Raw genomic sequence first — 40,992 nt, 5'->3', positions numbered from 1 at the left:
GCTTGCCCGCGAAGAAGCCCGTACAGACGCTGCACAACCCAATGACTGAAACGCCCTTCAGATCGAGACGAAAAAGAACGCCGCAATCAAGGCTATCCCGACAAACCACACCAGCGAGCGCAGTATCGCCCAGTCCGCCAGGTAGCAGATGATGTAGAGCAGGCGACTGGTGATAAACAGCACCGCCAGCACATTGATGGTCACCAGTGACGCCGTGCCGACGAAATGAGCAATGATCACCGCCGCCGCAAAGGCCGGGTTCACCTCGAAGCTGTTCAACTGCGCCGAATGGGCCCGCTTGGCGAACCCTTCAAGACCGGCGAGAAAGGTTCGCGGATCATGGTTCTGGCGCAGGCCGAACTTGCCGCCACTGAACTTGGCGATGCCGATACACAGGTAAGGCAGGCAAAACGCAATCAATACACACCAGAAAGCCGCGGTCATAGCAAGGTCCTTGAAGAGTGCCCGGGGGCGTCGCCGACAACACTAGCGCATAACCGGACACTCCACAGAAACCGATTCGCCAACGGTGTGTGGCTGTTTATACTGACCGCACCACGCCGCACTTCATGCGCATAGACCTATTCCAATAAATTCCGCTTCTGCTCGATCGCTCACTCGCGATCGGGCCAGTGGCATGCGTACACCCGGCCCCACAGCCCAGAGAGATCAACCGCATGCCACTCGCCTTGCTTGCCCTCGCCGTTGCCGCCTTCGGCATCGGCACCACCGAATTCGTCATCATGGGCCTGCTCCCCGATGTCGCCCGCGACCTCGGCGTCAGTATTCCCAACGCCGGCCTGCTGATCACCGGCTACGCCCTGGGCGTGGTCTTCGGTGCGCCGATCCTGGCCATCGGCACCGCGAACATGCCGCGCAAGGCCACGCTGCTGGGCATGACCCTGATGTTCATTCTCGGCAATATGCTCTGCGCCCTGGCGCCGAACTACGCCACCCTGATGGCGGCGCGGGTGGTCACGGCGTTGTGCCATGGCGCGTTCTTCGGCATCGGTTCGGTGGTGGCCGCCGGACTGGTCGCGCCGAACAAGCGAGCCCAGGCGATTGCGATGATGTTCACCGGCCTGACCCTGGCCAATGTGCTCGGCGTCCCCTTGGGCACTGCCCTCGGGCAATACGCCGGCTGGCGTTCGACCTTCTGGGCCGTGTCGGTGATCGGCGTGATCGCGGCCATCGCGCAATGGGTCTGGCTACCGAAACATATCGCCATGGACAAGGCCAACCTGGCCAGCGAGTTCCGTGTCCTGGGCAAGACCAATGTGCTGCTGGCCCTGGGCATGAGCGTGCTGGCCTCGACCAGCCTGTTCAGCGTCTTCACTTACATCGCGCCAATCCTGCAGGATGTCACCGGCGTCAGCCCCCACGGCGTGACCCTCATGCTGCTGTTGTTCGGCGTCGGCCTGACGGGAGGCAGCATGCTCGGCGGCCGCCTGGCCGACAGCCGCCTGCTGCCCTCGCTGGTGGGCATGGCCCTGGCGGTGGTGCTGGTACTGGCCGCGTTCAGCCAGACCAGCCGCTCGGTCATCCCGGCGGCGATCACCCTGGTACTGTGGGGAGTCTTTGCCTTTGCCCTGTGCCCGATCCTGCAACTGCTGATCATCGACCAGGCCCACGAAGCGCCCAACCTGGGCTCGACCCTGAACCAGAGTGCCTTCAACCTGGGCAATGCCACCGGCGCCTGGATCGGCGGACTGGTGGTCGGCAGCGGCATAGACCTGGCGGACCTGCCCTGGACCGGAGCCTTGAGCGGCTGCGTCACGCTGCTCGCGGCGCTGTTCTTTATCTTTCTGCAGCGACGCAATCGGCAGCTGGCCAACACCCCGGCTTAAGCGCCGGGGTCTTTCACCACAGGTCGATACTTCAGCGGAGCGCCGGGCCGGCCAAAAACAGCCTTATGCCACAGCCCGGAGAATCACTCCTGGGCCGCCTCGTCTTCCTTGAACTGATCCTTCACGTAGCGGATCTCGGTCCGTCCGTGGGGCGACGGCAGGCCATCCTCGCCGAGGTTGACGAAGACCATCTTTTCCACGGTCAGGATGCTTTTGCGGGTGATCTTGTTGCGCACTTCGCAGGTCAGGGTGATGGACGTGCGGCCGAACTCGGTGGCGGTGATGCCCAGTTCGATGATGTCGCCCTGGCGCGAGGCGCTGACAAAGTTGATCTCGGAGATGTACTTGGTCACCACGCGCTGGTTGCCCAGCTGGACAATCGCATAGATCGCCGCTTCCTCGTCGATCCAGCGCAACAGGCTACCGCCGAACAACGTGCCATTGGGGTTGAGGTCTTCGGGTTTGACCCATTTGCGGGTGTGGAAATTCATGCGTTCTCCTGACCGTCGTGCCGCCGGATGAAACTATCCGGCAGGCCTGAGCCCTCATGGTAGAACGCTTGCCCACCCGACTCCAACCACCCATGACCACTAGTCGAAAAATGACCGAGTATCCACGGAGTCGTTTGACAGCTTTTCGCCCTTGTCTATTCTCCGACCGTGACCTGCTGGAACGGACCCAGCATTCAGCCAACCGGAACTTGGCAACGTAGCGTCATCAGACGAACGCGCAGGACGCGCAAGCTCCGCACGGCCATGGGTAACCAGCATTTCACCCTTGACCCACTACCAAGTAAGGACGCTTAACATGTCTAGAGTCACTGATGTACTCGTCAGCTTTGACACTGAAACCATCCTGAAAAAATACCCCAACCCCAGCCGCAACCCCGACCAGCCGACGTTGATCGACTGGCAACACGTCTACATGATCACCAACCAGGACAACGTGGTCAGCGGCCAGGCCGGTGGCGAACTGGATCTCAAGGCGCAGGTCGGCGACCTGATCCGCTGGCGGGAAACCAGCCTGTCCCTGGGCTTCGAGAAGTCGGTGATTTTCTACCGGTTCATCGGCAACGTCGGCGCCAACCTGATCTCGACCCCGACGCCACGCAAGGCGACCGCCTCGTTCGCCCAGCCCAACACCAGCAACCCGGTCATTCCGACCTGCCAGAAAGTCGACAACTACTACTGGTCGTCCGAGACACTGGAGACCGGTCGCGTGACCTATCACTTCAATTTCATGATCGTGGACCGCGACTGCAAACCTTGCGGCTACTTCTCCTGGGATCCGTTCATCACCATCCATAACTGAGGCGGCTGTTGTGCTGACGCTTCGTGGCCAACGCGAAGCGTCATCCCTGGCGGCCTGCCACGGCTGACCGCGGCAACCTGGCCAGGGCCCAGCATCGGCAGACTCAGGGAAGGAGACCTCCATGCCCCAAGACGCATTCGACAGACACCTGCTGTTCATCCTCGACAGCGAAACCCTGCTCGAGAATCATCCCAGCCCCAGTGCCTCGGCTGACTCGCCGACCACGACCCAGGCCCGCCACCTGTTTATCCAGGGCGCCCGCCCGGAAGGCTGGCAAGGCCCGGACGAACAGCCCTTCAACCTCTCGGCATCCCCCGGGGACAGCCTGCATATTCGCTTTGCGCCGATTGCCCTGCGCGGCGAAAACCTGCTTTTCGTGCACGACCTGCAGGTCCTGGACAACAGCATCCTCAGCCCCGCGACGGCATCCACCCGGTCCGGCGTCCAGCTGGCACGGCCGCGTTTCGACAACCTGCTGGAGATTGAAACCGAAACAGCGGACGACTTTTTCTGGGAGAGCCGCCTGAACGCCCACGGTCGTACCGGCATCGATATCCGCTTTGCCCTGCTGGGGAACGACTGCTCGATCCTCGGCTATTTCTCCATGCCCCTGGAACTCGACTTTCACCCCTGACCCCCGTCTGGAAACCTTCCGCGTCGACCCCTGCGGGTCGGCGCGACAGATTGCGTTCTAATAACTTGGGCAAGTCCGAAAAGCCGCGTTATAATCTCCACCGTTTCAAAACGGTCATCTTCTCTTGATACCGTTTTCCCGCCACCTGTCCGAGGGGCGCTGCAGCAGGCTCGACCTGTCAGGCTCGGATGGGGCGTTGTTCGTTCAGGGCTCCCTGCACGGACACTAAACGCACAACGGCGCCCATTCGCATACTACGAATGGAGGCTCTTAATGAGCGCTGTCAACACGCCTGCAGATTTCAACGACTACAAAGTCGCCGACATGTCCCTGGCTGCCTGGGGCCGTCGCGAAACCATCATCGCCGAATCGGAAATGCCGGCCCTGATGGGTCTGCGCCGCAAGTACGCCGGTGAGCTGCCGCTCAAAGGCGCGAAGATCATCGGCTGCATCCACATGACCATCCAGACCGCCGTGCTGATCGAGACCCTGGTTGTCCTGGGTGCCGAAGTGCGCTGGTCGTCCTGCAACATTTTCTCGACTCAGGACCAGGCCGCTGCCGCCATCGCCGCCGCCGGTATCCCGGTCTTCGCCTGGAAAGGCGAAACCGAGCAAGAGTACGAGTGGTGCATCGAGCAGACCATCCTGAAGGACGGTCAGCCTTGGGACGCCAACATGATCCTCGACGACGGCGGCGACCTGACCGAGATCATCCACAAGAAATACCCGGCCATGCTGGAAAAAATCCACGGCGTGACCGAAGAAACCACCACCGGCGTGCACCGCCTGCTGGACATGCTGGCCAAGGGCGAGCTGAAAATCCCGGCCATCAACGTCAACGACTCGGTGACCAAGAGCAAGAACGACAACAAGTACGGCTGCCGTCACAGCCTGAACGATGCCATCAAGCGCGGCACCGACCACCTGCTGTCCGGCAAGCAAGCGCTGGTCATCGGCTACGGTGACGTGGGCAAGGGCTCGGCCCAGTCCCTGCGTCAGGAAGGCATGATCGTCAAGGTTTCCGAAGTCGACCCGATCTGCGCCATGCAAGCCTGCATGGACGGTTTCGAAGTGGTTTCGCCGTTCATCAACGGCCTGAACGACGGCACCGCCGCCAGCATCGACGCGGCCCTGCTGGGCAAGATCGACCTGATCGTGACCACCACCGGTAACGTGAATGTCTGTGATTCGAACATGCTCAAGGCCCTGAAAAAGCGCGCCGTGGTCTGCAACATCGGTCACTTCGACAACGAAATCGACACCGCTTTCATGCGCAAGAACTGGGCATGGGAAGAAGTGAAGCCACAGGTGCACAAGATCCACCGCACCGGCCATGGCGATTTCGATCCACAGAACGACGACTACCTGATCCTGCTGGCCGAAGGCCGTCTGGTGAACCTGGGCAACGCCACCGGTCACCCGAGCCGCATCATGGACGGCTCGTTCGCCAACCAGGTACTGGCGCAGATCTTCCTGTTCGGCCAGAAGTACGCCGACCTGTCCGCCGCTCAGAAAGCCGAGCGCCTGACCGTGGAAGTGCTGCCGAAGAAACTCGACGAAGAAGTGGCCCTGGAAATGGTTCGCGGCTTCGGCGGCGTGGTCACCCAACTGACCAAGACCCAGGCCGACTACATCGGCGTGGCCGTCGAAGGTCCGTTCAAGCCACACGCTTATCGCTACTAAGCAGCTACAAGCGGGAAGCTTCCAGCGGCAAGAGAGAGCCACAAGCTCGACTTGCCGCGCCAGGCTCTCCACTTGTCCTTAATTGTCAAAACAGTTTCAGGCCGCCCGCTTCAGGTTCAAGAGCCCAGCGCACCTCCGCTGCTCTTGCTGCCTGCAGCCGGTAGTTTGTTGCTGGAGGCTTCCTCCATGTCCCAAGATCGTCGCTACAGCTTCGAGTTCTTTCCGACCAAGACCGATGCTGGGCAAGAAAAACTGCTCGCCACTGCCCGTCAGTTGGCCAGCTACAACCCCGACTTCTTCTCCTGCACCTACGGTGCCGGTGGCTCGACCCGCGACCGCACGATCAACACCGTGCTGCAGCTCGAGAGCGAAGTAAAGATTCCCGCCGCGCCGCACCTGTCCTGCGTCGGCGACAGCAAAGCCGACCTGCGCGGCCTGCTGCAGCAATACAAGAACGCCGGCATCCAGCGCATCGTCGCCCTGCGCGGCGACCTGCCTTCCGGCATGGGCATGGCCAGCGGCGAGTTGCTGCACGCCAATGACCTGGTGAGCTTCATTCGTGAAGAGACCGGCAGCCACTTCCATATCGAAGTCGCCGCCTACCCGGAAATGCACCCGCAAGCCCGCAATTTCGAAGACGACCTGAACAACTTCGTGCGCAAGGCCAACGCCGGTGCCGACAGTGCGATCACCCAGTACTTCTTCAACGCCGACAGCTACTTCTATTTCGTCGAGCGCGTACGGGCAATGGGCGTGAATATCCCGATTGTCCCGGGGATCATGCCGATCACCAACTACAGCAAGCTGGCACGTTTCTCCGACGCCTGCGGCGCGGAAATTCCACGCTGGATCCGCAAGCAGCTGGAAGCCTACGGTGACGACACCAAGAGCATCCAGGCCTTCGGCGAGCAAGTGATCAGCGAGATGTGCGACCGCCTGCTGGAAGGTGGCGCGCCAGGGCTGCACTTCTACACCCTGAACCAGGCGCAACCGTGCCTGGCGATCTGGAACAACCTGAAGCTGCCGCGCTGAAAACTGCAAGCCCCTGGAAATCCGGGGGCTGCAACCTCGTTACCCGCGCAAGTCCTCCAGAGAAAACGCGCCAGAGCTTCTATTCGCCGCTCTAGCATCGTAATCTCCAGCCATGTCCGTCATTGCCCAACTTCTGACAGCCGTGTTTTTTGCTTGCCTGAGCTTCGCCGCTCAAGGTGAAAAGCTGCGTATTGTCACCGAACCCTGGGCCCCCTACGTCTACGAAGAAAACGGCCAGGCCAAGGGGCTCGACTACGAAACCACGGCCATTGTCTTCCAGCGCCTGGGTGTCGAGGTGGAGTGGCAGTTCCTGCCCTGGAAACGCTGCCTGATGCTGCTGGAACAAGGCCAGGCCGATGGCGCCCTGGATATCTTCCACTACCGCGAGCGCGACAACCACCTGCTCTACCCCGGCGAGCCCCTGTCGGAAGTGGAGTTCGTGTTGTTCTACGCCAAGGCCCGGCCTCACCCGTTCACAACCCTCGACGACCTCAAGGGCCTGACCCTCGGCACCTCGCCCGGCTATCTGTACGGCTCGGTGTTCAAGGACACCACAGGCCTCAAGCGCGAAGACGGTCCCACTCACGAAGCCAACTTCGGCAAGCTGGTCCGCGGCCGCATCGACCTGCTGATCACCGATCGCCGGGTCGGCCAGCGTCTCCTCAAGCAGCTTCAGTTGCAGGACCAGGTCGAGCAGTACCCGACGGTGATTGCCCGGGAAAGCCAGTACCTGGCGATTCGCCGCAACGCCGGGATGGACCTGCTGGTCCAGCGTTTCGGCGCCGAGCTGCGGCGTTTCAAGCGTGAACCGGCCTATGCCGCACTAGTCGCCCGCTACACCGATCAGGCCAAAAACCCGCAGCCTTGACCTGTAGGAGCCGGCTTGCTGGCGATGGCGGCCGATCAGGCGATGCAAGGCTCACGGGCCTCATCGCCAGCAAGCCGGCTCCTACAAAAGCCACGCGTATTGGCACCACGGTAGTGAAAGCACAAACCGTTGAGCAGCAGGAAAGCGGCGCGCGGCGTTTGCTCTGTTATACTCCGGCCTTCCCGCCAGGCTCACGCCCGGACGCTCGACCTTGCACCAGGTATTCCGACACTGCGACCAGCGCCGCCCAATGGCCCGCGCGAGCAGTGCGTAGAGCCTCAAGGCCCAGCAGGACCGGACGGGATGCGCCCCAGGGGTCTGCAAGAAAACTCGTCGGGCCGCAAGACATGCGGCCAGCTTTCCTCTTGCAGAACCTGAAACGCCATTCGCGCCAGGCAAGATTCCCATCGGGCCAAGCCCTAACTGAACAGGATTACTCATGTCCTTTGCTTCCCTCGGTCTCTCCGAGGCTTTGGTCGCTGCCATCGAGGCAGCCGGCTATACCGAGCCTACTCCGGTGCAACAGCGGGCTATTCCCGCCGTGTTGCAAGGTCGCGACCTGATGGTCGCGGCACAGACAGGTACGGGTAAAACCGGAGGCTTCGCCCTTCCGATTCTGGAACGGTTGTTTCCCAACGGTCACCCGGACAAATCCCAGCGTCACGGCCCGCGCCAACCGCGCGTGCTGGTCCTGACCCCGACCCGTGAACTGGCTGCCCAGGTCCACGAGAGCTTCAAGGTCTACGCTCGCGACCTGAAGTTCGTCAGCGCCTGCATCTTCGGCGGCGTCGGCATGAACCCACAGGTTCAGGCCATGTCCCGCGGTGTCGACGTGCTGGTTGCCTGCCCGGGTCGTTTGCTCGACCTGTGCGGCCAAGGCAGCGTCGATCTGTCCCACGTGGAAATCCTCGTGCTGGACGAAGCCGACCGCATGCTCGACATGGGCTTTGTCCATGACGTGAAGAAGGTCCTCGCGCGCCTGCCGTCCAAGCGCCAGAACCTGCTGTTCTCGGCGACGTTCTCCAAGGACATCACCGACCTCGCCGGCAAGCTGCTGCACAACCCGGAACGCATCGAAGTCACGCCGCCGAACACCACGGTCGAGCGTATCGAACAGCGTGTGTTCCGCCTGGCCGCGAGCCACAAGCGTTCGCTGCTGGCGCACCTGATCACCGCCGGCGCCTGGGAACAGGTCCTGGTGTTCACCCGTACCAAGCACGGCGCCAACCGCCTGGCCGAGTACCTGGACAAGCACGGCCTGAGCGCTGTCGCCATCCACGGCAACAAGAGCCAGAACGCTCGCACCAAAGCCCTGGCCGACTTCAAGGCGGGTGAAGTGCGCATCCTGGTGGCCACCGATATCGCCGCGCGCGGCCTGGATATCGACCAGTTGCCACACGTGGTGAACTTCGAACTGCCGAACGTCGACGAAGACTACGTGCACCGTATCGGCCGTACTGGCCGGGCCGGTCGTTCGGGCGAGGCCATTTCCCTGGTCGCACCGGACGAAGAGAAGCTGCTGAAAAGCATCGAGCGCATGACCAAGCAGAAAATCGCCGATGGCGACCTGATGGGTTTCGATTCCAGCGCTGTGGAAGCCGAGAAACCGGAAGTGCGCGAGCGTCCGGATGTGCGTAACCCACGCACGCCTCCACGCGGTCCGAAGGGCGATGGCCCGAACGGCGGCGGTGGTGGTGGCGGTCGTCGGGATAAGGGCAAGGACAAGGGCGGCAAGGAAAAAGCCCCTGCCAACGGTCGCGGTGAGCGTCCGGCCCGTGAGCAGAAGCCCCGTGAAGGGACTCCGGCCCGCGAACAGCGTCAGCCAAGCCAGCCGCCACGTGCGGCAGCCGATCGTGCTCCGGACGAGTTCCTGGATGACGATGTGGATAACTTCGGTAACCGCGTTGACTACGTGCCTCAGGCCAAGCCGGCTCAGGGCCGTGGTCGTCGTCCGGGAGCTCCGGCTCAGGGTGGCGCTGCGGGTGCGGGTGCAGGCGCTCCGCGTACTGGGCAACCGCAAGGTCGTCAGAATGGTCCGCGCAGCAGCAACGGCGCGACTACCGGGACTCCGCCGGCCAAGCGCAGCGGTCCGCGTAATGGCGCTCCGCGTGATGGGCAAGCCCGTCGTGAAGAGTCGCGTAACCGTCGTCCGGCGCGTGATGATCAGCCTCGGGAAGAGCCAGCGGTGCAGAACCCGCGTGGGCCTGGGCCGAAGATCATTCATAAGGAGTCGAAGAGTGATCGTTTCCCGACGCCTGAGCAGTTGGATCAACTGCCAGGGCGTCCTCGCGGTGAAAAGCCGGCGTTGTTGACTCGCAATCGCTGAGTTGATGGTGCAATGAAAAACGCCCCCGGTTCGTGAGAGCCGGGGGCGTTTTTTTGTCTGGCGCAAAGTGCTGAAATCAACACCGTACTGCAGGAGCATGGCTTGCCAGCGAAGGCGTCCTCAAAACCGCCAAAAGCTTCGCGGGCAAGCCCTGCTCCTACAGACTCAGCATTACTTCGCTTTCACACCTTCAAACGAAACATACAGCTCTACCGCATCGGACGCTGGACCCAGGTCCATCATCTTGCCGAAGTCCGAACGCTTGATATGCGCTACACCTTCGAAACCAGCACGGTAGCCGCCCCATGGATCCTTGCCTTCACCCAGGAAGGTGGCCTTGACCACGATCGACTTGGTCACGCCGTGCAGGGTCAGGTCGCCCGTCACGTCAGCCGTGTCTTTACCATCGGCATTCTTGCCAGTGGACTTGACGCTGGTGGAAACGAACTTGGCATCGGCAAACTTGGCAACGTCCAGGAAGTCTTTGCTGGAGATGTGCTTGTCACGCTCGGCATGGTTGGTGAACACGCTGGCGGTACGCACGTTGACTTCGATCTTGCTGTCTTCAGGCTTGGTCGCATCAAAGCTGAACTTGCCGTCCAGGTCCTTGAAGGTACCGGTGATGAAGCTGTAGCCCAGGTGGCTGATCTTGAAGTCGACGAAAGCGTGCTGGCCTTCCTTGTCGATCACGTAATCCGCAGCCATCGCCTGACCGGCAACAAACAGTGCAGAACCGATTGCCAGAGCGGCGAGAGTCTTTTTCAACATACTTCTATTCCTTTTGAGTCGAGGTTGAACATCAGGCTTTGCGACCCAGCATGCGGGTCAGCGTCGCATCACGGTCGATAAAGTGGTGTTTCAGAGCAGCCAGACCATGGAGAACGGCAAAGATCACCACCGTCCAGGCCAGGAACAAATGCACACTGCCGGCCACATCCGCCTGATCGGGGATGCTGGAAATCCAGGCGGGCACTTCAAACAGGTTGAACACCGGAATCCCGACACCTTCGGCGGTGGAAATCAGGTACCCGGAAAACATCAAGGCAAACAGGCCGAGATAGAGGAACGCATGACCGAACTTGGCACCCAGGCGGGTCAGTCGACCATGATTGGCCGGTGACGGCGGCGGCGGGCTGATAAAACGCCAGATCAGCCGCAGTACCATGACCCCGAACAGGGTCAGGCCGATGCTTTTATGCAGGTCCGGAGCCGCCTTGCGCCACTCGCTGTAGTAATCGAGCCCGACCATCCACAGGCCCAGCGCAAAAAGACCAAACACCACCAGGGCAACGCCCCAATGCAGGAAGATACTGACAGCACCGTAGCGAGAGGATGAGTTGCGTAGCTGCATTGCCGGAATCCTGTAAGTGATGCGCCCAAGACTAATGGTTTACCTATCGAATTAAAGCGGAAAATTTCGCTTTGAAATATCGAAAAATACGATCATCAGTCTGAGACGAACGGGTTAAGAAAATATTAAGGTCGATCGCTACGGTGAACACCCGGGCGTGAGGTTTTATTCGCCCCGACACTGAGGCGACTGCGCTGCCATGGGTTGTCCTGCGGCCGCGCATTGCATAGGCTTGCGCGATTGTGTGTCCGCCTGCGTCGCGGACAAGCGCCCGGAGAGTGGAAATGAGCCTGAATAACCAGTGGATGCAACGCGACCTCGCGGTGGTATGGCATCCCTGCACCCAGATGAAAGATCACGAACAACTGCCGATGATCCCCATCAAGCGCGGCGAAGGCGTCTGGCTGGAGGATTTCGACGGCAAGCGCTACCTCGACGCGGTCAGTTCCTGGTGGGTCAACGTGTTCGGTCACTGCAACCCGCGTATCGGCCAGCGGATCAAGGACCAGGTCGACCAGCTCGAGCACGTGATCCTCGCCGGTTTCAGCCATCAGCCGGTTATCGAATTGTCCGAACGCTTGGTCAAGATGACGCCCGAAGGGCTGACCCGCTGCTTCTATGCCGACAACGGTTCGTCCTGTATCGAAGTCGCGCTGAAGATGAGCTTTCATTACTGGCTCAACCGTGGCCTGCCGGACAAGAAGCGTTATGTGACCCTGACCAACAGCTATCACGGCGAGACCGTGGCGGCGATGTCGGTGGGCGATGTGCCGCTGTTTACCGAAACCTACAAGGCCCTGCTGCTGGACACCATCAAGGTGCCGAGCCCGGATTGCTACCTGCGCCCGGAAGGCATGAGCTGGGAAGAGCATTCGCGCAACATGTTCCTGGTCATGGAACAGACCCTGGCGGAAAACCACGCCAGCGTCGCCGCGGTGATCGTCGAGCCGCTGATCCAGGGTGCCGGCGGCATGCGCATGTACCATCCGGTCTACCTCAAGCTGCTGCGCGAGGCCTGCGACCGGTATGGCGTACACCTGATCCACGATGAAATCGCCGTCGGCTTTGGCCGTACCGGGACCATGTTTGCCTGCGAGCAGGCCGGTATCCGCCCGGATTTCCTCTGCCTGTCCAAGGCCCTGACCGGCGGCTACCTGCCGCTGGCGGCGTGCCTGACCACCGAGGACGTCTACAGCGCCTTCTACGACGACTATCCGACCCTGCGGGCGTTCCTGCATTCCCACAGCTACACCGGCAATCCACTGGCCTGTGCGGCGGCGCTGGCGACCCTGGATATCTTCGAACAGGACAACGTGATCGAGAACAACAAGGCTTTGGCCCAGCGGATGGCCAGTTCCACCGCGCATCTGGTGGACCATCCGCATGTTGCCGAGGTCCGTCAGACGGGGATGACCCTGGCGATTGAAATGGTCCAGGACAAGGCGAGCAAGAGCGCCTATCCGTGGCAGGAGCGCCGTGGCCTGAAGGTCTTCCAGCACGCCCTGGAGCGCGGCGCGCTGCTGCGGCCGCTGGGCAGCGTGGTGTATTTCCTGCCGCCTTATGTCATTACGCCGGAGCAGATCGATTTCCTGGCGGAGGTCGCGAGCGAAGGGATTGATATCGCCACCCGCACGGGTGTCAGCGTGGCGGTGCCGGCCAATTTCCATCCGGATTTCCGTGATCCGGGCTAGGATATTGGCCTGAGCTCATCCGGTGCCTGTGATAACGCCTTCGCCGCAACGTTCCCACCGTATTTGAGTCAAGCCCGAATGTTGTGCTCGACACAAAACCTGTGGGAGCGGAGCTTGCCCGCGAAGAGGCCCTCCCAAGCAACACACCACTTCGATATCCAGAGATTCACCATGCGACTGTCCCGCTTCTTTATCGACGCCCCCCTGAGCCTCGGCGAACACGAACTGCCCGAGGCCCAGGCCCACTACATCGGCCGCGTGCTGCGCATGGCCGAAGGTGACGCCCTGCAAGTGTTCGACGGTTCGGGCACGGAATTCCTCGGCACCTTGCTGGAAGTCGGCAAGAAGCGCGTGCGCGTGCAACTGGCCGAAAGCTTCGCCGGGCAGACCGAATCCCCCTTGCGCATCCACCTCGGCCAGGGCCTGTCCCGGGGCGAGCGGATGGACTGGGCGATCCAGAAAGCCACCGAACTGGGCGTCAGCGAAATCACTCCCATCGTCAGCGAACGCTGCGAAGTCCGCCTCAAGGACGAGCGCGCCGACAAGCGCCTGGCCCACTGGCGGCAGATCGCGATCAGCGCCTGCGAACAATGCGGCCGCTCGACGCTACCGGTGATTCATCCGCCGCTGTTGCTGGCCGAGTGGGTGAAACAGACCGCAGCCGAACTCAAGCTGGTGCTGCACCCGGTGGCCGAGCCGCTGACCAGCCACCCCAAGCCGGGAACACTGGCGTTCCTGATCGGGCCCGAAGGCGGCTTGTCGGACAACGAAGTGGCCCAGGCCGCGCAAGCCGGTTATCTGCCGGCGCGCCTTGGCCCACGGGTGCTGCGTACCGAAACCGCGCCAGTGGTGGCGCTGGCGGTGGCCCAACAGCTGTGGGGCGATTTCTAACCCCGCGTCCTTCCTGGTACGTGATCTTGAGTAATGGGTAACTCAGATCACATACCAGGAAATCGCCACAAAATGCAGCACGCTGCCGGCAATCACGAACAGGTGCCAGATCCCATGGGCATGCCGCAGCCGATGATCCAGGGCAAAAAAGATAATCCCCAGGGTATACAACGCCCCACCGGTCGCCAGCCAGACAAACCCCGCCGTCCCCAGCGCGGCGAGCAGCGGCTTGACCGCCACCAGCACGATCCAGCCCATCACCGCGTAGATCACGATGGACAGGATCCGCGCTTCGGAACGCGGCTTGATCTCCTGCAACATGCCGATCACCGCCAGGCCCCAAACGATCCCGAACAGCGTCCAGCCCCAGGGCCCGCGTAATGTCACCAGGCAAAACGGTGTGTAGCTCCCGGCAATCAACAGGTAGATCGACAGATGATCGACCTTCTGCATGATCACCTTCGCCCGCCCGCGCACGCTGTGATAAACCGTCGACGCGCTGTACAGCAACAACAGGGTCACGCCATAGATCGCTACGCTGACAATCTTCCAGGGGCTGCCGTCCAGGCTCGCCACCACCAGTAACCAGATCGCCCCGATACACGCCAATACGGCCCCGACCAGATGGGTCCAGGCGTTGAGTCGTTCCCCGTGATACATCTGCCACTTACCTCGCTTGGTCAATACAACTGCGCCCAAGGCTCAGGCCTGACGGGCAAAAGCACAAGGGTCTTGGCATGACACCGTCAGGAAGAACCTCTCTCCAGGCACCTTCCCACAAAAAATAAAATCTCTACCTTCTATATATCGCGCCATAGATTAAGAAAAAAAGACCGACCCGGACAGAAAACAGAAAGCCGGGCCGTCCCCCCCTGGCGTGTCACGCCCGAACCGGTTTTACTGATGGCCCGTTGCTCGATCAACGGTGTCATGACCTGAACCCAGGCGTTCAACGGAGCCCACGCTGATGTCCGCGCCCGCACTTACCTCCCCTGCTCCTTCGCCCAGCCTCTGGCAACTCTTCTACAACTTCGCCATGGTCGGCCTGTTCGGTTTTGGCGGGGTCATGCCCTGGGCCCGGCAGATGATGGTGGACCGCCGCCGTTGGGTCGACGAGCCAGCCTTCAACGAACTGCTGACCACCGGCCAGTTCTTCCCCGGCCCGAACATCGGCAATGTCAGCATCATCTACGGCCGGCGCCAGCATGGCCTGGCCGGGGCTTGCGCGGCGTTGTTCGGGCTGTACCTGTTTCCGTCGATCATCACCGTGCTGGCGGGTTTCGCCTATGCCCGCTGGTGGAGCAATGACACGGTGCAACAGGTGTTCGGCGCCATCATGCCGATTGCCACCGGGCTGATGCTCGGCACCACCTTGCGCCTGCTCAAGGCCATGCCGCGCAACCTGGCCAACGGCTGCGCCTTCGCTGTGACCTTTGTCCTGATGGGGGTGTTGGTGCTGCCGTTATGGAGCGTCCTGCTGATCTGCATTCCGCTGTCGATTGCCCTGCGTTTTATCGACAAGCGAGCCTGAGCCATGCAGACCGTGCTGTTCCACCTGATGATCCAATGCGCGCTCTGGTCCCTGATGGCCATTGGCGGCAACACCGTGGCCCTGGGCGATATCCACCGCTACACCGTGACCCAGATGAACTGGATCAGCGACGCCCAGTTCGTCGCCTTCTTCGCGTTGTCCCAGGCGCTGCCGGGCCCCAATGGCATGTTCCTGGTGTTTATCGGCCAACAGGCGGCGGGCCTGCCTGGGGCGCTGGTGGCGCTGACGGCCAAGCTGCTGCCGTGCTCGATGCTGACCTGGTTCGGCGCCGGCTGGCTGGAGAAGCACACCGAGACGCCGTGGGTCCAACGGATCAAACGCGCCTTGCTGCCGATCTCGGTGGGCCTGATCCTCGCGGCCAGCTACATCCTGATCCGCAGTATGGAAACCAGCACCTTGAGTTTGCTGCTGACACTGGTCAGCGCCGCGGTGGTCTATTTCAGCCGGGTCAATGCCATCTGGTTAATCATCGTCGGTGTCGCCCTTGGTTTGCTGAGTAGCGCCCTGGGAACCCACTGGTTCTGAAAAAGCCCCAGCCAAAACCCCGGGACTTGGGCACAATCGGGGCATTCGAAAAAGAGCCCGCCCCATGCTGATCGACGAAGAGCTGACCCTGAAAAAGCTGGAGGTGTTCCTGGCCTTCATGCGCACCGGCAACCTGGCGCGAGCGGCGGCCGAGTTGCAGACCAGCAATGTCAGCGTGCACCGGGCCATCCACTCCCTGGAAAACGCCCTGCGCTGCCCATTGTTCAAACACGAAGGGCGCAATCTGACGCCGCTGGAAAGTGCCTATGTGCTGGAAGAGCGCGCGCAGAAGCTGATTCAGGACGTGGTCGAAAGTGTGCGCATGACCCGCGAAGCCGCCGGGTTCTCCGCCGAGCGCTTCAAGCTCGGGTCGCTCTATTCGCTGACGGTGAAAACCGTGCCGCAATTGATCATGGGCCTGAAGATCCGCCGCAGCGAACTCAATATCGACCTGATCCTGGGCTCGAACTTCGACCTGCTGTACAAGCTCAAGAACATGGAAGTGGACGCGATCCTGGTGTCGCTGGATGAGACCACCAACGACTCCGACTGCGAGCACCTGCCGCTGTTTTCCGATGATATTTTCCTGGCGACGCCCGCCGATTCACCCTTGTCCCAACAGGACGAAGTTGACCTGGCGGACCTGAAAGACATGACCTTCATTACCCTGACCCAGGGCTTCGCCACCCACCGGGACGGCAACCGGGTGTTCGAGCAGGCCGGGTTCGAGCCGAAGGTGGCGATGCAGGTCAACGATATCTTCACGCTGTTGAGCATGGTCAGCTCCGGCGTCGGTTATGCCTTGCTGCCGGGGCGGATTGCGGCGGTGTATGAAAACCGGGTGAAGCTGATTCCATTGCAGGCGCGCTACCGCCTGCAACAGCATATCGGCGTGGTGTTTCTCAAGGCCAAGGAGCGTGATCCCAACCTGCTGGCTCTGTTGGCGGAATGCCGCATGTATGCCAACAGGTTAGGCTGAATACTCAGCCCACCAGACCGCGCACAATGAAGAACAGCACCGAAGGCCCAAGCAGACAACCCAGCCCGGTATGGAAAGTCGCCGTCAGCGCGCCATAGGGCACCAAGCGCCGATCCGTCGCCGCCAACCCCGCGGTCACACCGCTGACAGTGCCCGCCAAACCACCGAACACCATCGCCGAACGCGGGTTGTCCAGGCCCATCCAGCGCGCCGCCACCGGTGTGCCGACCATCACCAGGATCGCCTTGATCAAGCCCGTCGCGATCGACAGCGCCACCACCTCGGAACTCGCGCCAATCGCCGCCCCGGTCACCGGCCCGACGATATAGGTCACCGCCCCGGCCCCAATGGTGGTGATGCTCACCGCATCGCGATAGCCGAAGGCCCAGGCCATGCACGAGCCGACAATAAACGGCAGCAGCGTGCCCAGCAGCAACGCCAACGCACCCACCAACCCGGCCTTCTTCGCCTCGGTCGCCTGGACCTCGAAGGCCGTGGCGACGATGGCAAAGTCCCGCAGCATCGCCCCGCCCATCAGCCCGACGCCGGAAAACAGCGCCACATCCGCCAGGCCCTTCTGCCCGCCGGTCAACGTACCGCCGATCCACGCCAGTACCAGGCCGATCGCGATGGCAATCGCCGAACCGTGGATCCGGCCATAGGTCAGGCGCTTGGACAGCACCACCGACACCCACATCACCAGGCCAACGCCGGCGAATGCCGTGATCAGCGAATTCTGTCCCAGGTCCTTGCCAATGAGATCCCACATATCAGCGACCTCCCGCGACAGTGGCGGTCGGTACAACCGCCGGCGGTTCATCGGGCAGCGGATCGCCTTTATGGGTCCGGCTGATCAGGGCAATCGCACAACCGCAGACCACCACCGACCCCATCGCCGCCAGCAGCGCCAGCGGCCCGCCGTGCAGCGCCGCGACCACGTTCTGGTTGGCGGCCATGGCGACCACCACCGGGATGTACATGGCGCCCCAGAAACCGACGCCCATCTCGCAATCCTTGGTCAGGCCGCCGCGCTTGTGCATCCACAAACGGACGCAGATCAGCAGGATCATCGCGATCCCGACCCCGCCGACATTGGATTTGACCCCCAGCAGCACGCCGAGCATGTCACCCAGAATCACCCCTGCCAGCGTACAGATCGCCAGCAGCGCCACACCGTAGATAATCATTCTTGTTGTCCTCACATTGCATTGTCGAAGTTGTTGTTTTTGTCCTTCGAAGCAGCAGCCGGTGTTTATCGGTGACGGCGTCCCTCCTCATCCAGCAGCGCCTGGAGGGTGTCCAGCCGGGCGCCGTCGAAAGCGATGACGGTGCCCTGCTCGAATACCCGGCGCGCCAGGCCGGTCAGGACCGACCCCGGAGGCATTTCAATCTGCAGGCGGGCACCGCGCTCATAGGCGCTTTGCACGGTGCCGCGCCAATCGACGACCCGGCGCATGTTGAACGCCAGGTCGTCGCGGATCTGTTCAGCACTACGCAGCAGCCGCGCGCTGCTGCCACTGAGGTAGCCCAGGCGCGGAGCCTGCATCGACACCTTGGCAAAGGCGTCGGCCAGTACCCGGGCCGGCTCATCCAACAGCGGGCAATGAGACGGCACGCTGACCGCCAGACGCCGGGCCACGCCGTCCTTTCTCATCAGAGCGACAAGCGCGCTCATGCCCTCGTCGCTCCCGGCGATCACGCATTGGTTATCGGCGTTGATATTCGCCAGATAGACCGGTGTACGCTCGCTGTGTACCTGGGCCAATAACTTATCCACAGCCGCCAGTTCCAATCCGATCAGGGCCGTCATGCCGTAGCCCTGTGGATAAGCCTGCTGCATCAGCTCGCCGCGCAGGCTGACCAGGCGCAGGGCATCGCTGAACGTCAGGCTCTCGGCCAGGACCGCCGCCGGGTAGGCGCCGATGGACAAGCCGGCGACATAAGCCGGCAGCGCAGTGTCTTCCAGCAACAGCCGGGCACAGGCCACGCCGGCGACCAGCAGGCAAAGCTGAACCGCCCGGGTCGAGGCCAGGGCTTGCGGTGTATCCAGCAAGCCCACGTCCTCGCCCAGCACATCGCTCGCTTCGTGCAGGCAGCCACGGATAATCGCGGCATCGGGCAGGCGATGCAGCATGCCGGGCTGTTGCGCGCCCTGGCCGGGAAACACCAGCAGGCTGCTCATGCCACGCGCTCCCGGATATCCCAGGGATCGAGCACCAACTGCACGCCGCTGGCCTGCTTGAGCATGACCCGCTGCGCCGTGCCCGCCCACTCCGCCAACGCCAACGCACCCAGCGGGGTTTGCAGTTGCAGGTCGACACGACAGAACGGGTTATCGAGTTGCTGCAACAAGCCACTGGCCTGACGGCGCGACAGCGGGTGCGGCACGCGCAGAATCAGGTCCAGGTCGCTCTGCTGGTGCAGGGTCGGCAAGCCGGTGGCCAACTCGAAACCGGCACTGCCGCTGACACCCCAGACCAGGCCCGACGCATTCAACAACGGCCGCAGGTAATGCAGCGCCTGCAAGGCCGGCCAGTCTTGTGCACAGACTTCAATATCGATAAGGGCTTCGGGTCGCACGCAACGCTCGACCAGCGCCCGAGGCATCAATGTGGCAAAACGCTGTTCACGCAAAACCCCGCGCACGCCCACCGGCAGTTGATCCGGCGCCGTCAGGGCCCGGCGCACCACCACCGGCTGGCCGAGACCCAGCGCCTCGGCCACCCAGCCCGGAGCGTCCTCCGGCAACTGCGCCGGGGTCAGTCCCCAGAGCAGGTCGTGGGGCAGGAAGTCGTGGTCAGCGCGCATAGCGGCTTACCACTGCTCGCGCAGCAATTGCCGGACCCGGCTCGACGCCGCCCGATTGCTCGCGCCCAGGCGTCCACTCAAGTCCGTGCCCTTGGCCGCCACATCGTGGATGGCTTCAACCAGACAGTCTTCCACCTGCGCCAGGTCGGCTGCCGTAGGCTGTTCGATCTGCTCCACACCCAGGATTTTCCACAGCAGGCCCAGGCTGGCGTAGCTGTCGATGTCATAGGCCATCGGCGGCACGCTGGCGGCCAGGGCCTCCAGTTCCTCGACGCTGCGCAAGGTCACCCGCGCCGCCGAGGCCTTGCCCATGGCATGCACCATCACCCCCGGATCGCGCAGGGCGATCAACCGATTGGCCTGATAGCCGTGGGCCAGAAACGCCCCGGACATCGCCTTGCCCACCAGCAGCGCGATCACCGCATGCCCCGCCAGGCGGGCACGGGCATAACTGTCCGCCGCACCGGCCAGGGCCTGGTGAATCCCCAGGGCTTCTTCACGACGGCCGTAAGCCTGGCTCGGCACATCGACAATGGCGATCAAGGCGCGCTTCTCGGCACGACCGCTGTCGGCCTCGATCACCTCATCCACGGCCTTGGCCAAACCCCAGCCTTCCAGCAACCCGACTTCGCCATTGCGGGCACGAACAAACCGGTTGGCCGGATCGGCTACCACCGTCAGAAAACGCACCGGCTGATCACCGAGTTGGCCGTCGGCGACTTTCAATGAAGGCGGCAGGCCGGACACTTCAACAGCCTCCGCCGCCAGCGCCTGGAACCAGTGCAAACCACGCAGGGAATAAGCGCTCATGGGCGATCTCCTTGGAAAAGACGGCGTACCGTGGCCGGATCGATTTGCGGCTCGGCATCCAGTTCGGCCAACCGTTGCAGGTACCTGTCCGCCTGCCGACTGCGTTGCACCTCGGGCAAACCGGCTTCCAGCAATTCGGCAATCTGTTGCCGGATCGACGCCACATCGTCAGCCACATAACGATCCACCAGGCCGCTGGCGAAACGTTGCTCGCCACCGGTCAGGCTCCAGATAAACGGCCGGTCGCGGGAGTCGTACTCGTCCAGTCCCGCTTCCTGTTCGATCACTTGCGGGCCGTTGAGGCCCAGACGGGCTTCCCGGGTCACCACCAGATAACTGCACAGCGCCGCCGCGATGGACATGCCGCCAAAACAGCCAACGCTGCCCGCCACCACGCCGATCACCGGCTGATAGCGACGCAGGTCGACAATCGCCGCATGGATATCGGCGATGGCCGCCAGCCCCAGGTTGGCTTCCTGCAAACGTACGCCGCCGGTTTCCAGCAGCAACACGGCGCGGGTCGGAATACCGTTGCGATTGTCTTCAGCAGCCAGCTCCAGGGCACCGGCGATTTTCGCGCCGCCCACTTCACCGAGACTGCCGCCCTGGAACGCACCTTCGATGGCCGCGATCACCACCGGCAAACCGTCGATGCTGCCCTTGGCGATCACCACGCCGTCGTCGGCCTGGGGCACCACGCCCTGGCGTTCGAGCCAGGGCGACATGACCCGGGCAAAGGGGTCGAGCAGTTCGCGAAAACTGCCACTGTCGAGCAAGGCCCGGGCGCGCTGGCGGGCGCCGAGTTCGACGAAGCTGTGCTTGTGCAACAAACGCTCGCTGTCAGTCATGGCCGATCTCCTCGAAACCTTGCTCCAGGCGCAAGCGGACCACGCCAGGGGTGGCACCGAAATCATGGATGTCGATGGACAATGCCGGCGGCAACTGGCCGTCGAACAGACGCTTGAACAGGTGCTGCCAGCGTGAGGCACTGCCATTCACCGAGGTGGTGACCTGGATCGACAAGGTGCCGGGATGGCCAGGTTCCAGCAGCACCTCCAGGTCACCCGAGCCGACACAACCCACCAGCGCCCGGCCTTTGGGCGGTTGCCCGGCGGGGAATTCAAAGGACAACTTTTCCATCACAAGGCTTCCTGTTCGAGGCGGTCGATCAGCAGGCAGGCGGCGAGCAGATCCGCCGCGCCTCCCGGTGAAGCGTTCATCGCCAACAGCTGTTGATCCAATTCATTCAGGCCGCGACGACCGGCCAGGCTGGCGCTACCGCCCGCCTCGAGCACGGCGCGGGCGCCCTGTTGCATGGCCTGCAAACCCGGCACGCCGGCGCGGTAGAGCACGCAGGTGTCGGCCAGGGAGGTCATGATCGCAAGCAGAGCATCCAGCCGGGCGTTCTGTTCGCCGTGGCCGGCGAGCCGGCTGCGCTTGAGTTGTGGCAGGCCGAGTTGGGTCACCGCCGGGAAACCCAGCTGCGCTTCTTCACGGGCACCGCGCGCGCCGTAACGTTGGGCGACCTGGCTGCCATGGCTGCTGCTGTTGGGGGCGTAGCGGTCTTCCAGCAAGGCCAGGCGGGCGGCGCGCAGGGTCAGGGCGTTGGCGCTGACGGCGCTTGGGTCCAGCGCAGCCGCAGCGACCAACAGCCCCAAGGCCCAGATCGCACCGCGATGGGTATTCACGCCGCCGGTGGTCTTGAGCATCGCCTGCTCGCCTTCGCGACCGATGCGGCCCAGGGCTTCACGCAACGACAGGTCAATGCTGTTGGTGGTGCTTGCCGCTTCGGCCATCTCCTTGAACATCGGCCACAGCGACAATGCCGAAGCATGCATCAGGCCCAGATGCAGATCGGTATGCGCACCGTTGCCACGGCGATCCACCAACGCCGGCTTGGGCGACAGGTCGGCTTCGTCGATCAGCGCTTCCACCGCGAAATCCGCCAGGCGCTCGGCCAATGACAGGGGTTGGGCTTGCAGATTGAAGGCATGCATTTACCAACTCCTGAATTTGGCGGGCGGGTTGTAGAGGCCTCCCGACCATTCCACCAGGTCGGCCACGCTCTTGGCCGCCAGCAACTCGCGGCTGGCATCGGTGCGCCGGATGCCCAGGTCTTCAGGCAAGGCGATCAACCCTTCGCGACGCATCCGCGCCGTGTCCTTGGGGTTATGCCGCAAGCCGATAGCGGTGACACCGGCCACGGCAGCAATCATTGCCTGGCGCTCTTCCAGGGAACGAGCCTTGTACAGGTAGGCGATGCCCTCTTCGGTCAGCAAGTGGGTGACGTCGTCGCCGTAGATCATGATCGGCGCCAGCGGCATCCCACTCTTCTTCGCCACTTCCACGGCATCGAGGGTTTCGACGAAGGTCGGTTTGCCGCCCTCCTGGAAGGTCTCGACCATCTGCACCACCAGCTTCTTGCCACGTTCGAGCAAGGCTTCGGGGGCATCACCGGTGTCGAGGCGCATATCGAGCCAGGCCGGGGTGCCATGCCGGCGACCGCGCGGGTCATGCCCCATGTTCGGCGCCCCGCCGAAACCGGCCAGCCGGCCACGGGTCACGGTGGACGAATGACCATCGCCGTCGACCTGCAAGGTCGCGCCGATAAACAGGTCCACCGCATACTGCCCGGCCAGTTGGCAGAACATCCGGTTCGAACGCAACGAACCGTCGCGCCCGGTGAAGAACACATCCGGGCGGGCGGCGATGTAGTTCTCCATCCCCAGTTCGGTGCCGAAACAATGCACGCTTTCGACCCAGCCACTTTCGATGGCGGGAATCAGGGTCGGGTGCGGGTTGAGCGTCCAGTTGCGGCAGATTTTGCCTTTCAGGCCGAGGGATTCACCGTAGGTCGGCAGGATCAGTTCGATGGCGGCGGTGTTGAAACCGATCCCGTGGTTGAGGGACTGCACATTGTGTTTTTCGTAGATCCCGCGAATCGCCATCATCGCCATCAGCACATGCACCGGCTTGATATGGCGCGGGTCGCGGGTGAACAGCGGCTCGATATAGAAGGGTTTGTCGGCCACCACCACGAAGTCGACCCAGGAAGCGGGAATATCCACCCGGGGCAACTCGCTGACGTCATCGACCAGTTGATTGACCTGGACGATCACGATCCCGTCGCTGAAGGCCGCCGGTTCGATCAGGGCCGGGGTGTCTTCGGTGCTGGCCCCGGTGTAGATATTGCCAGCGCGGTCGGCCATAAAGCCGGCGCTGAGCACCACATTGGGGATCAGGTCCACCACCAGGCGCGCATAGAGTTCGATGTAGGTGTGAATCGCGCCGATTTCCAGCAGGCCGTCTTCCAGCAACTGGCTGATGCGCAGGCTCTGGGTGCCGGCGAAGGAGAAGTCCAGCTTGCGGGCGATGCCGCGTTCGAACAGGTCCAGGTGCTCGGCGCGACCGACGCTGGGCATGATCATGTGCAAATCGTGGAGCTTGGCCGGGTCGGCTTTCACCAGGGAGCGGGAGAGGAAATCCGCCTGCTTCTGGTTATTGCCCTCCAGCACCACCCGATCGCCGGGCATGATCAGGGCTTCGAGGGCGGCGACGATCTTGTCGGTCGGCAACACCACGCCATCGGCGAGGGCTCGTACCCGCTCGAGACGACGCTGCTTCTCGGTGCGCCGCCGCGTCCAGCGCGAGTCGGGGGAATTGGGGGTTGTCATGCTCACTCCACGGGTTCGCTTTCGTGGAGTAGACAGTAGGAGTGAATCGCCCAGGCATCAATCAAGCCCAGCGGTGGATCGTTACGGTCAGGGTAATGGTTCTTTCAGATCGGAAGGGGCACCCCTGATGACATTTGCTCTTTTAGGGCCAGCGCCATGAAATGGGCCATTGAAAACGCCAGGATCCTGTAGGAGCCGGCTTGCTGGCGATGAGGCCGGTACATCCGCCACATCCTTTGTGCCACATACATCGCCATCGCCAGCAAGCCGGCGCCTACAGGATGGTGTCGTACGCAAGGTCTGTGATCGACGAAAAACCGCCTCATTCTTCAGGCCAGCCCGGACTCCAACACCAACTGCTCCAACCCCAGCAGGTCCGGCACCTTCGCCACCCATTCGCCGACCTGCACCGCCGCCTTCTCCAGCCGGCACAGCGGCACATCGACAAAACTCAGCTGGCTGTCGAGCTTGTACGAACGCGGAATCCCCTGGATCACCAGCGCGATAAACTTCAATTCCGGCCGCCCGCCCAGGGCATTGAGCACCACGATCCGCGCCCGATCCCCCACCGCCAGCGGACAGCCGCAGGCCGCCTCGAAGCTGATCAGCGGCAATTGCTGGTTGCGCCAGGTCACCTGCCGCAGATACCACGGCGGCGCATCGCTGGCCGGCTCGCCGCGCTGGTAGTCGATCAACTCCGCCACCGCGACATTGGGCAACAACAGGTAGCGGTCCGCCAACGGCAGCATCAGCCCCGTCAGGCTGCTGGTGCTGTGTTCATGCATGGACCTGACTCCAATAGGCGATGCTTTCCAGCAACGCCGACTCCTGGTACGGCTTGCCCAGGTATTCGTTAACGCCAATGGCCATGGCCCGGTCCCGGTGTTTCTGCCCGGTACGCGAAGTGATCATGATGATCGGCAGGTCCTTGAGGCGTTCATCGTTGCGGATCCGCGTCGCCACCTCAAAACCATCCATACGCGGCATTTCAATGTCCAGCAGCATCAGGTCCGGGGTGTGCTCCTCCAGCAACATCATGGCGTCCACCCCATCCTTGGCCGTCAGTACGTTCATGCCGTTGCGCTCCAACAGGCGACTGGTGACCTTGCGTACGGTGACCGAGTCATCCACCACCATGACCAGGGTCGGGCGCACCGGCGTGACATCCACGCTCGCACCACTGGAGATGGACTGCACCGGCGCCCGCGACAAGGCGTTGCGCACATGGGCGAGCAAATCGAGAATCAGCACCACGCGGCCATCACCCAGTATGGTCGCCCCCGACAGCCCCGGCACCGCGGCGAACTGCGGCCCGAGGTTCTTCACCACGATTTCCCGTGATCCCGCCAGGGCATCCACTTGCAGCGCCATGCGCTGGTCGTTGCAGTGCACCAGCAACACCGGCAACGCCAGGCTCTGGCCGAACAACTTGGGCTTGCCCACGGTTTGCAGCAGTTCGCCGAGGTAACGCAGCTCGTAGGTCTGCCCGGCGTATTCGTAGCGCGGCGGATCGAGTTGGTAATAGCCTTCCAGCTCACTCGGCAACACCCGCACCAACCCTTCGACGGTGTTCAACGGCACCGCGTATTGCTCGTCGGCGCATTGCACCATCAATGCACGGTTCACCGAGACGCTGAACGGCAGGCGGATCTGGAAGTGCACGCCCTGCCCCGGGATGGAGTCGATGCGCATGGTGCCGCCCAGCTGCCGCACCTCTTCGTGAACCACGTCCATGCCCACGCCGCGCCCGGAAATCTGGGTGATCTTTTCCGCCGTGGAAAAGCCCGGCTGGAGGATGAACTGCAACACGTCGCGATCACTGATCGGCATGTCCGGCTCCAGCAGGCCACGCTTGATCGCCTTGCGCCGTACTGCCTCGAGCGGCACCCCTGCACCGTCGTCACGCATATCGAAGACGATGTCGCCGCCTTCATGGGACAGCTCCAGAGTGATCAGCCCCTGCTCCGGCTTGCCGGCGGCACGCCGCCCCTCGGCGCTTTCCAGACCGTGGTCGACGGCGTTGCGCAACATGTGCTCCAGGGGCGCGACCATGCGCTCCAGCACATTGCGGTCCATTTCGCCCTCGGCATTGCCAACGACAAAATCGACCTCCTTGCCCAACTCCCCCGCCACCTGCCGGACGACACGCTTGAGGCGCGGCACCAGGCGCTCGAATGGCACCATGCGCGTGCGCATCAGGCCTTCCTGCAACTGGGTGTTGACCCGCGCCTGTTGCGCCAGCAGGTTTTCCGCATCCTGGTTGCGCCCGGACAGGGTCTCCTTGAGGTCCAGCAGGTCGGAGGCGGATTCGAACAAGGCCCGGGACAATTGCTGCAACTGCGAGTGCCGGTCCATTTCCAGCGGATCGAATTCTTCATAACCCAGGCGCTCGGCTTCCACCTGCTGGCGACTGAGAATCCGCCCCTGGGTCTCGGTGTCGAGGCGGCGCAACTGGTCGCGCATACGCTCGATGGTGGTCTCCATTTCGTTGAGCGCGATCCGGGCGTCGTTGACCTGCTGCTCGATACGGCCACGGAAGATCGAGGTTTCGCCCGCCAGGTTGACCAGGTCTTCGAGCACGTCCGCCGAAACCTTGACCATGTCCTGGGCCGCCCGCTCGGCCTCGGCGACCGCCGCGGCCTCGGGCTTGGGCGCTGCCGGCGCGACAACCGGGGCGGCGACCGGCAGATTGATCGGCGACTGCCGGCCAAACGCCTGGATATCCTGGATCAGCGCATCGGCGGGCAACACCGGCTGTTCGGCACGCACCGCGTCGAGCATATGCGCCAGCCGGTCGTGGCCGGCCTGCAACAAGCCGAACAGTTCCGGCCCCGGTTGCAGCAGGCCCGCCGACAGCCCTTCGTAGAGAAATTCCAGCTCGTGGGCCAGATCGCCGATCGGCACGATTTCCACCATGCGCGCGCTGCCCTTGAGGGTGTGCAGGTCGCGCAGCAGGGTTTCCACGTCCTGGCGATTCGCCGGCTCAGCCTGCCAGCGCAGCAGGGCCGCGCCGGAGCTTTCGAGGATATCGAAGCCTTCTTCGAGGAAGATCTCCAACAACTCCGGATCGTTGCCGGTCACGGACGCGGGCGCTTCGGCGGCGTCACTCACCTCCAGCGGCGTGCTGCCGCCCTGGCGAAACTGGCGCAAGCACTCGATCAGCGCACTCGGATCGCCCAGGGGCTGATGTCCCTGGAGTTGATCGAGCAGGACCGCCAGGCGGTCATGGCTTTTCTGCAACAGCAGCGCCAGCTCGGGAGAATGGTTGAAGCGCCGGTCCACCAGCCCTTCGTAGAGATTTTCCAGCTCGTGGGCCAGATCGCCCACCGGGCCGATCTCGGCCATGCGCGCGCCGCCCTTGAGGGTGTGCAGGTCCCGTTGCAGGGACAGCAGCGGCGCGGCGTTGTCCGGATCGTCGAGCCAGCGCTGCAAGGCCAGCCCGGCACTGTCGAGGATATCCGCGGCTTCTTCGAGGAAGATCACCACGATCTCGTCGTCGAGGTCCACTTCATCGAGGGCCTGGCTCGCTTCGGCGGTGGCGGCGCCCAGTTCGGCGATGCTCAGGGCGCGGCTGCCGTCAGTCTTGATCAGGCCGGTGGCGGACGGGTCGAGGGCCTCGTCGAGCAGCTCGCGCAGGGCCCGCAGCCGTTCCGGCTGGGCCTTGATTTCCTGGCCGGCGGCCAGCTCGTCGAACATGTTGATCAGGGCTTCATGGGCGCTCTGCGCCTCATGGAAAAATCGCTCGCTGACCGCCAGGCTGCTTTCTTCGACCGCACCATAGAGGTCGAGCAAGGCTTCGCAGAGTTCGTCCACCGGGTGCAGGTCGGCACTGTGGGCGCCCTGGCCGAGGGTGGTCAGTTCGTCCAGCAGGTCGTTGAGTTCCTGGCGCTCGCCGGGGTGCTGCTGCCAGCGCAGCAACAGGTTCTCCGCGTCCAGCAGGATATCCATGCCCTGGGCCAGGAAGTTGTTGATCAGTTGGGGATCGCGCTTGGTGCCGCTGGTAACGCTGAGCAGCGACTCCAGCCGGGCCGCGAGCAGGGCTTCGGCTCGCCGGATCAGTTCCGCGGCGCCGTCGATAGGTGCCAAGGGATCGTCCGCCAATTGTTTCAAGCCCTGATGCAACAGCACCTCGGCCTCCAGCAGCAGCTCGACCTCATCCAGGTCCAGCGGCAGCAGGTGAGCCTTGAACTCGCGCACCAGGTGGTAAAACGGTGCCGCCAGTTCGGCGATCGGCCTCACGCCCGCCACATAGGCGCTGCCCTTGAGGGTGTGCAACGCCCTTTGCAATTCGTCGCTGGCCGCCAGCGGCAGATGTTCGGTGGCCTCTTCGAGAAAGTGGTTGAGGCTGTCCAGATGCGTCTCGGCCTCGTTGCGGAAAATATCCAGCAACTGCCGGTCAATGGCCTCGTCGTCGGTCTCTCCCACGTCCCCGGGCGTGGCTTCGTCCGCAGCCGAACCCGCCAGCTCATGGGCGCGGGCGGCCAACAGGTCGACATCGTCGCGCTGGCGCTGGGCCTGTCCGGCAAACTCGCTGACCAGTTCCGGCAACACCTGCAGCACATCGTCGAGCAACTGGTGGACCGGCGCGTCGGCCACGACGCTATGTTCGAGTACACGGTTGAGCAGGTTCTCCACGGCCCAGGCCAACTCACCCAGCACCAGCGCCCGGACCATCCGGCCGCTGCCCTTGAGCGTGTGGAAAGCGCGACGCAGCTCGGTCAGGGCCGATTTGCTCTCGGTATTCAGCGCCCAGCGCGGCAGGTATTCGCGCAGCACATCGAGCACTTCCGCGCATTCCTCCAGGAAGACTTCACGTAATTCGTCGTCCACTGGAGCTTCGTCGCCCGGTGGCGGCAGCAGGCTGCCCGGGACCTGGCGGGCCGGCGGGTTGAGGGCGGACACGGGGCTGGCCAGGACATCGGCCAGGGACTGCACCACCTGCGGGTTGTCCAGCGCCTGCAAGTCCTGCATCACCTGGGCTTCGTTGGGGCTCAGGACATCTTCGAGCACCGGCACGTCCTGTTCAGCGGGCGCATAACCCAGGGCGTCGAGACTTTCCTCGGCCATGTCCAGCACCCGCTCACCCGGTGCCTCGTGGTCTTCGCCGAGGCGTTCGAGGTAGTACTCGATACTGCTCAGGGCATCGGCCAGGCGGTCGAGTTGCTGCCAGGACGGCGGTTGCGGACCGTTCAACAGATGGTCGTGGATATAACGACTACAGGTTTCCAGCAGGCTCGCGGCCCGGCCGAGGGGAATCATCGACAAGGCGCCACGGACCGAGGTCAGCAGCTCGGGCAAGGGCAACAGGCGCTCGCGGTCCCAGTCGGCATCGATGTACTCGATGATCAGGTCCTTGGCCTGTTGCAGGCAGATCCGCGATTCCTTGACCACCAACTGGTGGATCTGGGTCAGGTCGGTGGTCGGAAGGCGGCTTTCTTCGCGGCTTTCCGGCTCCACGGTGCCGATCATCCCGGCCAGGGTCGCCTCGACGTAGAGCAAGGCCCCGGCGACGTCCATCAGCACCGCGTCATTCGGCTCGCGCTGGCCCTGGACCAGGCCGAGGACCACCGCCGTCTGGTCGATGATGACCTTGCGCGGCTGGCCGAAACCGAGCACCGCCAGGGTATCGGCGATCTGCCGCAGGGGCGCCAGCAGGCTCGACAGTTCATCGGTGTGCTGGCGGTCGCCGCGTACGAACAGGTCCAGGCGCTCCTTGCATCGCACCAGTTCTTCGCACAACGCCGCCACCACCGAACGCATGGCGTCGCGGTCCGGGCCGGCCAGGCGGGCGCGCTCCTCATCGACCACCGCAGTGTCGGGCAGGGCCTCATCCAGGCCATAACGGTCTTTCAGGGCGAGCATCTGCGCCGTCGGCTGCCGCGCCTTGGCGATATAGAACAGCAGGCTTTTGAGCAATTCTTCCGGGGCCGGCTGGTTGATTCCGGCAATGCCCTGCTCCAGCAGGCGCTTGAGTTCCTTGTCGGAGTCCTTGAGCAGGCTGCGCAGGGCCGGGCTGTTGGCGATGGCGCCAGCGAGCATGCCTTCGACCAGCGCCGAGGCGACTTGCCAGAGCGCCCCCAGCGGGGCATCCAGGCAGAGGGTTTCAAGGCGGGCGAAGACCTTGGCCATATACCCGAGATTGGTTTCGTCGTCCTGTTCGCGCAGCAAGCCGACCAGGGCGGTTTGCAGCATCTGCCGCAGCTTGCGCAACAAGGCCGGCAGCTCCGCCGGGGTCAATTCGGCGAGGGCCGCCTCGTCCAGTGGCGGCAGTTCCGGCAAGGTCGGGCTGAACAGGCTGGTTTCCGACAGCAGGCTTTCACCCCGGGCGCTGCGCAGGTCGTTGAGCAACGGCAGCACCACCAGCGGCAGGTCGCGGCGGGCACTGTGGACCCGGTCCAGGTACAGCGGCATCTGCCCCAGGGCCTGGCGCAGCAATTTCAGCGCTTCCGGCAAATCCACCACCCGCCCTTGCTGCACGGCCAGGGCCAGGGCTTCGGTTTCCTCGGCGAGCAGGGCCGCGCCGTAGAACTCGACCATCTGCAAGCTGCCATGGACCTGGTGAATGCATTCCAGGCATTCGGCGATGTCCTGGGCCGAATGCGTCGGCTCGTCGAACGCATCCAGGGCCTGGCGCGCCTGTTTCAGGGTATCGGCGATTTCGCCCTTGACCCATTCGAGGGCCACATAGTCGTGCTGATCGCTCATGACGACTCCACTAACGGGTTTCACGCGCATCTTGCGCAGCAGGCAGGGTAAAGCCGGAGACCGAGCGCCGCAGCTGACTGGCCATTTTCGCCAGGTTGCCGATGCTGTCGGCGGTGGCGGTCGAGCCGGACGACGTCTGGGTGGTGATCTGCTGGATCACGTTCATGGTCAGCGAGATCTGTCCCGCCGACGTGGTCTGTTGCTGGGCCGCGTTGGAGATGCTCTGGATCAACGCCGCCAGGGTCTTCGACACCCCTTCGATCTCTTCCAGGGCCACTCCGGCATCCTGGGCCAGCCGGGCACCGCGCACCACTTCGGTGGTGGTCTGCTCCATGGAGATCACCGCCTCGTTGGTGTCGGTCTGGATCGCCCGCACCAGGGTCTCGATCTGCCGGGTCGCCGCCGACGAACGCTCCGCCAGGCGCTGGACCTCATCGGCCACCACCGCGAAACCGCGCCCGGCATCGCCGGCCATGGAGGCCTGGATCGCCGCGTTGAGGGCGAGGATGTTGGTCTGGTCGGCAATGTCGTCGATCAGGCTGACGATATCGCCGATTTCCTGGGACGACTCGCCCAGGCGTTTGATCCGTTTGGCGGTGTCCTGGATCTGTTCGCGAATATTGTCCATGCCGTGGATGGTGTTGTGCACCACCTCGTTGCCCTTGTTGGCGATCTCCACCGAGCGCTCGGCCACCGCCGACGATTCGGCGGCGTTGGCCGAGACCTGGTCGATGGACTCGGCCATGTCGCTGATGGCGGTGGACGCTTCGGAGATCTGCTGGGCCTGGTGCTCGGAGGCCTCGGCCAGTTGCATGGCGGTGGCCTGGGTTTCCTGCACGGCGGCGGCGACCTGGCCGGCGGTGAGGTTGATGGTGGCCACCAGATCCCGTAGCTGGTCGACGGAATAGTTGATGGAGTCGGCAATGGTCCCGGTGAAGTCCTCGGTGACCGAGGCGGTCACGGTCAGGTCGCCGTCGGCCAGGTCTTCGATTTCGTCCAGCAGGCGCATGATCGCGTGCTGGTTGCGTTCGTTCTTCTCGGCGGTTTCGTGCAGTTGGCGATTGGTCTCGCGGACCATCACCAGGCCGATCAGGATGATCGAGGCCAGGGCCAGCAGGCCGAGGACATAACCGCCGATGGTGTCCAGGGAGCGTTCGCCGGCGAGGTTTTCAAAGCCGTTGGCCAAGTGCGAGGCTTCGTCCAGCAGGGTTTGCGACAGGCTGAAGATATTCCCGGCCGATTCACGGACCTGGAACAGCTGCGGCGAGGTTTCGAGGATTTCATCCACCGAGCCCGAGACGAATTCGAACAGTTCGGCGATATCCCCCAGGCGGGCGCGGGCGTCCTTGTCTTCGACCTGGGTGATTTTCAGGGTCGCATTGCCCTGGAGCATGCCGTTGAGCACCTGGCCGAAACGGGCGGCGTCGCGACCGAAGGCATCGGCGGCCTGGGACGAGGTTTCGTCGCCGGCCAGCACCGTGTTCACCGCGCCGAGGATCCGCTCGGCCAGCAACGACTGGCGCTGGGCCATGGCCACCTGGGCCGCCGGGGCACCGCGTTGCAGGAGAATCTCCACAACCTTTTCGTACTCGACCTGCAACTGCGGCACGGTTTCGGCCAGGGTCGCGGCCACCTGGTGCAACGACAGCACGGTCTGTTCGCTGGCAAGGATGGCGTCGGTGTTGCGCAGCAGGTTTTCCCAGTCCTGCTGCACCGCGTGCATTTCGGTGCGCACGGCGGGCGGCGCGGCGGGCAGGCCGGTGGCCGGGTCGCCTTTTTTCAGGTAACCCCAGCGCTGGGCGAAATCGTTGCGCGCGTCACTCAGCAGCTTGAACGCTGCGGCCTTGCCGGAAGCGGCTTCCGTGGCGTTCTTGGCGATCCGCTGGGACAGCACCCGCAGCTCACCGGCATGGCTGATGTATTGCTTGTCGTAGGTGGACTGGGTGTTCAGGTAGGCAAAGTTGGCGAACAGCAGCATGATGAACACGATCAGGGCGATAAACAGCACGATGATCTGCGAACGACTGCGCGAAGCCTCCAACGGCTTGCCGGTTTTAGCGTTTGTCATCGATCAGGCCCCTGCCTGTAAGGCTACATCCAGAAACCCCGGTGCCTGCGCCAGGGCAAACGGGCTGAACACCCACCAACTGCGTTCACGCTCGAAACGGCCCTGGACAAAGGGCGCCACCGCCGCATCCGGCGGCGGGACCGAAAGCCCCTGCTGGCCACCTTGGGGAAAGTGTTGCAGGCCGGCCACTTCGTCCACCATCAGGCCGGCGAACACGTCTTTGTATTCCACCACCAGCACCCGCCGCTGTTTGCGCAACGCGGACAGCTCATGGCCGAAAAACCCACACAGGTCCATGATCGGCAGCAGGCGCCCACGCAGGTTGGCCACGCCCTTGACCCAGGGTTTCACCCCCGGCAACAAGGTATGACGCGGCTCATGCAGGACTTCGCCGACTTCACCCATCGGCGCCACGTACCAGTGCTCGCCAAGGCGAAAGCCGATACCGCTCCAGGTGTCCTGGCGGGCCTGTTGCGACGGCAGGTCGGCCGCCAGCAGGCGACAGCGCTGGTCGATTTCCAGCAGCAGCTGGAAGGCGGTCTGCGACGGGCTCATGGGCGCGTGCCGTCAGCCGGCGAGGACGCTGTTCAGGGTCTTGATCAGGGTGTCTTCTTCCACCGGCTTGGTCAGGTAGTCGCGAGCGCCCTGGCGCGTGCCCCAGACCTTGTCGGTTTCCTGGTCCTTGGTGGTGATGATGATCACCGGGATATGGCTGGTTTCATTGTCTTTGGTCAACTGCCGGGTGGCCTGGAAGCCGTTGAGGCCCGGCATGACGATGTCCATCAGGACCGCGTCGGGCTTTTCCTGGCGGGCCAGGGCCACGCCGTCGGCACCGTTTTCGGCCTTGAGCACTTCATGACCGTGCTTCTCCAGCATGGTGGTCAGTTTGTACATTTCAGTCGGCGAATCATCGACGATCAGGATACGTGCCATGGTGTTCCCCACTGCTTATAAGGCGGGCGGCCAGGCGGCCGACCGTCAATGTGCTTGTTCTACCGCCGCAAACCCCGGCACATGGGCCTTGATCGCGGCCAGCAGTTCTTCCTTGCTGAACGGCTTGGTCAAAAACTGATCGGAACCGACGATACGCCCCTTGGCCTTGTCGAACAGGCCGTCCTTGGAGGACAGCATGATCACCGGCGTGGACTTGAACGCACGGTTGTTCTTGATCAGGGCGCAGGTCTGGTAGCCATCCAGGCGCGGCATCATGATATCGACGAAGATGATACCCGGATGATGATCGGCGATCTTGGCCAGGGCATCGAAGCCGTCGATGGCCGTGATCACCTCGCAACCCACGTGTTTCAACAGCGTCTCGGCGGTTCGGCGAATCGTCTTGGAGTCGTCGATGACCATCACTTTCAAGGCTGTGGAATGCTGTTCCATATCTGCTCTACCATCGCCACAGCGACTCGATTGACTGCATTTAAGCGCTTTCCAGGCGCGAAGCCCTTGATGTGTAAGCGCTTCGAGCGGCATGCGAGCCTTTTTAGCACAGTCTCAAGATGCAATCTATCAACCGCCCCCGGCCCCACCCGGACAGGCGGTTTTTCCTTGACCGGGAATCGGTGTAGCGCCACTCTGACGCCACTTTTTCAAGTCATTTCGGCCATCACGGCCCATAGAGGATATAGCCCATGAGCGTTCGTCTCGGGATTGTCATGGACCCCATCGCCAACATTTCCTATAAAAAGGACAGTTCCCTGGCGATGCTGCTGGCCGCCCAGGCGCGCGGCTGGACCCTGTTCTACATGGAACAGCAGGACCTGTACCAGGACGCCGGCGTGGCGCGCGGGCGCATGCGCCCCCTGAAAGTGTTCGCCAACCCCGAGCACTGGTTCGAACTGGAAGCCGAGACCGACACGGCCCTGAGCGACCTGGACGTGATCCTGATGCGCAAGGACCCACCCTTCGACATGGAGTTCGTCTACTCCACCTACCTGCTGGAACAGGCCGAGCGCGCCGGGGTGCTGGTGGTCAACAAGCCGCAGAGCCTGCGCGACTGCAACGAAAAGCTCTTCGCCACCCAGTTCCCGCAGTGCACGCCGGCCACCGTGGTCAGCCGTCGCGCCGATGTGTTGCGCGAATTTGCCGCCAAGCATGGCGACGTGATCCTCAAGCCGCTGGACGGCATGGGCGGTACTTCGATCTTCCGCCACCGCGTCGGCGATCCAAACCTGTCGGTGATCCTCGAGACCCTGACCGCCCTGGGCAGCCAGCAGATCATGGCCCAGGCCTACCTGCCGGGGATCAAGGACGGCGACAAGCGTATCCTGATGGTCGACGGCGAGCCGGTGCCTTATTGCCTGGCGCGGATTCCGGCAGCCGGTGAAACCCGTGGCAACCTGGCGGCCGGCGGTCGCGGCGAAGCCCGTCCGTTGACTGATCGCGATCGCTGGATCGCCGCCCAGGTCGGCCCGACCTTGCGTGAAAAAGGCCTGCTGTTCGTCGGCCTGGACGTGATCGGCGAACACCTGACGGAAATCAACGTCACCAGCCCGACCTGCATCCGCGAGATCGACAACGCCTTCGGCACTGACATCGGCGGCCTGCTGATGGATGCCATTGAGCGCAAGCTGCAAGCCCGTTGATGTAGAACAGCCGAGAAAAAACCAACATTGCGTTATCATGCCGGGCTTTCGATACGTGCGATGTTGGTTTCCTGGTCATGACGCTTCCTGCCGATCTGCCTCCCGAACTTTCCCGCGCCGGCGTACGCCCGGCGGATCGGCTCGGCTTCACGCTTTTCCTGGCGGCGCTGATCCACCTGGCGCTGCTGCTCGGCGTGGGCTTCAGCTTTGTCGAGCCCAAGCAGATCAGCAAGACCCTGGAAATCACCCTGTCCACCTTCAAGAGCGTGAAACCGCCGGAAAAGGCTGATTTCCTCGCCCAGGACAACCAGCAGGGCAGCGGCACCCTGGATAAAAAGGCGATTCCCAAGACCACCGAGGTCGCGCCGTTCCAGGACAACAGCATCAATGAGGTCACCCCGCCGCCGCCGGCCAGGCAGGAAGTGACCGAAGCGGCGCCGAAGGCGGTGGTCGCCACGGTGGCGCCGAAGCCGAAAAAAGCGGTGATCAAGCATGAGCAGGTCAAGACCGAGGCGGCGCCCCAGCAACAGGCACCGACGTTCGACAGCTCGCAGTTGAGCAGCGACATCGCCAGCCTTGAAGCGGAACTGGCCAAGGAACAACAGTTGTATGCCAAGCGCCCGCGGATTCATCGCTTGAGCGCGGCTTCGACCATGCGCGACAAGGGTGCGTGGTACAAGGATGACTGGCGCAAGAAGGTCGAGCGCATCGGCAACCTCAATTACCCCGAAGAAGCCCGCCGCCAGCAGATCTACGGCAATTTGCGGCTGATGGTCTCGATCAACCGCGACGGCTCGCTGTATGAAGTGCTGGTGCTGGAATCTTCCGGGCAACCGCTGCTGGACCAGGCGGCGCAGCGGATCGTGCGCCTGGCGGCACCGTTCGCGCCCTTTACCGGCGATCTGTCGGATATCGACCGCCTGGAGATCATCCGTACCTGGCGTTTTGCCCGGGGCGACAAGCTTTCCAGCAATTGAATAGCGTCTACACGGCTTGTCAGGTCGTTCGCCCACGGCCACACTAGGGCTCATGAAAAACCTCGCCCCGACGTACCTCAAGCATCATTTCCTGATCGCCATGCCGCATATGGCCGACCCGAATTTCGCGCAGACGGTGACCTATATCGTCGAGCACAGCGCGAACGGTGCCATGGGGCTGGTGATCAACCGCCCGCAAGCGCTGAGCCTGGCCGATATCCTCGAGCAACTGCGCCCGGATATCGAGCCGCCGACCCTCTGCCAGCATGTGCCGATCTATACCGGCGGTCCGGTGCAGACCGACCGCGGTTTTGTCCTGCACCCCATCGGCCAGACCTACCAGGCCACCGTCGAACTGGAAGGCCTGGCGCTGTCCACGTCCCAGGACGTGCTGTTCGCCATCGCCGACGGTGAAGGCCCGCCGCGCAGCCTGATCGCCCTGGGTTATGCCGGCTGGGAAGCCGGGCAACTGGAAGCGGAGCTGGCCGACAACGCCTGGCTGACCTGCCCGTTCTCCGCGGACATCCTCTTCGAGACCGACAGCGACGCCCGTCTGGCCGCCGCCGCCGCGCACCTGGGGATCAACCTCAGCCTGCTCACCAGCCAGGCGGGCCACGCCTGATGGCCGCTATCCGCCTGCTGCTGGGTTTCGACTACGGCACCAAACAGATCGGCGTCGCCGTCGGCCAGATGATCACCGGCCAGGCCCGCGAGCTGTGCACCCTCAAGGCGCAGAACGGGATTCCCGACTGGAACCAGGTCGAAGCCCTGATCAAGGAGTGGAAACCCGACGCCGTGGTGGTGGGCCTGCCGCTGAACATGGACGGCACCCCCAGTGACATGTGCGCCCGGGCGGAGAAATTCGCCCGCCGGCTCAACGGTCGCTACAACGTGCCGTTCTTCACCCAGGACGAACGCCTGACCACCTTTGAAGCCAAGGGTGAACGCATGGCCCGTGGCGGCCAGAAAGGCACCTATCGCGACAACCCGGTGGACGCCATCGCCGCCAAGCTGCTGCTGCAAAGCTGGATCGAAGAACACCCGACACCCGCCGAATCCTGAACACCGGCGCTGCCCGAACCTCTCACCCTCGCCTTGATTCCCCGCAAGGGCCCTTGAAGGAGCAACCATGAGCCTGCCCAATCCCGCCGACCTGATCAGCCAGATGGCCGTCGATCTCAACGCCCATCTGAGCAAGCGTGCCATTGTCGAGCCGCGCTTCATCGGCATCCGTACCGGCGGCGTGTGGGTGGCCCAGGCGCTGCTCAAGGCCCTCGGCAGTGCATCGCCCCTGGGCACCCTGGATGTGTCCTTCTACCGCGACGACTTCAGCCAGAACGGCCTGCACCCGCAGGTGCGCCCGTCCGAACTGCCGTTCGAGATCGAAGGCCAGCACCTGGTGCTGATCGACGACGTGCTGATGAGCGGCCGGACCATCCGCGCCGCCCTCAACGAACTCTTCGACTACGGCCGCCCGGCCAGCGTGACGCTGGTCAGCCTGCTGGACCTCGATGCCGCCGAATTGCCGATCCGCCCCGATGTGGTCGGTGCAACACTGTCGCTGGCTCCCACGGAACGGGTAAAATTGTCCGGCCCCGCGCCGCTCCACCTTGAACTTCAAGACCTCGCCCTTTAAAGAGTCCTTTGCGATGACGCCTCTAGACGCCAAGCGCCCGCTGCAGCTCAATGATCAGGGCCAGCTGCGCCACTTCCTGTCGCTCGACGGCCTGCGCCGCGAGCTGTTGACCGAAATCCTCGACACCGCCGACTCCTTCCTCGAAGTCGGTGCCCGGGCGGTGAAAAAAGTCCCGCTGCTGCGCGGCAAGACCGTGTGCAACGTGTTCTTCGAGAACTCCACCCGCACCCGCACCACCTTTGAAATGGCCGCCCAGCGGCTGTCGGCGGACGTGATCACCCTGAACGTGTCCACCTCCTCGGCGAGCAAGGGCGAAACCCTGCTCGACACCCTGCGCAACCTTGAAGCCATGGCCGCCGACATGTTCGTCGTGCGTCACGGCGAGTCCGGTGCCGCGCATTTCATCGCCGAGCACGTCTGCCCCCAGGTGGCGGTCATCAACGGCGGCGACGGCCGCCATGCCCACCCGACCCAGGGCATGCTCGACATGCTGACCATCCGCCGGCACAAGGGCAGCTTCGAAAACCTCTCGGTGGCCATCGTCGGCGACATCCTGCACTCGCGGGTGGCCCGTTCGAACATGCTGGCGCTCAAGACCCTGGGTTGCCCGGATATCCGCGTGATCGCGCCGAAGACCTTGCTGCCGATCGGCATCGAGCAATACGGGGTGAAGGTCTACACCGACCTGGCCGAAGGCCTGAAGGATGTCGACGTGGTGATCATGCTGCGCCTGCAGCGTGAACGCATGACCGGCGGCCTGTTGCCCAGCGAAGGCGAGTTCTACCGCCTGTTCGGCCTGACCACCGCGCGCCTGGCCGGCGCCAAGCCGGACTGCATCGTCATGCACCCGGGCCCGATCAACCGTGGCGTGGAGATCGAATCGGCGGTGGCCGACGGCCCGCATTCGGTGATCCTCAACCAAGTCACCTACGGCATCGCCATACGCATGGCCGTGCTGTCCATGGCCATGAGCGGGCAGACTGCCCAGCGCCAATTCGACCAGGAGAAGGCCCAGTGAAACTCAGCATACTCGGCGCCCGCGTCATCGACCCGAGCAGCGGCCTGGATCAAGTGACCGACCTGCACCTGGAAGCCGGCAAACTGATTGCCATCGGCGCCGCCCCGACGGGTTTTGCCGCCGTTGACGTGATCGATGCCAAAGGCCTGGTGGCCGCTCCCGGGCTGGTGGACCTGAACGTCTCCCTGCGCGAGCCGGGCTACAGCCGCAAGGGCAATATCGCCAGCGAAACCCGCGCGGCGGCGGCCGGCGGCGTCACCAGCCTGTGCTGCCCGCCCAAGACCAAACCGGTGCTGGACACCTCGGCAGTGGCCGAACTGATCCTCGACCGTGCCCGCGAAGCCGGCAACACCAAGGTGTTTCCTATCGGCGCCCTGAGCAAGGGCCTGGAAGGCGAACAACTGGCAGAACTGGTGGCCTTGCGCGATGCCGGCTGCGTGGCGTTCGGCAACGGCCTGGAGAGCTTCCGCAACACCCGCACCCTGTGCCGGGCGCTGGAGTACGCGGCGACTTTCGACCTGACGGTGATTTTCCACTCCCAGGACCATGACCTGGCCCATGGCGGCCTGGCCCATGAAGGCCCGACCGCCAGCTTCCTCGGCTTGTCGGGGATCCCGGAAACCGCCGAGACCGTGGCCCTGGCCAGGGACCTGCTGCTGGTGGAGCAGAGCGGCGTGCGTGCGCACTTCAGCCAGCTGACCAGCGCCCGTGGCGTAGCCCTGATCGCCCAGGCCCAGGCCCGTGGTTTGCCGGTGACGGCCGATGTGGCCTTGTACCAGCTGATCCTGACCGATGAAGCGCTGATCGACTTCTCCAGCCTTTATCACGTACAACCGCCGCTACGCACCCGCGCCGACCGCGACGGCTTGCGCGCGGCGGTGAAATCCGGGGTGGTAAGCGCCATCTCCAGCCATCACCAGCCCCATGAGCGCGATGCCAAGCTGGCGCCGTTCGGCGAAACCGAGCCGGGTATCAGCAGCGTCGAGCTGTTGCTGCCGCTGGCGTTGACCCTGGTGGAAGATGGCTTGCTGGACCTGCCGACCCTGCTGGCGCGCCTGAGCGCCGGTCCTGCGCAGGCCTTGCGCCTGCCGGCGGGCAAGCTGGCGATGGGAGCGGCGGCGGATCTGGTGCTGTTCGATCCGAGTACTTCGACCGTGGCCGGTGAGCACTGGTTGTCCAGGGGCGAGAACTGCCCGTTCTTCGGGCATGCGTTGCCGGGGAGCGTGCGTTATACGTTGATGGATGGGCGGATCACCTACCAGGCGTGAGACCGTGTCGCCTGCTTCGCGGCGGTGCGGCGATCCGACAAGCCCTGCTCCTACAGTTCTGCGTCGAACACATATTTTGTGTGCAGCCTAACTTTGTAGGAGCAGGGCTTGCCCGCGAAGAGGCCCCTGAGGTCACCAACAGCACGCCAGACAAAAGCGATTCGACCTCAACCCCGCCCGCTGTTCCTCAGCGACACCTGGTCATTCAGCGTCCAGAAGTCATACAGCACGCCAAAACCCAACAAGCCGCCCGTCAGCAGATACAGCAGCCCGGTCAGCCATTTGCCCTGGTACATCCGGTGAATACCGAACAAGCCCAGGAACGTCAGCAGCAACCAGGCAACGTTGTAATCCAGCGGCCCGGCGGTAAAACGCAGATCCGCATCGCGATCCATGCCCGGAATCAGGAACAGGTCGATCAACCAACCGATCCCCAGCAACCCGAAGGTAAAAAACCAGATCGTCCCGGTAACCGGCTTGCCGTAATAGAAGCGGTGAGAACCGGTAAAACCAAAAATCCACAGCAAATACCCGAGTAAAACGTTGTGGGTATTCGCCGGTGCGCCGTCCTGCCGATAGCTGTTCATCAACACCTTCTCCGAGCTCGATAGATAAATATTTCGTAAAACCGTGTGACTTTTTTACTGTCTCAAAACATGTAACAAACCCTTACCAAAAATCGCTGAAAGCCTTGTGGGGCCTGACTTTCACGTGACCCATGGGTCGGATTTCGCGGCTGCTGGCCAC

Annotated in this window: 40 protein-coding genes and 1 riboswitch; of the genes, 19 read left to right on the top strand and 21 right to left on the bottom strand. The window is 63.3% G+C overall.

Translation table 11 applies throughout. The annotated features are described in order from the left end of the window. Positions 1 to 57: 57 nt before the first annotated feature. Positions 58 to 444 (bottom strand): MAPEG family protein, encoded by a 387-nt coding sequence (locus tag CWE01_RS32540; protein WP_100944658.1) that lies wholly within the window; start codon positions 442 to 444, stop codon positions 58 to 60. Positions 445 to 677: 233 nt separating this feature from the next. Here CWE01_RS32540 and CWE01_RS32535 point away from each other — a divergent pair, with 233 nt between their 5' ends. Next, positions 678 to 1,847: an MFS transporter gene (locus CWE01_RS32535; protein ID WP_100944657.1), complete on the top strand. Its 1,170-nt coding sequence runs from the start codon at positions 678 to 680 to the stop codon at positions 1,845 to 1,847. An 83-nt stretch (positions 1,848 to 1,930) separates the two neighbouring features. Here CWE01_RS32535 and CWE01_RS32530 read toward each other — a convergent pair whose 3' ends face one another. Then, positions 1,931 to 2,338: an acyl-CoA thioesterase gene (locus tag CWE01_RS32530; RefSeq protein ID WP_100944656.1), complete on the bottom strand. Its 408-nt coding sequence runs from the start codon at positions 2,336 to 2,338 to the stop codon at positions 1,931 to 1,933. Positions 2,339 to 2,654: 316 nt separating this feature from the next. Between CWE01_RS32530 and CWE01_RS32525 the strand changes: the two genes are divergently transcribed. The 6 genes from CWE01_RS32525 to CWE01_RS32500 all read left to right on the top strand — a co-directional run bounded on the left by CWE01_RS32525 (position 2,655) and on the right by CWE01_RS32500 (position 9,701). Further along, positions 2,655 to 3,158 carry an inclusion body family protein gene (locus tag CWE01_RS32525; RefSeq protein WP_100944655.1) on the top strand — a complete coding sequence of 168 codons (504 nt, stop codon included), beginning with the start codon at positions 2,655 to 2,657 and terminating at the stop codon, positions 3,156 to 3,158. 121 nt (positions 3,159 to 3,279) lie between these two features. Continuing rightward, positions 3,280 to 3,792, top strand: coding sequence for an AidA/PixA family protein (locus tag CWE01_RS32520; RefSeq protein ID WP_100944654.1), 513 nt, complete (start codon positions 3,280 to 3,282; stop codon positions 3,790 to 3,792). Positions 3,793 to 3,937: 145 nt separating this feature from the next. Beyond that, positions 3,938 to 4,044: riboswitch (S-adenosyl-L-homocysteine riboswitch) on the top strand. A gap of 21 nt (positions 4,045 to 4,065) precedes the next feature. Then, positions 4,066 to 5,475: an adenosylhomocysteinase gene (locus tag CWE01_RS32515; RefSeq protein WP_100944653.1), complete on the top strand. Its 1,410-nt coding sequence runs from the start codon at positions 4,066 to 4,068 to the stop codon at positions 5,473 to 5,475. A gap of 186 nt (positions 5,476 to 5,661) precedes the next feature. Continuing rightward, positions 5,662 to 6,507, top strand: a complete 846-nt coding sequence (metF, locus tag CWE01_RS32510) for a methylenetetrahydrofolate reductase [NAD(P)H] (protein WP_100944652.1) — start codon at positions 5,662 to 5,664, stop codon at positions 6,505 to 6,507. Positions 6,508 to 6,619: 112 nt separating this feature from the next. Beyond that, complete coding sequence (locus CWE01_RS32505; RefSeq protein ID WP_100944651.1) at positions 6,620 to 7,375, top strand: ABC transporter substrate-binding protein; 756 nt, start codon at positions 6,620 to 6,622, stop codon at positions 7,373 to 7,375. Between the two features lie 439 nt (positions 7,376 to 7,814). Beyond that, complete coding sequence (locus CWE01_RS32500; protein ID WP_100944650.1) at positions 7,815 to 9,701, top strand: DEAD/DEAH box helicase; 1,887 nt, start codon at positions 7,815 to 7,817, stop codon at positions 9,699 to 9,701. A 171-nt stretch (positions 9,702 to 9,872) separates the two neighbouring features. Here CWE01_RS32500 and CWE01_RS32495 read toward each other — a convergent pair whose 3' ends face one another. Continuing rightward, a complete protein-coding gene (locus CWE01_RS32495; RefSeq protein WP_100944649.1) occupies positions 9,873 to 10,469 on the bottom strand; it encodes a YceI family protein in 597 nt (198 codons plus the stop codon). Positions 10,470 to 10,500: 31 nt separating this feature from the next. Beyond that, positions 10,501 to 11,052, bottom strand: a complete 552-nt coding sequence (locus CWE01_RS32490; protein ID WP_100944648.1) for a cytochrome b — start codon at positions 11,050 to 11,052, stop codon at positions 10,501 to 10,503. Between the two features lie 284 nt (positions 11,053 to 11,336). Between CWE01_RS32490 and CWE01_RS32485 the strand changes: the two genes are divergently transcribed. Both CWE01_RS32485 and CWE01_RS32480 read left to right on the top strand, forming a co-directional pair. Next, positions 11,337 to 12,743, top strand: coding sequence for an adenosylmethionine--8-amino-7-oxononanoate transaminase (locus tag CWE01_RS32485; protein ID WP_100944647.1), 1,407 nt, complete (start codon positions 11,337 to 11,339; stop codon positions 12,741 to 12,743). A gap of 171 nt (positions 12,744 to 12,914) precedes the next feature. Next, on the top strand, positions 12,915 to 13,634 hold the full coding sequence (locus CWE01_RS32480; protein ID WP_100944646.1) for a 16S rRNA (uracil(1498)-N(3))-methyltransferase: 720 nt from the start codon (positions 12,915 to 12,917) through the stop codon (positions 13,632 to 13,634). A gap of 42 nt (positions 13,635 to 13,676) precedes the next feature. Here CWE01_RS32480 and CWE01_RS32475 read toward each other — a convergent pair whose 3' ends face one another. Continuing rightward, positions 13,677 to 14,294 carry a hemolysin III family protein gene (locus tag CWE01_RS32475; RefSeq protein WP_100944645.1) on the bottom strand — a complete coding sequence of 206 codons (618 nt, stop codon included), beginning with the start codon at positions 14,292 to 14,294 and terminating at the stop codon, positions 13,677 to 13,679. Positions 14,295 to 14,601: 307 nt separating this feature from the next. Between CWE01_RS32475 and CWE01_RS32470 the strand changes: the two genes are divergently transcribed. The 3 genes from CWE01_RS32470 to CWE01_RS32460 all read left to right on the top strand — a co-directional run bounded on the left by CWE01_RS32470 (position 14,602) and on the right by CWE01_RS32460 (position 16,690). Continuing rightward, on the top strand, positions 14,602 to 15,165 hold the full coding sequence (locus CWE01_RS32470; RefSeq protein ID WP_100944644.1) for a chromate transporter: 564 nt from the start codon (positions 14,602 to 14,604) through the stop codon (positions 15,163 to 15,165). A 3-nt stretch (positions 15,166 to 15,168) separates the two neighbouring features. Next, complete coding sequence (locus CWE01_RS32465) at positions 15,169 to 15,711, top strand: chromate transporter (protein WP_100944643.1); 543 nt, start codon at positions 15,169 to 15,171, stop codon at positions 15,709 to 15,711. A 64-nt stretch (positions 15,712 to 15,775) separates the two neighbouring features. After that, positions 15,776 to 16,690 (top strand): LysR substrate-binding domain-containing protein, encoded by a 915-nt coding sequence (locus CWE01_RS32460; RefSeq protein ID WP_100944642.1) that lies wholly within the window; start codon positions 15,776 to 15,778, stop codon positions 16,688 to 16,690. 4 nt (positions 16,691 to 16,694) lie between these two features. On the opposite strand, the gene madM is transcribed toward CWE01_RS32460, so the two are convergent. The 15 genes from madM to pilG all read right to left on the bottom strand — a co-directional run bounded on the left by madM (position 16,695) and on the right by pilG (position 34,141). Beyond that, positions 16,695 to 17,459 carry a malonate transporter subunit MadM gene (madM, locus tag CWE01_RS32455; protein WP_100944641.1) on the bottom strand — a complete coding sequence of 255 codons (765 nt, stop codon included), beginning with the start codon at positions 17,457 to 17,459 and terminating at the stop codon, positions 16,695 to 16,697. A 1-nt stretch (position 17,460) separates the two neighbouring features. Further along, positions 17,461 to 17,877, bottom strand: a complete 417-nt coding sequence (madL, locus tag CWE01_RS32450; RefSeq protein ID WP_100944640.1) for a malonate transporter subunit MadL — start codon at positions 17,875 to 17,877, stop codon at positions 17,461 to 17,463. A gap of 65 nt (positions 17,878 to 17,942) precedes the next feature. Further along, complete coding sequence (gene mdcH / locus CWE01_RS32445; protein WP_100944639.1) at positions 17,943 to 18,872, bottom strand: malonate decarboxylase subunit epsilon; 930 nt, start codon at positions 18,870 to 18,872, stop codon at positions 17,943 to 17,945. Next, positions 18,869 to 19,498 (bottom strand): malonate decarboxylase holo-ACP synthase, encoded by a 630-nt coding sequence (locus CWE01_RS32440; RefSeq protein WP_100944638.1) that lies wholly within the window; start codon positions 19,496 to 19,498, stop codon positions 18,869 to 18,871. The genes mdcH and CWE01_RS32440 overlap by 4 nt, the downstream gene beginning before the upstream one ends. A gap of 6 nt (positions 19,499 to 19,504) precedes the next feature. Next, a complete protein-coding gene (mdcE, locus tag CWE01_RS32435) occupies positions 19,505 to 20,308 on the bottom strand; it encodes a biotin-independent malonate decarboxylase subunit gamma (protein ID WP_100944637.1) in 804 nt (267 codons plus the stop codon). Beyond that, positions 20,305 to 21,156 carry a biotin-independent malonate decarboxylase subunit beta gene (locus CWE01_RS32430; RefSeq protein ID WP_100944636.1) on the bottom strand — a complete coding sequence of 284 codons (852 nt, stop codon included), beginning with the start codon at positions 21,154 to 21,156 and terminating at the stop codon, positions 20,305 to 20,307. Before CWE01_RS32430 ends, mdcE begins: the two co-directional genes overlap by 4 nt. Continuing rightward, positions 21,149 to 21,448, bottom strand: coding sequence for a malonate decarboxylase subunit delta (locus CWE01_RS32425; protein WP_100944635.1), 300 nt, complete (start codon positions 21,446 to 21,448; stop codon positions 21,149 to 21,151). Before CWE01_RS32425 ends, CWE01_RS32430 begins: the two co-directional genes overlap by 8 nt. After that, positions 21,448 to 22,305, bottom strand: a complete 858-nt coding sequence (locus tag CWE01_RS32420) for a triphosphoribosyl-dephospho-CoA synthase (RefSeq protein WP_100944634.1) — start codon at positions 22,303 to 22,305, stop codon at positions 21,448 to 21,450. The genes CWE01_RS32425 and CWE01_RS32420 overlap by 1 nt, the downstream gene beginning before the upstream one ends. Continuing rightward, positions 22,306 to 23,982, bottom strand: a complete 1,677-nt coding sequence (gene mdcA, locus CWE01_RS32415) for a malonate decarboxylase subunit alpha (RefSeq protein WP_100944633.1) — start codon at positions 23,980 to 23,982, stop codon at positions 22,306 to 22,308. 329 nt (positions 23,983 to 24,311) lie between these two features. Beyond that, positions 24,312 to 24,767 carry a chemotaxis protein CheW gene (locus CWE01_RS32405; protein ID WP_100944631.1) on the bottom strand — a complete coding sequence of 152 codons (456 nt, stop codon included), beginning with the start codon at positions 24,765 to 24,767 and terminating at the stop codon, positions 24,312 to 24,314. Further along, entirely contained in the window at positions 24,760 to 30,687 is a 5,928-nt protein-coding gene (locus CWE01_RS32400) for an Hpt domain-containing protein (protein WP_100944630.1), read from the bottom strand. The genes CWE01_RS32405 and CWE01_RS32400 overlap by 8 nt, the downstream gene beginning before the upstream one ends. A gap of 10 nt (positions 30,688 to 30,697) precedes the next feature. Then, the gene (locus tag CWE01_RS32395) at positions 30,698 to 32,755 is read right to left on the bottom strand and encodes a methyl-accepting chemotaxis protein (RefSeq protein WP_100944629.1); all 2,058 of its coding nucleotides are present in this window, start codon (positions 32,753 to 32,755) and stop codon (positions 30,698 to 30,700) included. Between the two features lie 3 nt (positions 32,756 to 32,758). Next, a complete protein-coding gene (locus CWE01_RS32390) occupies positions 32,759 to 33,310 on the bottom strand; it encodes a chemotaxis protein CheW (RefSeq protein ID WP_100944628.1) in 552 nt (183 codons plus the stop codon). Between the two features lie 12 nt (positions 33,311 to 33,322). Then, positions 33,323 to 33,688 (bottom strand): twitching motility response regulator PilH, encoded by a 366-nt coding sequence (gene pilH, locus CWE01_RS32385; protein ID WP_100944627.1) that lies wholly within the window; start codon positions 33,686 to 33,688, stop codon positions 33,323 to 33,325. A gap of 45 nt (positions 33,689 to 33,733) precedes the next feature. After that, a complete protein-coding gene (pilG, locus tag CWE01_RS32380; protein WP_100944626.1) occupies positions 33,734 to 34,141 on the bottom strand; it encodes a twitching motility response regulator PilG in 408 nt (135 codons plus the stop codon). A gap of 251 nt (positions 34,142 to 34,392) precedes the next feature. On the opposite strand from pilG, the gene gshB reads away from it, so the two are divergent. The 7 genes from gshB to CWE01_RS32345 all read left to right on the top strand — a co-directional run bounded on the left by gshB (position 34,393) and on the right by CWE01_RS32345 (position 40,245). Beyond that, positions 34,393 to 35,346, top strand: coding sequence for a glutathione synthase (gene gshB, locus CWE01_RS32375; protein ID WP_100944625.1), 954 nt, complete (start codon positions 34,393 to 34,395; stop codon positions 35,344 to 35,346). A gap of 77 nt (positions 35,347 to 35,423) precedes the next feature. Next, on the top strand, positions 35,424 to 36,323 hold the full coding sequence (locus CWE01_RS32370; RefSeq protein WP_100944624.1) for an energy transducer TonB: 900 nt from the start codon (positions 35,424 to 35,426) through the stop codon (positions 36,321 to 36,323). 52 nt (positions 36,324 to 36,375) lie between these two features. Continuing rightward, positions 36,376 to 36,945, top strand: coding sequence for a YqgE/AlgH family protein (locus CWE01_RS32365; protein ID WP_100944623.1), 570 nt, complete (start codon positions 36,376 to 36,378; stop codon positions 36,943 to 36,945). Further along, a complete protein-coding gene (gene ruvX / locus CWE01_RS32360) occupies positions 36,945 to 37,385 on the top strand; it encodes a Holliday junction resolvase RuvX (protein ID WP_100944622.1) in 441 nt (146 codons plus the stop codon). The genes CWE01_RS32365 and ruvX overlap by 1 nt, the downstream gene beginning before the upstream one ends. 67 nt (positions 37,386 to 37,452) lie before the next feature. After that, complete coding sequence (pyrR, locus tag CWE01_RS32355; RefSeq protein WP_100944621.1) at positions 37,453 to 37,959, top strand: bifunctional pyr operon transcriptional regulator/uracil phosphoribosyltransferase PyrR; 507 nt, start codon at positions 37,453 to 37,455, stop codon at positions 37,957 to 37,959. Positions 37,960 to 37,972: 13 nt separating this feature from the next. After that, the gene (locus CWE01_RS32350; RefSeq protein WP_100944620.1) at positions 37,973 to 38,977 is read left to right on the top strand and encodes an aspartate carbamoyltransferase catalytic subunit; all 1,005 of its coding nucleotides are present in this window, start codon (positions 37,973 to 37,975) and stop codon (positions 38,975 to 38,977) included. Beyond that, complete coding sequence (locus CWE01_RS32345) at positions 38,974 to 40,245, top strand: dihydroorotase (RefSeq protein ID WP_100944619.1); 1,272 nt, start codon at positions 38,974 to 38,976, stop codon at positions 40,243 to 40,245. The genes CWE01_RS32350 and CWE01_RS32345 overlap by 4 nt, the downstream gene beginning before the upstream one ends. A 167-nt stretch (positions 40,246 to 40,412) precedes the next feature. On the opposite strand, the gene CWE01_RS32340 is transcribed toward CWE01_RS32345, so the two are convergent. After that, on the bottom strand, positions 40,413 to 40,832 hold the full coding sequence (locus CWE01_RS32340; protein WP_100944618.1) for a TM2 domain-containing protein: 420 nt from the start codon (positions 40,830 to 40,832) through the stop codon (positions 40,413 to 40,415). Between the last annotated feature and the right edge of the window lie 160 nt (positions 40,833 to 40,992).

Origin of the sequence: Pseudomonas sp. QS1027, assembly GCF_002814235.1 — a bacterium.
In the GTDB taxonomy this organism is placed as follows: Bacteria; Pseudomonadota; Gammaproteobacteria; order Pseudomonadales; family Pseudomonadaceae; genus Aquipseudomonas.
This window is presented reverse-complemented; position numbering and strand designations above follow the sequence as displayed.

Coding starts and splice junctions, on each gene's coding strand:
- CWE01_RS32540 (WP_100944658.1), bottom strand. CDS start 444: ATGACCGCGGCTTTCTGGTGTGTATTGATTGCGTTTTGCCTGCCTTAC.
- CWE01_RS32535 (WP_100944657.1), top strand. CDS start 678: ATGCCACTCGCCTTGCTTGCCCTCGCCGTTGCCGCCTTCGGCATCGGC.
- CWE01_RS32530 (WP_100944656.1), bottom strand. CDS start 2,338: ATGAATTTCCACACCCGCAAATGGGTCAAACCCGAAGACCTCAACCCC.
- CWE01_RS32525 (WP_100944655.1), top strand. CDS start 2,655: ATGTCTAGAGTCACTGATGTACTCGTCAGCTTTGACACTGAAACCATC.
- CWE01_RS32520 (WP_100944654.1), top strand. CDS start 3,280: ATGCCCCAAGACGCATTCGACAGACACCTGCTGTTCATCCTCGACAGC.
- CWE01_RS32515 (WP_100944653.1), top strand. CDS start 4,066: ATGAGCGCTGTCAACACGCCTGCAGATTTCAACGACTACAAAGTCGCC.
- metF (WP_100944652.1), top strand. CDS start 5,662: ATGTCCCAAGATCGTCGCTACAGCTTCGAGTTCTTTCCGACCAAGACC.
- CWE01_RS32505 (WP_100944651.1), top strand. CDS start 6,620: ATGTCCGTCATTGCCCAACTTCTGACAGCCGTGTTTTTTGCTTGCCTG.
- CWE01_RS32500 (WP_100944650.1), top strand. CDS start 7,815: ATGTCCTTTGCTTCCCTCGGTCTCTCCGAGGCTTTGGTCGCTGCCATC.
- CWE01_RS32495 (WP_100944649.1), bottom strand. CDS start 10,469: ATGTTGAAAAAGACTCTCGCCGCTCTGGCAATCGGTTCTGCACTGTTT.
- CWE01_RS32490 (WP_100944648.1), bottom strand. CDS start 11,052: ATGCAGCTACGCAACTCATCCTCTCGCTACGGTGCTGTCAGTATCTTC.
- CWE01_RS32485 (WP_100944647.1), top strand. CDS start 11,337: ATGAGCCTGAATAACCAGTGGATGCAACGCGACCTCGCGGTGGTATGG.
- CWE01_RS32480 (WP_100944646.1), top strand. CDS start 12,915: ATGCGACTGTCCCGCTTCTTTATCGACGCCCCCCTGAGCCTCGGCGAA.
- CWE01_RS32475 (WP_100944645.1), bottom strand. CDS start 14,294: ATGTATCACGGGGAACGACTCAACGCCTGGACCCATCTGGTCGGGGCC.
- CWE01_RS32470 (WP_100944644.1), top strand. CDS start 14,602: ATGTCCGCGCCCGCACTTACCTCCCCTGCTCCTTCGCCCAGCCTCTGG.
- CWE01_RS32465 (WP_100944643.1), top strand. CDS start 15,169: ATGCAGACCGTGCTGTTCCACCTGATGATCCAATGCGCGCTCTGGTCC.
- CWE01_RS32460 (WP_100944642.1), top strand. CDS start 15,776: ATGCTGATCGACGAAGAGCTGACCCTGAAAAAGCTGGAGGTGTTCCTG.
- madM (WP_100944641.1), bottom strand. CDS start 17,459: ATGTGGGATCTCATTGGCAAGGACCTGGGACAGAATTCGCTGATCACG.
- madL (WP_100944640.1), bottom strand. CDS start 17,877: ATGATTATCTACGGTGTGGCGCTGCTGGCGATCTGTACGCTGGCAGGG.
- mdcH (WP_100944639.1), bottom strand. CDS start 18,872: ATGAGCAGCCTGCTGGTGTTTCCCGGCCAGGGCGCGCAACAGCCCGGC.
- CWE01_RS32440 (WP_100944638.1), bottom strand. CDS start 19,498: ATGCGCGCTGACCACGACTTCCTGCCCCACGACCTGCTCTGGGGACTG.
- mdcE (WP_100944637.1), bottom strand. CDS start 20,308: ATGAGCGCTTATTCCCTGCGTGGTTTGCACTGGTTCCAGGCGCTGGCG.
- CWE01_RS32430 (WP_100944636.1), bottom strand. CDS start 21,156: ATGACTGACAGCGAGCGTTTGTTGCACAAGCACAGCTTCGTCGAACTC.
- CWE01_RS32425 (WP_100944635.1), bottom strand. CDS start 21,448: ATGGAAAAGTTGTCCTTTGAATTCCCCGCCGGGCAACCGCCCAAAGGC.
- CWE01_RS32420 (WP_100944634.1), bottom strand. CDS start 22,305: ATGCATGCCTTCAATCTGCAAGCCCAACCCCTGTCATTGGCCGAGCGC.
- mdcA (WP_100944633.1), bottom strand. CDS start 23,982: ATGACAACCCCCAATTCCCCCGACTCGCGCTGGACGCGGCGGCGCACC.
- CWE01_RS32405 (WP_100944631.1), bottom strand. CDS start 24,767: ATGCATGAACACAGCACCAGCAGCCTGACGGGGCTGATGCTGCCGTTG.
- CWE01_RS32400 (WP_100944630.1), bottom strand. CDS start 30,687: ATGAGCGATCAGCACGACTATGTGGCCCTCGAATGGGTCAAGGGCGAA.
- CWE01_RS32395 (WP_100944629.1), bottom strand. CDS start 32,755: ATGACAAACGCTAAAACCGGCAAGCCGTTGGAGGCTTCGCGCAGTCGT.
- CWE01_RS32390 (WP_100944628.1), bottom strand. CDS start 33,310: ATGAGCCCGTCGCAGACCGCCTTCCAGCTGCTGCTGGAAATCGACCAG.
- pilH (WP_100944627.1), bottom strand. CDS start 33,688: ATGGCACGTATCCTGATCGTCGATGATTCGCCGACTGAAATGTACAAA.
- pilG (WP_100944626.1), bottom strand. CDS start 34,141: ATGGAACAGCATTCCACAGCCTTGAAAGTGATGGTCATCGACGACTCC.
- gshB (WP_100944625.1), top strand. CDS start 34,393: ATGAGCGTTCGTCTCGGGATTGTCATGGACCCCATCGCCAACATTTCC.
- CWE01_RS32370 (WP_100944624.1), top strand. CDS start 35,424: ATGACGCTTCCTGCCGATCTGCCTCCCGAACTTTCCCGCGCCGGCGTA.
- CWE01_RS32365 (WP_100944623.1), top strand. CDS start 36,376: ATGAAAAACCTCGCCCCGACGTACCTCAAGCATCATTTCCTGATCGCC.
- ruvX (WP_100944622.1), top strand. CDS start 36,945: ATGGCCGCTATCCGCCTGCTGCTGGGTTTCGACTACGGCACCAAACAG.
- pyrR (WP_100944621.1), top strand. CDS start 37,453: ATGAGCCTGCCCAATCCCGCCGACCTGATCAGCCAGATGGCCGTCGAT.
- CWE01_RS32350 (WP_100944620.1), top strand. CDS start 37,973: ATGACGCCTCTAGACGCCAAGCGCCCGCTGCAGCTCAATGATCAGGGC.
- CWE01_RS32340 (WP_100944618.1), bottom strand. CDS start 40,832: ATGAACAGCTATCGGCAGGACGGCGCACCGGCGAATACCCACAACGTT.